This is a genomic window from Geodermatophilus sp. SYSU D00766, from assembly GCF_054049915.1.
The window spans coordinates 1-54,587 of sequence record NZ_JBJGYI010000033.1 but is presented as its reverse complement, the minus strand read 5'-3'; the positions used below and the strand labels follow the sequence as shown (position 1 = coordinate 54,587).

The following is a 54,587-nucleotide window of genomic DNA, read 5'->3' as shown; positions in this document are numbered from 1 at the left end:
CCTGGCTCACCGCCCACCGTGAGCCAGGACGCGGCACGATCAGGTCACCTGATCGTGGCGGGAGACCCCCGGCCCTCTACTGCTGGGCGCCGTCCACCGGCTCGACGGCGGCCTGCTGCTCCGCGCGCTCGGTGACCACCGCGGCCCACTCGGCGATGCGCCGGGCGACGTCCTGCTCGGTCAGCCCGCAGTCGGCCAGCACCTGACCGCGGCTGCCGTGCTCGAGGAACGCCTGGGGCAGGCCGAGGGACCGCACGGGGACGTCGACCTGGTGGTCCTGCAGCGCCCGGGTCAGCGTCGAGCCGACGCCGCCGGCCCGCCCGCAGTCCTCGACGGTGACCACCAGCCGGTGCGCGCCGGCCAGCTCGACGAGCTCGTCCGCGACCGGCAGCACCCAGCGCGGGTCGACGACGGTCACCCCGATGCCGTGGTCGGCGGCGCGCTCGGCGGCGGCCAGGCAGGTGGGCACCATCGACCCGACGGCGACCAGCAGCACGTCGGCCCGCTCCCCGCGGCGCAGCACGTCGACCGGCCCGCGCCGCTCCAGCGCCGGGACGTCGACCGGCGGGGCGCCCTTGGGGAAGCGCACGACCGTGGGCCCGTCGGACACCGCGACCGCCTCGCGCAGCACCTCGCGCAGGGTCGGCTCGTCGCGCGGGGCGGCCATGCGCAGCCCCGGGACGACGGAGCAGATCGAGAAGTCCCACATGCCGTTGTGCGAGGCGCCGTCGGTGCCGGTGACCCCGGCCCGGTCGAGGACGACGGTGACCGGCTGCCCGTGCAGGGCGACGTCCATCAGCAGCTGGTCGAAGGCCCGGTTGAGGAAGGTCGAGTAGACCGCGACCACCGGGTGCAGGCCGGCCATCGCCATGCCCGCGGCGCTGGTCAGCGCGTGCTGCTCGGCGATGCCGACGTCGAAGGTGCGCTCGGGGAACCGCTCGGCGAAGGCGGCCAGGCCGGTGGGGTGCAGCATGGCGGCGGTGACCGCGACGACGTCGGCCCGCTCGGCGCCGATGCGCACGAGCTCGTCGGAGAAGGCCGCCGTCCAGTCGCGCGCGGCGACCGGACCGACCCCGCTGTCGGGGTCGAACACGCCGGTGGCGTGCCAGGCGTCGATCTGGTCGGTCTCGGCCGGTGGGTAGCCGAAACCCTTGGTGGTGACGGCGTGCACGATCACCGGGCGACCGAAGGACCGCGCCCGGCGCAGCGCGGACTCCAGCCCCTCGACGTCGTGGCCGTCGACCGGGCCGACGTACTTCAGGCCGAGGTCCTCGAACATGCCCTGCGGCGCGAGGACGTCCTTGACGCCCTTCTTGAGCCCGTGCAGCGTGTCGTAGAGCGCCGAGCCCACGACCGGGGCCCGGTGCAGCGCCTGGCGGATGGCCAGCAGCGCCTGCTCGTAGCCGGGGCGCAGCCGCAGCGTGGCGAGCGCGTCGGCGACGCCGCCGATGGTCGGCGAGTAGGACCGGCCGTTGTCGTTGACGACGATGACCACCGGCCGGTCCTGCGCGGCGGCGATGTTGTTCAGCGCCTCCCAGGCCATGCCGCCGGTGAGGGCGCCGTCGCCGACGACGGCGACGACGGGGCGCCGGTCCCCGCGGACGGCGAAGGCCTTGGCCAGCCCGTCGGCGTAGGACAGCGAGGTGGAGGCGTGGCTGTTCTCCACCCAGTCGTGCTCGCTCTCGGTCCGGCTCGGGTAGCCGGAGAGCCCGCCGCGCTGGCGCAGCCGCTCGAAGCCCTCGACGCGGCCGGTGAGCATCTTGTGCACGTAGGCCTGGTGGCCGGTGTCGAACACGATCGGCTCGTGCGGGGACTCGAACACCCGGTGCAGGGCGATGGTGAGCTCGACGGTGCCGAGGTTGGGACCGAGGTGGCCGCCGGTGCGGGCCACGCTCGTGACGAGCGCGTCACGGATCTCCGCGGCCAGGGCCGGCAGCTGCTCGGCGGGCAGGGCCCGGAGGTCGGCGGGGTCGCGGAGCGAGCGCAGGAGCGACACGGCGCAGCGGTGTCCTCTCTGTCGGCGGCGGGAGCACGGCTCGTCGGCGGCCGCCGATCCACTGTAGTCGCGTTCCGCGGGTCCCTCCCGGCGACGGCGGCAGCGGGCCGGACCGGTCCGTCCCGGACGGGGCGTCCTCCGCGACGGGGTCCACTTCCGTCGTTCATTGACAGAAGGCGACGGTGTGCTCACGATCACGCCATGAGACGGCCGTGGCTGCCCGACCTCACCGGCCCCTCGCGCCGGCTGGTCCACGCGCTGCGGGTCGACGGCCCGGCCACGCGGGCCCAGCTGGTCGAGCAGACCGGGCTGTCCCGCGCGACCGTCTCCGGGTACGTCGCCGAGCTCGTCGACCGGGGGCTGGTCGCGCCCGCCGACCCCTCCGACGCGCTGCCCACCGGCGGCCGACCCGCCCGGCGGGTGCAGCTGACCCGCCGCGCCGGCGTCGTCGTCGGGGTGGACGTCGGGCGCACCCACGTCCGCACCGCCGTCGCCGACCTCTCCCACCGGATCGTCGGCGAGGAGGTGACGACGCTGCCGGTCGCCGACCTCGGTGCCGACGCGGTCCTCGACACCGTCGCCGCGCAGGTCGAGGACGAGCTCCACCGGGCCGGCGCCGGCACCGACGACGTCGTCGGGGCGGTCGTCGGCCTGCCGACGCCGGTCGTCGGCCGCGCCGCCGACTCCGGCGGCACCGTGGCGCGCTCCAACATCCTGCCGACGTGGTCGGGCCGGACCCCGGGCCCCGCGCTGCAGGAGCGGCTGGGCGTCCCGGTGATCGTGGAGAACGACGCCAACCTCGGCGCCGTGGCCGAGGTGCGCTGGGGCGCCGGCCGCGGCTCGCGCTCGACGATCTACCTCAAGATGGCCACCGGCGTGGGCGGCGCGCTGGTGCTCGACGGCGACCTGCTGCGCGGCGTCTCCGGCACCGCCGGCGAGATGGGCCACGTGAGCCTGGACCCGGCCGGGCCGCTGTGCCGCTGCGGCAACCGCGGCTGCCTGGAGCTGACCGCCGGCGGGAGCGCGCTGCTGCAGGCGATCCGCTCGGCCGGGCCGCACTACCCCGACCTGCGCGCGCTGGTGGCCGGCGCGCAGGACGGCGACCAGGCCTGCCGGCGGCTGATCGCCGACGCGGGCGCGTCGGTGGGCGTCGTCCTCGGCGGGCTGGTCAACGTGCTCAACCCCGACCGCATCGTCGTCGGCGGGGAGCTCGGCACCGCCGGCGACCTGCTGGTCGACCCGCTGCGGCGGGCGCTGGCGCAGTCGGCCATCCCCGCGGCGGCCGAGCAGCTCACCGTGGTGCCCGGCTCCCTCGGCGGCCGCGCGGAGCTGCTCGGCGCGCTCGCGGTCGGGATCCGGGAGGCCGACCGGCTCGGCGGCTGAGGAGGGACCACCGGCTCAGAGTCGGGGCACCCAGACCTCCCCGCGCAGCGCCCCGGCCACGACCGTCACGCCGCGTGCCGCGGCGGCCAGCCGCGCCCCCTCCCGCTCGTAGGCGGCCACGGCGGCCTCCAGCGCGTCCGGCGGCAGGTGGTCGGCGAGGTCGACCCGGACGGTGCGCCAGCCCTCCCGGGCGGCCGCGAGCCCCGCGCCGACGTGGTCCCCGGCCATCCGGGCCAGCAGGACCGGGTAGCGGCGCAGCACCTCGTGCGCGCGGTAGTCCGGCGGCACCAGGTCGAACAGCCAGGTGACCGCGCTGCGCTCCCAGTCGGGCGCGCCGGGGGGCCGCACCTGCTCCGGCCAGCCCGGCGGCACGCTCGCTCCCACACCGGCAGTGTGCCGCAGGTCGAACGCGTGTTCGACCCGGCGGGCGCGCCGTCACAGGGTCGTGATCAGCTGCGCTGTCGCTTGAGCCAGAACTGCTCGAAGCCCCAGGTGCCGGCGCCGCTGGAGTGGTAGCTGACCAGCTCCCACCCCTCGCCGCCGAGCCGGTTGAGCACCGAGCTGGTGTCCCCCTGCTGCCGCTCGAGGCCGCCGCCGGGGAGCTTGACGCTCACCCCCGCGCGCTGCGACTCGGCGTCGTTGGCCGTGATGACCGAGGCGTACTCCCAGGTGGTCACCCGACGACCGTATCCGGCGCCCCCGGATCAGGCCGCAGGGACGAGCAGAGCCACGCACTCGACGTGCGCGGTCATGGGGAAGGCGTCGAAGGCGCGCAGCCCGGCGAGGCGGTACCCGGCGTCGGCGAGGACGGCGACGTCGCGGCCCAGCGACGCGGGGTCGCAGGCCACGTAGACGACGGCGCGCGCGCCCGCGCCGGCCAGCACACGGCTGACCGCCGGCCCCGCGCCGGCGCGCGGCGGGTCGAGCACGACCACGTCGGGGCCGCCGCCGAGCTCGTCGAGCAGCCCGGTCAGCCCCTCGGCGTCGACCTCGCCCTGCCACACCTCGGCCTGCGGCAGCGCGCCCAGGTTCGCCTCGGCCGCGGCGCACGCCTCGGCGTCGGCCTCGACGCACACCACCCGCCCGGACTCCCCCACCGCGGGCGCCAGCGCGCCGCCGAACAGGCCCGCCCCGGCGTAGAGGTCGAGCACCGTCTCCCCCGGCCGCACCGCGGCGAGCTCGCCGACCGCGGTCACCAGCGCGTCGGCGGCCGACTCGTGCACCTGCCAGAAGCCGGTGCCCTCGACCTCCCAGTCCCGCCCGGCGGCACGGCGGCCGGCCCGACCCGCGGGCGGCCCCGGCGTCTGCTCGCCCGGCTGCAGCACGCGGGTCGAGGTGGGCACGCCGCGCCGGTCGAGCCGGGTGGTGGTCACCGTGCCCGCGGAGTCGACGGCGACGTCGACGGCGCCCGCGCCCGGCCAGCGGCGCGTCAGCACCGCGCGGGCGGCCGCCTCGACGGTGATGGGGCAGTCCTCGAGGGGGACCAGGTCGTGCGAGCGGTGCCGTCGCAGCCCCGGCGTCCCGGCCCGGTCGACGGCGAAGCGCGCCCGCGATCGCCAGCGCAGCGGGCCGCCGGGCAGCGCCTCGACGGCCAGGCCGGCCAGCAGCGGGTCGGCGGGGTCGAGCCGGCCGAGCCGGGTGAGCTGCTCGCGGACGACGTCGGCCTTCAGCCGGCGCTGCCCCTCCCAGGACACGTGCTGCCAGTCGCAGCCGCCGCAGCGCCCCGGCCCGCTGTACGGGCACGGGCGCTCGACGCGGTCGGGCGAGGCCTCGAGCACCTCGACCGCGTCGGCGCGGCAGTACCCGGGCTGGCGGTCCTCGGTGACCCGGACGACGACCCGCTCCCCCGGCAGGGCGTGCCGCACGAACACCACCCGGCCCTCGTGCCGGGCCACGCAGTGCCCGCCGTGGGCCACCCGGCCGACGGTCACCTCGAACTCCCGCCCGGTCCACCCCCCGCCCCGGTCGGGACGCGGCGACCGGGGACGGCGGCGGCCGTCAGCCATAGGGGGTGGACTCCGCCTGGTCGTCGGTGAGCCCGCGGCGCAGGTCGCCCGGCGCCGGGCCGCCCCCGCGGTCGTCGTCGCGGCCGATCGAGCTCTCCAGCTGCCACGGCACGGTGGTGATCATGACGCCGGGCTGGAACTGCAGCCGGGCGCGCAGCCGCAGCGCGCTCTGGTTGTGCAGGACGTTCTCCCACCAGTGCCCGACGACGTACTGCGGCACGAACACGATGACCAGCTCGCGCGGGCTGGCGCGGCGGACGGCCTTGACGTAGTCGACCACCGGGCGGGTGATCTCCCGGTACGGCGACTCCAGCACGGTCAGCGGGACGGGGATGTCGTAGCGGTCCCAGTCGGCCTGCAGCCCGCGGGTGTCGGCGTCGTCGACGTTGACCGTCAGCGCGGTGAGCTCGTCGGGCCGGGTGGCGCGGGCGAAGGCCAGGGCGCGCAGCGTCGGCTTGTGCACCTTGGACACCAGCACGATCGCGTGCACCTTGCTGGGCAGCAGGCGCGAGTCGGTGTCGGGCACCAGCTGCTCGGCCACGTGCGAGTAGTGCCGGTTGATCGCCTTCATCAGCACGAACAGGATCGGCATCACCAGGATCACCAGGTAGGCGCCGCGGGTGAACTTGGTGATCACGATGATCACGAGGACGACGGAGGTCAGGCTGCCGCCGATGGTGTTGATCACCTGCGAGCGGCGCATGCGGCGCTTCTCGGCCTGGTCGGCGGAGAGCCGGATCTCGCGGTTCCAGTGCCGGACCATGCCCCACTGGCCGATCGTGAAGCTGGTGAAGACGCCGACGATGTACATCTGGATCAGCCGGTTGGGATCGGCCGCGAAGGCGATGATCAACAGCGCCGCGAAGCCGGCCAGCAGCAGGATCCCGTTGCTGTAGACGAGCTTGTCGCCCCGGGTGTGCAGCTGGCGGGGCAGGAACCGGTCCTGCGCGAGCACCGACCCCAGCAGCGGGAAGCCGTTGAAGGCGGTGTTGGCGGCCAGGACGAGCACCAGCGCCGTCGCCGCCTGGATGTAGAAGAACCCGATCGACTGGTCCCCGCCGAAGGTGGCCGCGGCCAGCTGCGCGATGACGGTGCGCTGCGGGTCGGTCTCGCAGTCGCCCGGGAACCCGATGAGGTCGCAGGTGTTCTCCGCGTAGCGGACCTCACCGAGCAGGGCCAGCGCGGTGACCCCGGCGAACATCGTCGCGGCGATGCCGCCCATCAGCGCCAGCGTCGTCGCGGCGTTGCGCGACTTCGGCGGCCGGAAGGCGGGGACGCCGTTGGCGATGGCCTCGACGCCGGTGAGCGCGGTGCAGCCGGAGGCGAAGGCGCGCAGCGCGAAGAACACCAGCGCGACGCCGCCCAGCTGGTCGTAGCCCGGCTCGGGGGCGATCGTCCAGCCGGCGCTCTCGGCGACGACCGGGGCGTCGGTGAGGAAGTCGCGGATCAGCCCGGTGACGATCATCACCATGATCCCGGCGACGAACAGGTAGGTCGGGACGGCGAAGGTCTTCCCCGACTCCCGCACCCCGCGCAGGTTGGTGGCCGCGAGCAGCGCCACGAGGCCGACGGCGATGAGCACGCGGTGCTCGTTGAGGGCGGGGAACGCCGAGATGATGTTGTCGGTGCCGGCCGAGACCGACACGGCCACGGTGAGCACGTAGTCGACCAGCAGGGCGCTCGCGACGGTGAGCCCGGCGAACTGCCCGTGGTTCTTCATCGCGACCTCGTAGTCGCCGCCGCCGGAGGGGTAGGCGTGCACCACCTGCCGGTAGGAGAGCACCACGGTCGCCAGCAGCAGCACGACGACGACGGCCAGCCACGGCGCCAGGAACAGGAACGCCGTCCCGGCGAGGGTCAGCACGATGAGGATCTCCTGCGTGGCGTAGGCCACCGAGGAGAGCGGGTCGCTGGCGAAGATCGGCAGCGCGAGGGACTTGGGGAGCAGGGACTCCCCGGACCGGTCGCTGCGGACCGGCCGGCCCAGGACGAGCCGTTTGGGGAGTTGTCCGAGGTCGGACAGGCTGGGCACGGCGGCGATGGTACGAGCGCCGGGGCACCGGGTGCCGCACCCGTGGGGCGGTGCGCCCCCGAGGGGTCAGGCCTCCCCCGGCGGGCGCTCCGCCGCCCCGCCGGCGGGTGTAGCTTCGCGCCCGGTGAGCGGGCGGACGGCGCCCGCGAGCGAGCGGTGGGAGCGACACGTGCACGTGGTCGTCATGGGCTGCGGCCGTGTCGGCTCGGCGATCGCGCGGCGGCTGGAGAAGGTCGGCCACAGCGTCGCGGTCATCGACCAGGACCCCGAGGCGTTCCGCCGGCTCGGACCGGAGTTCACCGGCCGGCAGGTCACCGGCCTGGGCTTCGACCGGCAGGTGCTCCTCGACGCCGGCATCGACTCCGCCGGGGCCTTCGCCGCGGTGAGCAGCGGCGACAACTCCAACATCATCAGCGCCCGGGTGGCCCGCGAGACCTTCGGCGTCCAGCACGTCGTCGCCCGGATCTACGACTCCAAGCGCGCCGAGGTCTTCGAGCGCATGGGCATCCCGAGCGTGGCCACGGTGCCGTGGACGGTGAACCGGCTGATGCGCGAGCTGCTGTCGGTCAAGGTCAGCGAGATCTGGCGCGAGCCCACCGGCAAGGTCCTGCTGATGCGGGTGACCGTCACCGACGGCTGGGTCGGCCGCAAGGTCGCCGACCTGGAGACCGCCTGTGGCGCCCGCGCCGCCTGGCTGGTGCGGTTCGGCGAGTCGCAGCTGCTCACCGCGGGCACGGTGCTGCAGGACGGCGACCAGCTCGTCGTCGCCGCCACCGACGAGATCTCCGACCGGGTGCACCAGGCCGTCGAGCAGGGAGGGAGGGCCTGATGCGCGTGGCCATCGTGGGCGCCGGCGCCGTCGGGCGCTCCATCGCCGGGGAGCTGCTGTCCAACGGGCACACCGTCATGCTCATCGAGAAGGACGGCCGCAAGGTCCGCACCCGGGCGGTGCCCGGCGCGGAGTGGGTGCAGGCTGACGCCTGCGAGGTGTCCTCCCTCGAGGAGGCGCAGCTGGCCACCTGCGACGTCGTCGTCGCGGCCACCGGCGACGACAAGGCCAACCTCGTCGTCTCGCTGCTGGCCAAGACCGAGTTCGCCGTCAACCGCGTCGTCGCCCGGGTCAAGGACCCGCGCAACGAGTGGCTCTACACCGAGGCGTGGGGCGTGGACGTCGCCGTGTCCACCCCGCGGGTGCTCGCCGCGCTGGTGGAGGAGGCGGTGACCGTCGGCGACGTCGTCCGGCTGATGAGCTTCCGCAAGGGTGCGGCCAACCTCGTCGAGATCACCCTCGCCGAGGACACCCCGTGGGCCGGCCGGCCGCTGCGCGAGGTGCCGCTGCCGCGCGAGACGGTGCTCACCGCGCTGCTGCGCGGCGACCGCGTCATCACCCCGAGCCCGGACGAGCCGCTCGAGGTCGGCGACGAGCTGCTGTTCGTCACCCACGCCGACGTCGAGGAGCAGCTGCAGCAGGTGCTCTCCCCCACCGGCGCCTGAGCCGGGCGGCCCACCGCCGCGGTTGACCCGCGCCGGGACCCGCGGCCAGGATGGCCGGGCCGGCACGGGCCGCGCGACGGTCCCCGACGACGAGGGGCGCCCATGAGCGACACCGCCACCGTCCCGGTGCCCCACCTGGGCACCTCGGTCATCGGCCACCGGTTCGCCCGCGCCTACGACCCGTCCCTGCCGACGCTGGTCCTGGTCAACTCGTTCAGCACCTCCGCCGACCTCTACCGGCCGCAGTTCGCCGACGACGAGCTCGCCGCCACGGCGAACCTGCTCGCCCTCGAGCCCTACGGCCACGGCCGCACCCGCGCCTCGTACGCCCAGTTCACCTACTGGGACTCGGCCATCGCCGACCTGCAGGTCCTCGACGCGCTCGGCATCCCCGACGCGTTCGTCCTGGGCACCTCGCAGGGCGGGTGGATCGCCGCCCGGATGGCGGTGCTCGCGCCGGACCGGATCCGGGGCATCGTCGCGCTGGGCACCTCGATGGACACCGAGAGCCCGCGCAGCCGCGACCTGGGCTGCTGGGACGGCGTCGCCTTCTGCACACCGGCCATCGACGCCCTCAGCGCGCCCGTCGGGGAGGACTGGGCGGTCCCGGCGGAGATGGTCGACGCCGTCCTCGCCGAGGGGTTCGGGCCGGACGTGCCGCCCGCGGAGCGCGCCTTCTGGCACGCGCGGCACCGGGAGAACTACGCCGGCGACGACGGCCGCGAACGCCTCCGGCTCGCCTCCGTCAACCTGCGCGACCGCGACGGGCTGCACGGCCGCCTCGACGGCGTGCGCTGCCCGGTGCTGTGGATGCACGGCACCGCCGACACCGTCTACTCCGTCGCCAACGCCGAGGAGGAGATCCGGCTGTTCCCGAACAGCCCGCACGCCGAGCTGCGCGTGGTCGAGGGCGGCCGGCACTTCCTCAGCGCCTCCGACCCCGCGGCCGTCGACGCCGCCACGGTCGAGTTCGTCCGCCGCTGGGCGTAACGGGCGCTCAGCCCGGCCCGGGCGCGCCGCCGTCGGTGGCCACGCGGTGGCGGTGCAGGCGGGCGACCACCCACAGCGTCACCGCCAGCGCGGCCGCGGTGACCGGCAGGCCCAGCACCAGCGAGGCGACGCCGAGCAGGTCCTCCTCGTTGGCGAGGTACAGCGGCGTCTGCACCGCGACCCGCAGCAGGAACGTCAGCGCCCACAGCACGGTCAGCCACCCGTAGGCGCGGACCACCCGCGGGTCGTCGCGCCAGTGCCGCTCGGGATCGGGATCGACCGGCCGCTGCGCGGACCCCGGCGCGTCGGCGGGCACCCCGTGGGGCTCGGCCTCCGGCGCCGGCCGGGAGTGCAGCCGGGCGCGGGCGGTGTCGACCCGCCGCCGCAGGCCCGGCAGCGAGTGCGCGGCCATGGAGCCCAGGTGGCTCGGTGCCAGGAACTCGGCGAGGACGCCGATCAGCGGCCAGCGCAGCGGCACCGACGCCAGCAGGACGACGCCGATGACGGCGTTGCGGATGATCCCGGGCACGAAGTAGTTGCGGGCCTGCCCGGAGGCCGCGGCGATCGCGACGGCGACGGCGACGCCGAAAAGGCCGCTGAAGGCCTGCTGCACGCTCTCCCGGCGGACCAGCCGGAAGGCGAGGACGAGCAGCGCGGCTCCGATCGCGCACCAGATGCCGGTGCGCAGGTCGCCGAGGGCGTTGGCGACGATGAACGCCACGGTGGGCAGCGAGGCGTCGACCATCCCGCGCCAGCCACCGAGCTGCTCGAGCACCAGGTGCCGGTCGAAGGTCACGCCCGGGCCGGCGTCCCCGGTCTCCTCCTGCTGCGCTGGTCCCCCGGGCTCGCGCCGGCCGTCGTCGTCGGCCGCCGCCGTCACCCCGCGCTCAGCTCGTACCAGGGGTTGTAGATCACCTTGCGTCCGTCGAAGGAGGCGAACCGCCCGCGCGCGGTCAGCGTGCGGCCGGGCTCGATGCCCGGGATGCGCCGGCGGCCCAGCCAGACGAGGGTCACCGAGCCGGACCCGTCGAACAGCTCGGCCTCGAGGGTCGGGACCGTCTCGCGAGGGGTGTAGACGACCGACTTCAGCCGGCCGGTCACGGTGACCACCGCGCCCTTGCGGCAGGCGCTGACCAGCTCGCAGCCGGCGCGGTCGGTCTCGGCGCGCAGCTCCTGCGCGTCGATCGTGGAGTCGTCGGCGGTGAGTCGCTGGAGCCTGCGCGCGAGCCAGCCGCCGGGACGCGTCTGTGTCACGGGTCCAGCGTAATCCGGCTCAGGGGGTCGGGAGGGCCGCCGTCCCGCCGCTGTCGCAGCCAGTCGCGCGCCACCGCCCAGGCCTCGCCGGCCGGGTCGATCGGCTCCATGTGCCCGCCCGGGAGGGTGTGCACCCGCACCCGGTCACCGGCCGCCGTCGCGGCGGCCGCGTAGCGCTCGCTCTGCTCGGGCGGCACGACGTCGTCGCCGGTGCCGTGCACGCACAGGACGTCGGCACCGGTGGGCAGCAGCCGCACCGGGTCGGCGGCGACGTAGCGGTCGGGGACCTCGCCGGGCTCGCCGCCGAGGAACTCCTGGGTCGCCCGGCGGCCCAGCGCCCGCTCCGCCGCCCGGCCGAGGTCGAGCACGCCGGCCTGCAGCACGGCCGCGGTGACCCGCACCCGCGGCCCGGCGCCGGGTGCGCCGGCGGGCAGCCGCCCGCGGCCGGCGGCCCAGGCGGCGAGGTGGCCCCCGGCGGAGTGGCCGACGACGGTCACGTCGGTGAGGTCGAGCCGGTCGCGCTCGGGCAGGTCGGCGAGGCCGTCGACGGCGGCGGCGACGTCCTCCAGCGTGGCCGGCCAGCCGCCTCCCGCGCCCACCCGCCGGTACTCGACGGCGACCGCCGCCCAGCCGGCCGCGGCGAGGTCGGCGGCCAGCGGGCGGGCCAGCTCGACGCCGTGGGCGGCGCGCCAGAAGCCGCCGTGCACGACGACCACCACGGGCGCGGCGCCCTCCCCGCCGGGGAGGGACAGCTCGAGGAACTGGTCGGGGTGCGGCCCGTAGGCGACGGTCCGCGGGCTCACGCGCCCGGGCCGGCCGCCGGCGGCCGCGGCGCCGCGGGACGGGGAGCGCCCTGCTGCTGGGCCCCCTGCTGCTGGGCGGCCTCCTGCTGCTGGGCGGCCCCCTGCTGCTGGGCGGCCTGCTGCTGGCGGGCGAGCTGCGCGGCGGCCTGGGGCGGCAGGGCCAGCGGCAGCTGCTCGCGCACCGGCATGGGGTCGGTGCCGCGCACGACGACGATCTGGCGGAAGACGTCCTCGAGGACCGCGGCCGCCTCGGGGCTCTCCGCGGCGGGGCCGCTGATCATGCCGCGCAGGAACCAGCGGGGGCCGTCGACGCCGAGGAAGCGGGCGGCCCGACGCTGCGGCTTCGGCGGCGGCCCGCCCGGCTGCGCGGGCGGGGTGACGACGACGGTGCCGGCCAGCTCGGGACCGAAGGGGCCCTCCACCTCGGTCAGCCGACCGCCCTGGCCGGACGCGCTGCGGGCGAGGTCGGCGCGGACGTCGTCCCAGATCCCGGCGGCGCGCGGCGCGGCGAAGGCGGAGACCTGCAGCAGCGAGTCGCCGTAGCGCAGCGTCGCGCCGATCACCTTCTGCTGCGGGTTGAGGTCGACGCGCAGCTCGGTGCCCGGGACGGCGGGCAGCCGCAGCGCGCCGAGGTCGACGCGGGGCCGGCCGTCCTCGGGTGCGTCGGCGACGTCGAAGGGGCCGGTGGTCTCGTCGACCTCCCGCTCCCGGTGCTGCGGCTCCGGCGGCACGCCGCGCTCGCGCAGGCTGCGGTCGATCCGGTTGCGCCGTCGTCCGAAGGGCATCTCAGGCCTCCTCTCCCCCGGGGCCGGCCGTGCCGGTCGAGCCGTGACCGCCCTCGCCGCGGACGCTGGCCGGCAGCTCCTCGACCGGCACGAACCGCGCCCGCACCACCGGCTGAACCACCAGCTGGGCCACCCGCTCACCGCGGCGCAGGGTCACCGGCGCGACCGGGTCGAGGTTGACCAGGTTCACCTTGATCTCCCCGCGGTAGCCGGCGTCGACGGTGCCCGGCGCGTTGACGATGCTCAGCCCGTGCCGCGCGGCCAGGCCCGAGCGCGGGTGCACGAACCCGGCGTAGCCCTCGGGGATGGCCACGGCCACGCCGGTGCCGACCAGGACCCGCTGCAGCGGTGCCAGCTCCACGTCCTCGGTGACGGCGAGGTCGGCCCCGGCGTCCCCGGGGAGGGCGTACTGCGGGGGCCGCGACCCGGGCGCGGTCAGCCGTACCGGGACGTCGACGGCAGGGGGCACTGCGGGGGGCTGGACCACGACCGCGAATCTAACCGCGCGCTCCGGGCCCGGGACGGCGCAGGTCGGCCCGGACGCGCCGGGCCAGGGCCTCGGTCGCCCTGAGGTTGACGCGGCCCCCGATGGCGGCGCCGACCAGCAGCGGCGCGGCCGCCCCGACGCCGCGGGCCATCCGGGTGGTGAGCCGGCGGCTGAGCGATCGCAGGCCGGCGGTGCCGAGCACCACGCCGAGCCCCTGCCGCTCCCCGCCGTCGTGGGCGCGCTGGGCGGCCCAGCTCGCCAGGTAGGCGGCGGCCCGCTCCCGGTCGTCACCCGCGGCGGCGCGGCCGTGCAGCTCGTGCAGCTCGCCGAGCAGCACCACCTCGACGGCGGCGGTCAGCAGCGTCTCGGCGCCCAGCTCCAGCGGCAGGGCCAGCAGCGACGGCGGGACCAGCCAGTGCGCCGCCGACAGCCCGCCGGTGGCCGCACCGACCGCGGCGGTCAGCCGGGCCGCCCGGGCGGTGAGCTCGTCGGCGATCTCCTCGTCCGAGCGCCCCGGGTGGGCGGCACGCAGGCGGGCGGCGTCGCGGACCGGCAGGCGCGGCGCGGCCGTGGCCAGCAGGTCCCCGAGGACCGGGCCGAGACCGCGCCTGCCGCCGTCGTCGCCGGGAGGAGGGGCAGCGCCGGGGACGTCCCCGCCGCGGGCCGTCGCGGCGGCGGCCGCAGAGGCGACGGCACCGACGACGTCGCGCAGCAGGCCGGCCGTCGGGCGGCGCGGGCCGTCGGGGCTCCCGCCGTCGGAACTCGCGCCGTCGCCGGCGGTGCCGCCGAGCAGCCCGGAGACGGCGTCGGCGACGGCCCGGGCGGCGCGGCCCAGCCCGGTCTCGGCCTCCGGCACGTCCCCCGGGGGGCCGGGGTCGGCAGGCTGCGTCACGGGGCGTGGCGGCGGGACGTCCCTGGGCGCGCCGAACCCGGTCATCGGCTGCTCCCTCCCCGTGCGTCCCGCCGCGCCTCCCCTGTCAGTGTCCCCGGCCCGGCCGTGGGTCCGCGAACGGCCGGAGGGGTCGTGCCTAAGCCGCGCAGTCGCGGCAGTAGTTCTCGTTGCCGCGGCTGGCGGCCAGGCGGCTGCGGTGCTGCACGAGGAAGCACCGCGAGCAGGTGAACTCGTCCTCCTGCTTGGGCAGGACGCGGACGGTCAGCTCCTCGTTGGACAGGTCCGCGCCGGGCAGCTCGAGGCTCTCGTTGAAGTCCGTCTCGTCGACGTCGACCGAGCTGGACTGCGCCTCGGCCCGCCGCGCCTTGAGCTCCTCGAGCGAGTCCTCGCCGAGCTCGTCGGCCTCGTTGCGGCGCGGGGCGTCGTAGTCGGTGGCCATGGGGTGTGCCCCTCCTCCGGGGTTGTCGCGGGCGGAACGCGCCCGCCTCGTCCGACGGCGGCGGCGGGCGCCACCGTCCTGTGCGGCCGACGGGGGCGGCCGCTGGTTCGGTCGCCGGACCTGCCCCGGAGCGACGCGGTGGTCGACCCGGTGCGGGACCGGCACCCCCCGAACGCCGTGCGGCTCCGGTTTGTGCCCGCCGTCAGGCACCGGGCACGTCGGCCGACGACGGGCCGGGACCGGGGGTCCGGCGGGCGGTCGGGAGGCGGAGTGCCGGAGGCTACCCTGCGGCCCGTGTCGAGTGCCGTGGGAGCTGACCCCGCCGTCGTCGGTCCGTACCTCGCCTCCGTGCTCGGGGACCCGCGCTGGCGCGAGGTCACCGTCGAGCTGATCGCGGCCGGCATGTCCAACCTCACCTACGTCGTCACCCCGGCGGGCGGCACGGTCGACGACGCGGTGATCCTGCGCCGTCCGCCCACCGGCGCGGTGCTGGCCACGGCGCACGACATGGCCCGCGAGCACCGGGTGATCAGCGCGCTGGGCCCGACCCCCGTCCCGGTGCCGCGGACGCTGCACCTGTGCACCGACCCGGAGGTGCTCGGCGCGCCCTTCTACGTCATGGAGCGCGTCGAGGGCCTGCACGTGGTCACCGACCTGCCGGCGGGCTACGCCGACCGCCCGGAGCAGCGCCGGGCGATCGGCGACGGGCTCATCGACGTGCTCGCCGACCTGCACTCGGTCGACCCGCAGGCGGTGGGCCTGGGCGACTTCGGCCGGCCCGAGGGGTTCCTCGCCCGGCAGGTGCGCCGCTGGAGCGGGCAGTGGGACGCCACGCGCGACCGCGACCGCCCGGCGATGGACGCCCTGGCCGCCCGGCTGACCGAGACCGTCCCGGCCACGCAGCGGGCCGGGATCGTGCACGGCGACTACCGGCTGGACAACTGCCTGCTCGACCCGGAGCGGCCCGGCGGGATCCGCGCGGTGCTCGACTGGGAGATGTCGACGCTGGGCGACCCGCTCACCGACATCGGGATGCTGTTCGTCTACTGGCCCGAGGCCGGGGAGACCCGCCCGGTGCTCAGCCCGGTGACGACGCTGCCGGGCTTCCCCACCCGCCGGGAGATCGCCGACCGCTACGCCGGGCGCAGCGGCCTCGACCTCGGCGACCTGACCTGGTACGTCGGGTTCGCCTACTTCAAGTTCGCCGCGATCGTCGCCGGGATCGTCGCCCGCTCGGCGGCCGGCGCCATGGCGGGCAAGGACACCTCCGGGTACGCCGACCGCATCGACCCGTGCGTCGAGCTGGGACGCGCCGCGCTGGAGGACGGTGTCCTCTGAGGTCGGCGGCCGCCCCTAGACTCCGCGCGACCCGCCGGTCCGGTCCGGACGGGCGCCGAGGAGGACGAGCGTGAGCACCACCACCGACAGCCCTCCGGTGCGGCGCCGGAAGGACCGCCGTCCGGTGCCCCCGCTGGTCTTCCTGCTGGTCCTGGCCCTCGCCGCGCTCGGGGTGTGGTGGAAGGTGCTCACCGACGAGAGCAACCGCGCCGAGGCCGACGAGGCCGCCTGCGCCACCGCGGAGGCGGCCCCGCCGTCGCTGGACCCGACCACGCTGTCGGTCCGCGTCTTCAACGCCACCGACCGGGCCGGGCTGGCCCAGGAGGTGGCCGCGGAGCTGCAGTCGCGCGGGTTCGTCGTCGAGGAGATCGCCAACGACCCCTCCGAGCGCGAGGTGACCGGCAGCGGCGAGGTGCGGCACGGTCCCCGCGGCGAGGACGCGGCCCGCTACCTGGCGCTGTTCCTGCCCGGCGCCGGCACCTTCCTCGACACCCGGGCCACCGCCCAGGTCGACCTGGTGATCGGTCCGGACTACACCGGGCTGGCCTCGCCCGAGCAGGTGGCGGCGACCCTGAGCCCGATCGCGAGCGCCGAGGCCGCCTGCTCCGAGTGAACCGGCCCCCCTCGGTCCGGCCGGTCCGGTGCAGTCGGCTCAGTGCAGCCGGTCCAGCAGCGCGAGGAACGGCTCGGCGACGGTCTCCGGGACGGCGACCGCCATCGGCTCGGCGAACGGCCGCCCGGGCAGCCCGGTGACCACCAGGCCCGCCTCGGCGGCGACCAGCGCGCCGGCGGCGTGGTCCCAGGGCTTGAGGCCGAGCTCGTAGTAGGCGTCCACCCGCCCGGCCGCCACGGCGCACAGGTCCAGGGACGCGCAGCCCTGCCGGCGGATGTCGCGCACCTCCGGCAGCAGCTGCGCGACGACCGCGCCCTGCGCTCGGCGCTGCTCGACCCGGTAGCCGAACCCGGTGGCGACCAGCGTCTGCCCGAGCGAGACCGGCCGGTTGCCGGACAGCCGCACCGGCTCGGGCTCCTCGCGGGTGGACAGCCAGGCCCCGCCGCCGGCGGTGGCGGTGAACAGGTCCCCGGTGGGCACGTCGAGGACCACCCCGGCCACGGAGACGCCGTCGACCTGCGCGGCGACGGAGACGGCGTACCCGCGCAGGCCGTAGAGGAAGTTGACCGTCCCGTCGATCGGGTCGACCACCCAGCGCACGCCGCTGCTGCCCGGGCGGGAGGCGCCCTCCTCGCCGAGCAGGCCGTCGTCGGGGCGCGCGGCGAGCAGCCGGCCGGTGATCAGCCGCTCCGCGGCGGTGTCGACGGCGGTGACGACGTCGGTGGGGCTGGACTTGACGTCGACGGCGGCCGCGGCCGACCCGCGCTCGCGGGTGACGAGCGCAGCGGCCTCCCGGGCCGTGGCGACGGCCAGGTCGAGCAGGTCGGCGGGCGACGCGGGAGCACTCACCCGGGCGATCCTGCCCGAGCACCCCGCCGGGTCGCGGCGCCGGTCACTACTGTGGCCGCCGTGCAGGGGTTCGGCGTGGACATCGGCGGCAGCGGCATCAAGGGGTGCCTGGTCGACCTGGAGAAGGGTGCCCTCATCGGGGAGCGGATCCGTGTGGAGACACCGCAGCCCTCGGTGCCGACGGCGGTCTACGACGTCGTCGTGGGCATCGTCGACTCCTTCGGGTGGACCGGGCGGATCGGCGTCACCTACCCCGGCGTCATGAAGCGGGGGGTGGCGCACACCGCGGCCAACATGGACAAGGGCTGGATCGGCACCGACGTCGACGCCGGGCTCAGCGCGCGGATCCCCGGCGCCGTCGAGACGCTCAACGACGCCGACGCCGCGGGGCTGGCCGAGATGCGCTACGGCGCCGGCCGCGGCAAGGACGGCGTCGTCCTGCTGCTCACCTTCGGCACCGGCATCGGCAGCGCGCTGTTCGTCGACGGTCACCTGGTGCCCAACACCGAGTTCGGCCACATCCAGGTCGACGGTCACGACGGCGAGAAGCGGGCCTCGGCCGCCGCCAAGGACCGGGAGGAGCTCAGCTACCCGCACTGGGCCAAGCGGGTCGACCGCTACCTCGACGTCCTGGAGGCCAGCGTCTGGCCGGACCTGATCATCGTCGGCGGCGGGGTCAGCAAGAAGGCGCACAAGTGGGTGCCGCTGCTCAGCACGCGCACCCCGGTGGTCCCCGCGGAGCTGCAGAACGACGCGGGCATCGTCGGGGCGGCGCTGGCCGCTGCGGAGCACCTGGAGCCCTGAGCCGCCGGTGACGGGGACGGGGACGCCCCTTCCGGGCGACCGGGTGCGGCTCGAGGCGCTGGTCACACGGCGTCACGTCGCTACAATGGAGAAGCCCCCGCCCGTCACCACCCAGCCGGGAGTCATCCCCCCTCCGCCCCGCGGCCAAACACCGCACCGGTCCCCGGGGCTCCCTGTCCCGCGGCTGACGGCAGGGGCCGCTACCCGGGAGCCAGACCGCTCCCGGGGAACGCACCGAGCACGGGAAGGAACCTGAGTGCCCGCCGACAAGCCTGCACCGGACACCGACGTCGCGAGCAGCACCCGCTCCCGCACGGTGGCCGCGAGCACCCGGCCCTCCCGGACCAGCGCCCCCGTGGGCGTCGCCGAGGGCGCGGCCGCCAAGCCCGCGGCCCGCAAGAGGGCCCCGGCCAAGACGGCGGCGACGGCCGCCGCCACGGGCAAGCCGAGCACCATCCCCTCGCCGGGCGCCGGTGAGGGCACCGTGCTGACCGCCGTCGCCACCGACGACTCGGCCGTCGCGGTCATCGACGCCGGCGCCGAGGGCCTGACCCTCGACGAGACCGTCGTCGCCGGCCCGGACGGCGCCGAGCCCGCCGAGGTCCCGGCCGCCGAGGAGGCCACCGCCGAGGGCGGGGACTTCGAGTGGGACGACGAGGAGGAGTCCGAGGCGCTGCGGCAGGCCCGCAAGGACGCCGAGCTCACCGCCTCGGCCGACTCCGTCCGCGCCTACCTCAAGCAGATCGGCAAGGTCGCCCTCCTCAACGCCGAGGAGGAGGTCGACCTCGCCAAGCGCATCGAGGCCGGGCTCTACGCCGCCGAGCGGATGCGCCAGGTCGAGGAGGAGGGCCAGAAGCTCTCCCCGCAGATGCGCCGCGACCTGAACTGGATCATCCGCGACGGCGAGCGGGCCAAGAACCACCTGCTCGAGGCCAACCTCCGCCTGGTGGTCTCCCTCGCCAAGCGCTACACCGGCCGCGGCATGGCGTTCCTGGACCTCATCCAGGAGGGCAATCTCGGCCTGATCCGCGCGGTGGAGAAGTTCGACTACACCAAGGGCTACAAGTTCTCCACCTACGCCACCTGGTGGATCCGGCAGGCCATCACCCGCGCCATGGCCGACCAGGCCCGCACCATCCGCATCCCGGTGCACATGGTCGAGGTCATCAACAAGCTCGGCCGCATCCAGCGCGAGCTGCTCCAGGACCTCGGGCGCGAGCCCACCCCGGAGGAGCTGGCCAAGGAGATGGACATCACCCCGGACAAGGTGCTGGAGATCCAGCAGTACGCCCGGGAGCCGATCAGCCTCGACCAGACCATCGGCGACGAGGGCGACAGCCAGCTCGGTGACTTCATCGAGGACTCCGAGGCCGTCGTCGCGGTCGACGCGGTGAGCTTCACGCTCATGCAGGACCAGCTGACCAGCGTGCTGCAGACCCTCTCCGAGCGGGAGGCCGGCGTCGTCCGGCTGCGGTTCGGCCTCACCGACGGCCAGCCGCGCACGCTCGACGAGATCGGTCAGGTCTACGGGGTGACCCGCGAGCGGATCCGGCAGATCGAGTCGAAGACGATGTCGAAGCTGCGCCACCCGAGCCGCTCCCAGGTGCTGCGCGACTACCTCGACTGACCGTCCGGAGCAGCCGGGTGTCCGTACCGGGCACCCGGCTGCTCCGTGTCGGGTCGCCGGCCGTCAGCCGCCGAGCAGCGGCAGCAGCGCCGTGCAGTAGTCGTCGGACCGGCCGGTGGACTCCTTGTCCACGCGGATGAACGTGATCTCGTCGTCCGTGGGGTCGTCCGGCGTCCCGTTGAGGTCGACCCTGATCGTCTGGCGGACCTGGCCCGGGTTGCGGGCGATCGGGGTGCCCTCGGCGTCGTACAGCGTCGATGCGCCGGTGGCCAGGAAGGTGACCAGCAGGGTCCCGCCGGCCTCCACGACCACCTCGATGTCCTTGTTGAGCACCCGGTCGACGGAGCTCGCGATCACCGTCGGGTCGTCGCCCAGCAGCGTCAGGGTCTCCTCGACCCGCAGCGTCTCCAGGTAGTACGGCACGCGGTCGGCTCCGCGGAGGGTGACCACGTAGCGGCCCCGGATGGTGGTGGCGATCTCCACGTCCTGCCCGGACCCGCAGAAGTCCTCCTCGACCCGCGTGAACGAGTCGGTGATCGTGCCCCTGTCCGGGGGCTGTGCCGCGGCGGTCCCCGTGACCGCCGCCGTCAGCAGCACCGCCAGGCTCCCCGTCGCCGCGATCGCTCGTGCAGGCCTCATGACGCCTCCAGCCGTTCTCCGCTTCCCGTCGCCGGACCCGGTCGGGCCGGCGACGGCGCAGCCTCGTCCCGCCGGACCCGGCCCAGGAGGAAGCAGCGCACGCGGGCCGCCCGCGACGGTGGGTCCGACGGCGCGTCGTCGGGCCGCGTGTCCTGCGCGTTGCGGGATGGTCACGATCTCACCCGCCTGAGCGGACCACGCGGTGTACCGCAGCACCGGCCGGGTAGACGGCGTAGCGTGGAGGACGTCGAGACAGCAGCGGACCCACGGCAGCCGGAAGCCATCCGGCGCACCGGCACCACCAGCACCACTGACAGACAGACCGGCACCACCCAGTGACGTCCCTGCTGAACCCCTTCCACCAGTCCCAGTGGCCACCGGCGCACCACCACCGGCGCGTCGGCCGCAGTGACGGGAGGCACGGGAACAGGAGGCTCCATCCTGGCGCTGTGCAGGAGGCCGATCCGCAGCCGCGGGTCCGTGCGGTAGAGAGCGAGTGATGACCCAGATGACCCAGACGCTGACGACGACCCCCGCCGCCGACGACCTGGTCGTGCCCTTCCACTGCGACCGGTGCGGCGCACTGGCGAAGGTGCGTGTCGTGCTCGCCAGCGGTAGCGACCTCGTCTTCTGCGGGCACCACGCTCGCGAGTACGAGTCCAAGCTCCGCGACATCGCCGTCGACATCATCGAGACCGACGGCGAGCAGCGCCTCACCCACTGACCGAGGCGCTATCGTCGCTCACCGCGATGATGCCCTCACCCGACGCCGCCGCCGGCGTCCCCGGACCGCCTCGTGCGGACGGGGACCCGGCGGCTCCGTCGTTCCCGGGGTCCCCCGGTCGACGGCGACCCGAGGAACCCCCGATGCCGCAGCACCCTGCCCCCTCCCCCGCGCCCGCCGCCGGGGAGACCACCGCTCCGGGCCGCACCGCTCCGGACAGCACCGCTCCGGACAGCACAGCTCCGGAGACCCCCGCCCCGGAGAGCCCCGCGCCGGGGACGTCCGCGCCCGGCGGGTTCTCCGACGACACCCGGCCGGTCCCCCGCGACCGCGGGCCGGTCGGCCCGGACGCACCGGCCGCCCCCGCGCCCCGCAGCTCCCGGGAGGCCCCGGCGGATGCCCCGGCCGGGGACGCCGCCGCCGGCACCGGGCAGCCCGCCGCGGGCCCTCCTGCCGGGGACACCCCCGCCGGGGACACCGCGCCCGACCCCGTCCGCGACACGGTGACGCTCACCGGCGGTCCGGCCGCCTCCGCCGACACCGCGCACGCCACCGAGCCGGTCGACGTCGGCCCGCCCGCCGCCGCGGACCCGGCCCCTGCCGACCTCTCCGACACCGTCGCGCTGTCCGGCGCCGCGGTGCCGGCCGAGGCGCCTGCGGCCACCGCGCCCCCCGTCACCGCGCCCCCCGTCACCGCGCCCCCCGTTCCCGCGACCGGCCCCACGGCCGGCGCCGACGCCCCCGGGGCCGCTGGACCGCCCCCGCCGCCGGCCGGTCAGGCCGCGCCGCGCCGCCCGTGGTGGCGCCGGCCGGCCGCGCTCGTCCCGGTCGGCCTGCTCGCCGTCCTCGGCCTCGCCTACGGCGTCGACCTGCTCGTGGCCGGGGACGACCTGCCCCGCAACACCGTCGTCGCCGGTGTGGAGGTCGGCGGGCTGTCGCACGCGGCCGCGGCCACCGAGCTCGAGGAGCGCCTCGCGCCACGGGTGTCGGCCGACCACGTCGTCGTCGCCGACGACGTCGAGACGACCCTCTCCCCCGCGGCGGCCGGGATCACCCTCGACGTCGACGCGACCGTCGACGCCGCCGACGACCAGCCGCTGAACCCGTGGACGCGCCTGGTCTCCTTCTTCGACGACCGCGAGGTCACCCCGGTCATCACCGGCGAGGAGACCGCGCTGGCCGCCCAGGTCGACACCATCGCCACGCAGGTCGACCGCGCGCCGGTCGACGCCACCGTCGCCCTCGAGGGCACCACGCCGTCGGTGGTCGAGCCGGCCGACGGGCGGACGCTCGACCGCGAGGGCGCCGCCGACGCCATCACCACGGCCCTGGCCTCCGGCGGGGACCCGCAGACCCCGATCGAGCTGCCGGTCGACGTCACCCCGGTCCGGGTCGGCACCGAGGAGGCGCAGCGGGTCCTCGACGAGACCGTCACCCCCGCACTGGCCGCCCCGGTCACCGTGACCAGCCAGGACGGCGCGACGTCGGTGGAGATCCCGGTCGAGGCCATCGCGGCCTCGCTCACCTTCACCCCGCAGGACGGCGGCGAGCTCGCCGTCGCCGTCGACCCCGCCGCCCTGCAGACGGCGATGGGCGAGGACTTCGCAGCGTTCGGCACCGCGCCGCAGGACGCCCGCTTCGAGGTCGGCGACGGCGCGGTGCGCGTCGTCCCCTCGGTCGACGGCACCGGGGTGGACCCCGACGCGCTGGCCGGCCAGCTGCTCGAGGTGCTCCCCGACCCCGCGCCGCGGACGGTCACCGCCGAGCTCGGCGCCGTCCCGGCCGACCTGACCACCCAGGAGGCCGAGGCGCTCGGCATCCGCGAGGAGGTCAGCTCCTTCACCACCACGACGACGAACAACGCCAGCGGCACCAACATCCGCGTCGTGGCCGAGGAGGTCGACGGCGCCCTGGTGCTGCCGGGCGAGACGTTCAGCCTCAACGGCTACACCGGCCCGCGCGGCACCGCGCAGGGCTACGTGCCGGCCAACGTGATCAGCGGCGGCGAGCTCTCGACCGCCGTCGGCGGCGGCATCAGCCAGTTCGCCACCACCATGTTCAACGCGGTGTTCTTCGCCGGCCTCGAGGACGTCTACCACAAGCCGCACAGCTTCTACATCAGCCGCTACCCCGCCGGCCGCGAGGCCACGGTGTACGAGGGCCAGATCGACCTGCAGTGGCGCAACGACACCGACACCGGCATCTACGTGGACACCCAGTGGGCGCCCGCGGCCTCCGGCGGGTCGATCACGGTCACCTTCTACGGGACCAAGCGCTACGAGGTCGAGGCCATCGAGGGCCCGCGGACGAACTACCGCCAGCCCGCGGTGCAGGAGAAGGTGGACGACGGTGACTGCATCCCGCAGTCCGGCGTCCAGGGCTTCGACGTCACGGTCACCCGGGTGTTCCGCGACCTGCAGTCCGGCGCCGAGATCCGCCGGGAGAGGTTCGACACGACGTACGCCGCCGAGGCGGTCATCCGGTGCGTCGCGCCGCCCCCGGCCGCCCCGGCGCCGGCCCCGGACGGCGGCACGCCCCCGGCGCAGCCGACGGCCTGAGCCCACGTCCCGGACCCGCGGCCCGCGGCGCGGTCGCTCCTCCGACCGGGGGATCGCCGCGCTGCCCGCTCCCGGACGGGAGCGGGCGGCGCGTCCGGGCGTGCACACTGGCCGGGTGAGCACCGTGCGGGCCGGCGGGCCGCCCCGCACCGGCGGGCCGGCCGGTGACGGCCGCCCCGTCGCCGTGCCGGACCCGCCCCCGCCCGGTCCCGACGGCGCCACGGCCTCGGGAGCCACCCGCGCCGAGGCACCGCACCCGGGCCGGCTCGACCACTGGCCGGCGGTGGTCCGGGTGCCGCTGCAGGTGCTCGGCCGCACCGTGGCCAAGGCGTGGCAGGACCGGATCCTGGGCCTGTCCGGTGAGGCGGCGTTCTGGCAGATCCTCTCGGTGCCGCCGCTGCTGATCGCGCTGCTGGGGTCGCTGGGCTACCTCGGGGACTGGATCGGTGCGGCGTCGGTGCAGACCATCGAGGACACGCTGGTCGACGCCTCCAGCCAGGCGCTCACCGCCGACGTCGTCGACACGCTGGTGCGGCCCACGCTCAGCGACATCCTGACCTCCGGCCGGCTCGACGTCGTCAGCCTCGGCTTCCTGCTCACGCTGTGGGCGGGGTCCTCGGCGACGGCGACGTTCATGAACACGATCGTGATCGCCTACGACCAGCGCGACGTGCGCGGGCCGATCGCCACGCGCCTCATGGCGCTGTGGCTGTTCGTCGTCGGCCTGGTGCTGGCGGTGCTCATGCTGCCGCTGCTGGTGCTCGGCCGGGGCGTGCTGGTGGGGCTGCTGCCGCAGGACTGGCAGCAGACCGGGAGCATGCTGGTCAACGCCGTCTACTGGCCGCTGGTGGTCGTGGGCCTGGTGCTGGCGCTGACGAGCTTCTACCACGTGGTCCTGCCCCGGCGGCTGCCCTGGCGGCGGCACCTGCCGGGCACGCTGCTGGCCGTCGGGTTCTTCGTGGTGGCCTCGACGGTGCTGCGGCTCTACGTCTCCGACATCCTGGTGGCCGCGCTGCCCTACGGCGCGCTGGCCACCCCGATCGCGGCGCTGCTGTTCCTGTTCTTCTTCGGCATGTCGGTGCTGCTGGGCGCCGAGCTCAACGCCGCCGTGCAGGAGCGCTGGCCGGCACCGCTGCGCCGGCACACCCGCCGGGCGCAGCGCCGGCGGGCGGCCGAGCTGGCGGCCGAGGCCAAGCGCCTCGGCCTCCGATGACGTCCTGGAACGGCTGGTGACGTGCTGGAACGGCCCCTCTGCAGGGTCCCGCCGCGAGCGTGCGAGCGGTGGGGGGCAGAGGGGTCCTTTCACTTCTTGAGCGACTCGTAGATCTCCTTGCAGGCGGGGCACACGGGGCTGCCCGGCTTCGGGGACTTGGTCACCGGGAAGACCTCCCCGCAGAGCGCCTCGACCAGCGTCCCCATGACCGCGCTCTCGGCGATCTTGTTCTTCCGCACGTAGTGGAAGACCTCGTTCGCGTTGCCGGTGTCGCCCTCGCGGACGTCGGGCTTCTCGAGGATGTCGGTGCTGCTCACGGCTGCTCCCAGGCTGGGCGACGGGTTCCGGCCGGGCGGCCGGCCACGAGGGTGCGGCCGGGCGCCGACCGCCTGCCCACCATGATGGCAGGGTGAGCGCCGAAGCCCGTCATGCCGCCGCCCCCGCCGACCTCGTCCTCTCCCCCGAGGTCGCCGAGGCGCTCGACGCCGGCGCCCCCGTCGTGGCCCTGGAGAGCACGCTGCTCGCCCACGGCCTCCCCCGGCCGGACAACCGGGCCGCCGCCGACGAGGTGGAGGCCGCCGTCCGCGCCGGCGGTGCGGTACCGGCGACGATCGCCGTCCTCGACGGCGTCCCGCACGTCGGTCTGACCGCCGCGCAGGTCGACCGGGTGTGCGCCGACCCGGACCTGGCCAAGCTCGGGGTCCGCGACCTGCCGGTGGCCGCGGCGCTGGGGCTGTCGGGTGCCACCACCGTGTCGAGCACCGCGCTGCTGGCCGCGGCCGCCGGGATCGGCGTGTTCGCCACCGGCGGGCTCGGCGGGGTGCACCGCCAGTCGGCGGAGACCTTCGACGAGTCCGCCGACCTCACCGCGCTGTCGCGGACGTCGCTGGCGGTGGTCTGCGCGGGCGTCAAGTCCATCCTCGACGTCCCGGCGACGCTCGAGCGGATGGAGAGCCTGTCGATCACCGTCGTCGGCTACCGCACGACCCGCTTCCCGGGCTTCTACGTGGCCGACTCCGGCTCGGCCCTCGACTGGTCGGTCGACAGCGCCGAGCAGGCCGCCGCGGTGCTCGCCGCGCGGCGCGACCTGACGCCGGGCGCGGTCGTCGTCGCCAACCCCCTGCCGGCCGACGAGCAGCTCGACCCGCGGCTGCACGACCGCGTCATCGCCGACGCCCTGGCCGCGGCGGAGTCGGCCGGGGTGCGCGGCAAGGCGGTGACCCCGTTCGTCCTGGACCACCTGCACCGCGCCAGCGGGGGCGCGACCCTGGCGGTCAACGTGCGGCTGGTGCTGCGCAACGCCGAGCTGGCCGGGCGGATCGCCGCCGCGCTGGCCGGGACACCCCGCTGAGCACCGGGCGCCCGGCCGTCGTCGTCGGGGACCTCGCCACCGACGTCGTCGCGGTGCTCTCCGGGCCGCCGGCGCCCGGCTCGGACCGGGCGGCGGTCATCCGCAGCCGCGGCGGCGGGGCCGGCGCGAACGTGGCCGTGCACCTGGCCGCGCTCGGGGTGCCCGTGGTGCTGGCCGGCTGCGTGGGCGGCGACCCCGCCGGCGCCGTCCTGGTGGCGGAGCTGACCGCCGCCGGGGTCGGGCTCGCGGTGCGCACGGTGCCCGGCGCGGCCAGCGGCACCATCGTCAGCCTGGTCGAGCCCGGCGGGCAGCGCAGCATGCTGGCCGACCGAGGCGCCAACCTCGAGCTGCGCGCCGACGACGTCCCGGTCCCCGCGCCCGGCGGCCACCTGCACCTGTCGGGCTACACGCTGCTCGACGAGCGGCCGCGGGCGGCCGGGCTGGCAGCGCTGGCCGCGGCCCGGGCGGCGGGGTGCACCGTCTCGGTGGACCCGGCCTCGACCGGACCGCTGGCCGCCTCCGGCGTGGAGCGGTGGCTCGCCGACACCGCCGGCGCGGACCTGCTGCTGCCCAACGCCGACGAGGCGCGGCTGCTCACCGGCTGCGCCGACGTCGCCGACGCCGCCCGCGCGCTGGCCCGCCGGCACCCCGCCGTCGCGGTGACCCTCGGTGCCGACGGCGCGCTGTGGGCCTCCGCCGGCACGCTGGTGCACCGGCCGGCGCACCCGGCCGACGTCGTGGACACCACCGGCGCCGGCGACGCGTTCACCGCGGGCCTGCTGTCGGTCTGGCTGGCCGGGGACGGCGGGGACCCGGCCGCGGCGCTCGACGCCGGGCTGGCGCGGGCCGCCGGCGTCGTGGGGCGGCCCGGGGCGCGGTGAGGCGGGGTCAGCCGTCGATGACCCGGCCGCCCTCGATGACGCGGCGCTCGCGCGCGGGGGCCTCGAGGATGCGGTCGGGCCGCGGCGGCACGTAGCGGTGCGCGTCGAGCTTCTTCTTCGGCGGCCGGTCGTTGGCCATGACGACGGCGATCCAGGGCAGGACCGTGCCGAGCACCGCGAAGAGGATCGCCAGCCAGAGGATCTGGTAGAAGGCCGCGGCCAGCACCAGGCTGACGGCGCGCACGGCCATGGTGATCACGTAGCGCTTCTTCCGGGCGGCGTGCTGCTCGACCAGGCTCGGCTCGGCCTGGGTGATCAGCACCGGCTCGGCCCTGCGGGGTCGCCCGGACTGCTGGCTCGAGGCCACCTGCACCCATCCCTCTCACGGATCGGGGCAGAGACGGCACGGTGTCGCCTGTGCAGGCCGGTTGCCCGTCATCCGGTGGCGGGCTCCCGACTTCCCCCGGTCCGCCCTCCATGGTGCCACCGCGGCAGGACCCGTGCAGGCGGCTGCGCGGACGATCGGGTGCCGGTTCCCGCACTGCTCAGCGGCTCGCCGCGGCCTTCGCGGCCTGCTTCGCCTCCTGCTTGGCGGCCCGGACCTCGGCCAGCGACCCGGGCCCGGTGACGTCGGCGACCGATCGCCGCGACCCCTCCTCGCCGTAGCCGCCGGCCGCCTCGCGCCACCCGGGCGGCGTCACGCCGTACTGCTTGCCGAGAAGCGCGACGAGGATCTTCGCCTTCTGCGCACCGAACCCGGGCAGCTCACCGATGCGGCGCAGCAGGGTCGCGCCATCGGGGGCGTCGCCCCACAGTGCCTCGGCTCGGCCGTCGTGGCGTTCCACCAGCAGCCGGCAGACCGCCTGGGTGCGGGCGGCCATCGAGCCGGGGTAGCGGTGCACCGCCGGCGGCCCCTGGAAGAGCCGCGTCAGGTGCTCGGGGTCGGCGTCGGCGATCGCGGCCGCGGACAGGGTGTCCACCCCCATCCGGTCGGCGAGCAGCCGCGGCCCGGCGAAGGCGCGCTCCATGGGGAACTGCTGGTCGCACCGTATGCTGCGAGGAGCACTTGCAGAGAGCGACCGTCATTGTACGCACGGTGAGTGAAGGGGACGGGTGTGGCGCGCAAGGACCACGGTGCCATCTTCCGCAAGGGTGCGGCAGCGGTACTCATGGAGCAGAAGGCGGAAGCGCTGGCCGCCCGTGAACTGCTGCTGGGCGCCTACGAGCGGATCAGCGACGACCAGGAGGACGAGGAGACAGGCGACCGCGGCGCCGGGGTCGGCCGGCAGGCCGACGCCATCGGCAAGCTCGCCGAGATGCTGACCACCGCCGGCCCGTCGGTGTGGAACATCCACCGGCACTACACGGACAACGACGTCAGTGCCTACAAGGACGTCGTCCGGCCGGAGTTCGAGCTCTTGCTGCAGGACCTCGAGAGCGGCGTCATCGAGGGCATCCTCGTGTACGACCTCGACCGGTTGGCCCGTCGTCCGAAGGACCTCGAGCGGGTCATCGACGTCTACGACGCGGCGGCGAAGTCCGGGCGGAAGCTGTTCTTCGCCACCGTCCACGACAAGATCGACCTGTCCAGCCCGGACGGGCTCACCCTGGCGCGGGTGATGGTCGCCTTCGCCAACAAGGCCAGCCGGGACACCGCGCGTCGAGTGGCCAGCAAGCACAAGGCCACCGCACTCACCGGGCGCCCGGTGGGCGGGACTCGGCCGTTCGGCTGGGACTGGACCGACGGGTCGGAGGAGCTGACGCTGAAGGACGGCCGGGTCGTCCCTGCCGGTGCCCGCCAGCACGTCGTCAACGAGACCGAGGCCAAGGTCATCACCCAGGCGGCCACCGACGTCCTGCTGGGCGTGTCCCTGGCCACGATCTGCCGCGACCTCAACGAGCGGGGCATCCGCACGACCCGGGGCAAGGAGTGGCGGCCGGGGCCCCTCCGGCAACTGCTGGAGAGCCCGCGGCTGGCCGGCTACCGCGTCCACCAGGGGACGTTCCTCCCGAACGCGGAAGGAACCGACTTCGTCCGCGGGCTGTGGGACCCCGTCCTCGACGAGGACACCTGGCAGCAGGTCCACGACACCCTGCGCGGGCGTTCCGCCGGGCAGGCGCGGTCCGAGGCGAACCGCACCTACGTGCTGTCCGGCATCCTCAAGTGCTGGAACTGCCACGGGCCCATGAGCGGCAACGCCCGCAAGGGCCTCGGCCACTTCTACGCCTGCAAGGTCCGCAACGGTGCCGACGGGAGGGCCGGCTGCGGCACCGTCACCTGCTCGGGGCCGCCGGTGGACCGGCTCGTCACCGAGTGGGCCAAGCAGCGCATGCTGCTGAGCAGCATCGACGTCACTGATGACGAGCAGTGGCCGCTGGAGGACGAGCTGGCCGAGGCCAAGCGGAGGATGGCCGAGATGGTGGAGGACATCGCCACGGCCGACGGTGACGCCCGGCGGCTGCTGAACGCCAGGTTCACGACTCTGTCCGACGAGGTCGAGGCGATGCGCGCCGAGCGCGCCGACTGGATCGTCGCCCGGGGCAAGCGGGTACGGCGCGCGCAGGTGGGGCCGGAGACGTTCGACGCCATGCCGGTCCAGGCGCAGCGCGCGCACCTGCGCGAGGAGTTGACGGCGATCTTCGTGAAGCCGGCCACCACGCGGGGCAACAAGTTCGACTACTCGAGGCTGGTCCCCGTCTGGCGGGAGCCCGAAGAGCCGGCGGCCTGAGCCCGGGCGGTCTGCTCAAGGCGTGGGAGCAGTCGCGCCCAGCGCACCGAGGTCATCGGCGGAGCGTCGACGAGCCACGCTGCCAGGGCGTCTTCGTACGTCATCGGCTGCGGTGCTGTGGTGCTGCGTCGGGACATGGCCGGGACCGGTCCGGCCATCGCGGCGGTTGTCAGCCATCTCCGTCTGCGGCCCCCGGGTGGGCTCCGTCCCGCGAGCGGCACATCTCGGCCCGGTGCCTCCGGGGCCACGAGTGGCTCGTCGTGCCCAGCAGAGACCTGCTCGTGGTCGACTCCGAGGTGCGCGTGTCGTATGTCATCACCGCGGTAGTCGCCTCCTGGGCGGGCCGGCGACTCTCACCGCACGGTTCCCTGTGACGGCCGCCGGTGGGCGACAGCTGCGGCCGTCCGGCGACCTCACGGGACGGTCACTCGGGCAGGTGGCCTCCGGGCGCAGCTCTTGGGAGGTGGCCGATGCGCGGACGGACGGCGGTGAGGTCGGGGGCTCGCCGGGTGGCACGGCTTGCGGGGCTGCCCTTCCGGGGCGTCAGGAGCTTCGCCTCGTGGGTGCGTCACTCACAGGCCGACACCGAGGCCGTGTACGGGTCGAACCCCGACGACCTCCCGCCGGAGGACCGGGTCACGAAGGCAGCGATCATCGCGCACGGCCTGGGCAGCGGAGGTGGAGGCAGCATGGCCTGACGGGTGACGGAGCATCGAGGTCGTCACCTGCCCAGGACAGCCCGGGCATCTGCTGACACGGCCCTGTCGACACGGGGCGGCAGGACCATCGTCACTGGCTTCCCAGCTGGTCGTGCAGTTCCGTGGTCACCAGTGCGGTGCGTGGCTCGCGACCGGGGAGGAAACACATGAGCACTGCGGGCACGTCGCGCCCGGTCGGCCACGACCGCCCGCTGCTGGGGCTGCGTCACAGGCCCGGCAGGCTGGCGCGGGCGCTGTTCCGGCTGCCGCTGAAGGCGTACCAGCACGACGCCGGGCCGGCGGTGGGCCGCACCTTCGTCGCGTTCACCCACACCGGCCGCAGGACCGGCCAACCTCACCAGACCGTCGCGATGGTGCTGCGCTACGACGAGGTCAGCGGCGAGGCCGTGATCTGCGCCGCCTGGGGACCGCAGACCGACTGGTACCGCAACCTGCAGGCACGCTCCGCGACGAAGGTGCAGGTGGGCGGGGCCACGTTCACCCCTCAGCAGCGGTTCCTCACCGAAGACGAGGCCTTCGACGTCGCCGTCGGCTTCCGGCGTGACCATCCGCACCGGCTCCGCCTCTCAGCCGCGTCCTCGGCTGGGGCGACTTGCGGGACGACGCCGCACTGTGGGAGTTCGTACGCACCCACCCCTTCGTCGCGTTCCGGCCGGGGACGCAGACCTGACCCCGGCGGCCGGGGCAGCGCCGCAGCAGTCGTAGGTCCGGTGACGGCCGGCCTCCGGCGCCCGGCGCTACTCGCGACCGTGCGTGTCCCCACCGTCGGTGGATCCGGCCGCCGTGACACCAGCACTCAGGGCCAGCACGACGTGCTCGATCCGCTCGCGGGTGACCCGCCAGCGGCGCTCGTTGTCGTGCACCAGCTGCGCGGACTCGCAGCTGAGGTCGGCCGCGTGGGAGATGACCTCCGCAGCGGAGTACAGCCGCTGCGGCGCCACACGCCCGCCGCGCAGGTCGGCTCGCAGTCCAGCCGGCGTGAGGTCGACCTGGTCGAGCATGTCCGCCGCGCGAGCCAGCAAGGTCCCGACCAGCGACTGCAGGTGCGCGGCGAGCCAGTCGTTGGCGATGATCCGATGCCGCTCCCCCATCACGTCGGCCAGCCCGTCGACCTCCAGCAGCGCCGCAGCCACGCTCCACGACGCGTGCATCGCCTCCGCCAGCCACTCCCCGCCGCCGGTGAAGCTCGCGGCGTCGGCCCTCAGCTCGAGGATCATCGCGGTCAGCTCGGCCGGGCGCCCCTCGCCCTCGAGGAACAGCACGCCGTCGAGCGCGGTCGCGGCCTCGCTGTTGAGGTCCTCGGTACCCGCGTACGGGCTCAGCGCCGGGTGCACGGACGGCTCGACGGTGGTCCACCGGTCGGCCAGTGCGAGCAGGGCACGGGCGTGCCGCCGCAGCCGCAGGGCCGTCTCCAGCGGAGACGTGGCGTAGAAGCGCTCGTGCTCCTTGTGGAACCGGGACAGGTTCAGGGCCGCCTCCAGCAGCGGGCTCCGTCCCGCCTGGCCGGCACTCACCGGTGCGCTCCTGTCGGGGTACGGGCCGGGGGGTGCGCCGACCCGTACGTGCCGGCCGGTTCCTGCCGCAGACCGCCCAGCAGCACGGCGACGGCTCCGATGATCACCGCAGCGATGTAGGGCTCCTGTGGATCGAACGCCGTCGCGCCGGGGATGCCGGCTGCCGCCTGGACGGCCAGGGCGAGCACGTAGTTCACCTGGATGACCGCGCTGGCCAGGAGCAGCACGGCCCCCAGCACGTACCCCCACGGCCGCCGCCGCCACAGCAGCGCCGCGGCAGTGGCGAAGCCAGGCACGAGCGTGCTCAGGTCCATCGCGTAGCCCAGGTGCCCGATCGGGGCGGGCTGGAGCAGCAGGCCCTCGTCCGGCGCGGCACCGGTGGCCGCGAACCGCAGTGAGAACCAGGTCCACATCCCGCCGAGCGACGCGGCCAGCAACCCCAGCACGGCGCTGACCGCGCGCACCGGCGTCCGCGGCCGGATCCGTTCGACGATCGCCGTGACGTCGAGGCACCGCAGCGCCAGTGCCAGCGCGACCGCGGCCAGCACGAACAGCGCCACGTGGGCGAGGAACAGCGCGTTGAATGCCGCGCCGAACACGTAGTAGGCGTACGTGTAGACGACGTAGGCCAGCATCCCCGCCCACAGCAGGTCGGCCCGGGCGGATCCCCGTCGGGCACGCACGAGGGCCCCCGCCAGCAGTGGCGTGGCGACCGTCAGCGATCCCAGGTCGTAGGCGCGGAAGGTGGCCGCGTTGGCCGGTGCATCCCGGTACAACCCCCGCCAGGCCACGCCCGCCATCGACGCTGCCGTCATCAGCCCGGCAACGGCGGTCGACAGGCGCCACGCGAGGCGCCGGGAGCCGGCATGCGCCGTCCCGGTGTCGGGGGCTGCTCTGGTGGGCTCGCCGGGCGGGGTCTCCACCGTCCCGGCGGCCCCCGCGGCTCGATCGACCGGGCGGGACAGCCGCCGGAACAGGCCGACAACGCGGTTGACCGAGGTGTGCAGCGCCCGGCGCAGCGACGCGGACCCTTCCGCGGCCACGGATCGGAGCCGCTGCCCGAGCCCGACGGTCGGCACGGAGCCCGGCCGGAGGAGAGCCGTCGACGAGGTCATCGGATCACCGCCCTTCCGGCAGCAGCCTGCGATCGCGGTGACCGCCCGGACCAGGGCAGGTGGCCATCCCCGGCAGGGTCGGACGCCTCCCTGACCGAGCCGCACGCCTCTGGGGCGCCGCGGGAGGTGTGGCGAGGATGGACCCGACGGCGACCGACAGGAGTGGCGAGATGGCGGTGTCCGGTGCCCGGGAGGTCGCCCCGGACGTGTACCTGCTGCCCGTGGGCCGGGGCCCCGTCGCCTCGAACGTCTACCTGGTCCGCTCCCATCCGGCCTGGGTGCTCATCGACTGCGCATGGGCAGGCAGCGCTGCGGCGATCAGGAGCGCCGCGGAGTCGCTGTTCGGACCGGGCACCCGCCCGGAAGCGATCCTGCTCACCCACGTCCACCCCGACCACTCGGGTTCCGCCGGGCACCTGGCCCGCGTCTGGCAGGTGCCGGTGTACGCGCACGCCGCCGATCTGCCGCTGGCGCGGGGCGAGTACCTGCCCGCGTACGGCATGCCGTTGGACCGGTGGGTGGTCGTCCCGCTCCTGCGCCTGCTCCCGCGGTCGACGCGGCGGCGGATCACCGCGGCCGGGGACATCACCGACGTCACCCGCGCTCTCGATCCGGAGGCCGGCGTGCCGGGACTGCCGGGCTGGCAGGTGGCGCCCGCGCCGGGGCACACCCCTGGCTCGGTCGCCTACCTGCGCACCGGTGACGGCGTCCTGGCCTCCGGGGACGCTGTCCTCACCGTGGACCTCAACTCGCTCCCGGGCGTGCTGCTCGGCCGGCAGCGGCTGGCCGGCCCGCCCCGCTACACGACGTGGAACCGGCGGGCGGCCCAGCGGTCCATCTCCGCGCTGGCCGAGCTGGAACCGCGGGTCATCGCTCCTGGGCACGGAGATCCACTCGCCCACGGGGCAGCCGAGGCGCTGCGAGCCTTGGCGCGGCACGACGTCGGCCGCGCCGGACGACGCACTGTCGATCGCCTCCTGGTGCCGCTGGGCGATCCGGGCGCCGCCCGGTACAGGCCGCCGCCGCGGCTGTACGCGCGTCTGCAGTGGCTGGGGTTCGCCCTCACGCGACTCGGGCTCAGTCCTCGCTACGTGGTCACCCTCGAGGTGCCGGGGCGCCGCAGCGGTGTGATCCGCCGGACGAACGTCGTGCTGGCCGACCACGACGGCACCGGCTACCTGGTCTCTCTCACCGGGGAGTCCGAGTGGGTCCGCAACGTGCGGGCGGCCGGCGGCCGGGTCGTGCTGGGCCGCCGCGGGCAGCGACGGGCGGCGACGCTGGTCGAGCTGGCTTCCCCGGACCGGCCGCCGGTGATCCGCTCCTGGCTGCTGCGGGCGGGGCGCCGCCCCGGCACCGCCGCGGTCGGGCGTGAGGCACGGGCCGACTTCGGCGTCGGCCCCGACCTCGACCTCACCGAGATCGCCGCGACGGCCGACCGGTTTCCCGTCTTCCGTGTCGTGCCGGACGGGTCGCCGGGTCGATCAGCAGAGCTTCCTGGGCGTCCGCGCGCATGCGCCTCGCCGGTGACGTGACAGGACCTGACTGCGCCCGTGGCGCTGGTCCGGGCGGCCCTTGACCTTCGACCCCTCCGTGCGGGTACTTCGCCGGTGGAAGCCCCGCGCTGCGACTCCGTAGCGTCGCCGACGTCAGCGACCGAGCATCCGAGGTGGTGAGTTCGTGATGCGTGCTCTCGTGGTCTACGAGTCCGTGTTCGGCGACGCCCGAGCGATCGCCCACGCGATCGCCGAGGGGCTGTCGCCCTCGATCTCCGCGGACGTCGTCGCCGCAGCCGAGGCCCCGACCGAGATCGGTCCCGACGTGGGGTTGCTCGTGGTCGGCGGTCCCAACCACGCATTCGGCATGCCCCGGCCATCCACCCGGGAGGGAGCGGTGAAGCAGTACGGGGCCGACATCGCCGACACCGGCGCCGGACTGCACGAGTGGCTCGAGGCCCTGGGGCCGCCGGCCGACGGCCTCCTCGCGGCCGCCTTCGACACCCGCGGCAGCGGCCACAAGATGCTGACCAAGATGGACCACGCCTCCCGGACCGAGGAGACGCTCCTCACCGGACTCGGCGCACTCATCGCCGCGCCGGCCGAGCACTTCTTCGTCGCCGACACGAAGGGTCCCCTGGTCGACGGCGAGGAGGACCGTGCGCGGGCCTGGGGCCGTACCCTGGCCGAGCTCGTGGCCTCCCGATCCATGACGCCCTGAGCCACGAAGCCCGCCTGGCCGTCCGACACCGGCGGGCGCCCGGCGACCGGTCGCCGTCCCCGGCGGCTGGTCGACCGGCAGCCCGACCGACCCGGACGAGGAGCAGCAGATGCCCGCCGAGCAGCCGTCGACGCCGGCGAACCGGTGAGCTCCTCCGCTGCCCGGCGACGGGCCCCGCTGGCTGCGCCAGTCGCCGTCCCGGTCACCATGACGGCGGTGTTCGCGCTGCTGCGCCGACAGCTGCCGCCGCGGACCGCCTACACCACCGGCTTCGCCGTCTACTGGGCCGGCTGGTGCGCCGCCTTCCCACTGTGGGCGCTCGGACCCGACGGCGTCGTCCGCGCACTCCGCAGCGGCCGGCGGCCGGGACCGGTCGAGATGGTGCTGGTGGCGTTCCCTGTGGCCGGCGCGGTCGGCGCGGAGCTGATGCCGCACCGCCGGCTGGTCGACCGCCGGGTCGCCGCCGTCATGATCGGCACCGCCACGGTCAACGCCGTCGGCGAGGAGTTGCTGTGGCGCGGCACCTTCCTCGACCAGTTCCGCGGTGACGTGGTCCGCGGGGCGCTGTGGCCGCTGGCCGGTTTCACCGTCTGGCACCTGGCCCCGCAACTGGTCCTGCCGTCCTCGCGCGGGCGCGCCGGGTTCCTGCTCGGTGCGGCTGTCGTCGGGGCGGCCTGCACGGCGGCCGCCTGGCGCACCGGCGGCTTACGTCACGTCCTGCTCCCCCACGTGCTCACCGACGCCTGCGGCGTCGGGGCGGCGCGCTTCTGGCTGGGCCGCTGAGCGCGGCGGTCCGGCCCAGGTCACGGTCCGCCGGTCAGGCCTCGCCCCCTGCACCGGGTGCCGGCCCGGCCCTCGCCGCGGTGACGGTGAGCCCGTCGGCGGTCTCGATCAGCTCGGTCAGACGAGCGGCGAAGCGGGCGGCCGGGGCACCGTCGACGATGGCGTGGTCCAGGGACAGGGTCAGGTGCAGGAACTGGCGGTCCTGCAGCCTGCCGTCGACCAGCCGGGGCTGGGTGGAGATGCCGCCGACGACCACCATCAGGGTCGGTGGGGCGGAGACCAGACCCCAGCCGCCGCCGGGGCCGAACATGCCGACCGAGCTGAGCCCGACGGTGCCACCGAGGCGCTTGACCACCCGGGGATCGGCCATCACCAACCGCTCACCCAGCCGGCGCAGGAACCGGGGAAGGCTGACGTAGGCGACCGTGGCGCGGTAGCGCCGGTCGTCGTCGGACTGCTCGTGCTGGGCGGCGCGGATCTCGTCGCTGATCTGCCGCACCGACTTGCGGTTGGCCGCCCGCACGATGAGCGGCTTCACCACCTTCTGACCGGCCGCCTCGGCCTCGATCTGCGTGCTGACGTCGACGTCGTCGAAGAGCACCAGCCGGTTGCGCCGCCGGTAGGCGTGCACGATGCGGTGTGCGTCCACCGCCGTCGCGACGCAGTGCGCCACCCAACCGGTGAACGACAGCGGCGCCGAGCCGTCGCCGTGGCCCGCCAGCCGCCGTCGGGCCTCGGTCACGTCGAGCAGCAGGAGTCCGTGCATGAGGTTCTTGCGCCGTCCGGCGTCGAGCACGTCGACGTAGGCCCGCCGCACCTTGAGGTAGGGGCGGGTGGTGTGCCGTTCGTCGGCCCGCGCGGCAGGCCTCATGGCCGTCGCACGTCGTCGCGGCCGACGTGGAGCGGCGCAGCGGGGGCTGCCGCGCCCGGGTGCAGGTGGGTCCTGATGGTGGCCAGGTCGCGGTCCCACGTCCGGTGCACATAGCGGCGCAGCAGAGGGGTCAGGGGACGCAGCGGTCCGTGCGGTCGGAGGTCGGTGCGGACGATGAGTCGCGCACCGGATCCAGCCGGCTGGACGTGGCCCTCGGCGTGGACGTCCAGCTGCGCGGAGGTGCTGTGCGCGGCCCAGGACCGCGGCGGGTCGAAGCCGGTGAAGGTGACGGTGCTGTCGCCGACGCCGTGCCCGAACCGCATCCGGAACCGGGTGCCGGCCCCGATGGGCCCGTCGGTGAGCTGCTCGACCGAGAGCAGCTGGGAGTTCCAGTCCAGCTCTCGCCGGGGATCGGTCATGAAGGCGAACACCTCCGCAGGGTCGTGGTCGACCAGGACGCGGTTCTCGACGACCCTCCGGGCGTCGGGACCGGCGGCGACGACCGGCGCGGCGGGCAGCCGGGCGCCGGACCGGGCCGCCTCGACCAGCGTGGCGGACGACCGCTGCAGGCCGGCGGCGAGCACGTCGACGTCGTCGACGGCGCCGTCGGCGTTGATGCCGACGGAGAGGGTGCCGGCATAGGACAGCGCGGCGATCCCCAGCGGCACGCCCCCGGTCAGCGGCGCCAGTGGTACCGCTTCCAGCAGCCGCGCTCCGGCCAGCCACAGCGGCTGGTCGGGGCCGGGCACGTTGGTGACGAACAGGTTGATCCGGCCGCCGGCGATGCGCCGCATCCAGCGCACTGCCAGCCGGGCCATCGGCAGGGGCAGCTGCAGCACGTCGAGGACGTCACCGGCGCCGGCGCGCAGCCGCGTCTTCAGCCGGGCCGTGGTGTGGTGGATGCTGGCCAGGCGGCGCAGCGGCTCGTCCTCCCCGACCGGCAGGCCGACGACCAGCAGGCCGTCCGGCTGCCCGGCGCTGCGGGCACCGACCGGCACCGAGGCGCGCAGCACCAGGCCGCTGACGTCGTCGCCGCGGCCGGCCAGCAGCTCCCGCAGCCCGCCGGTGACGGCGGTGAGCAGGAGGTCGTTGAGGGTGACCCCGAGCCGGTGCCCGGCCTCCCGCAGGTCCTCCAGCGGCAGCTGCACGGTCGCCAGTCGCCGTCCGGGGCCGACCTGGAGGGACAACGAGGTCACCGGCGCCCGGGTGCGGAAGTCGGCCGCCGCGTCGGCCAGCTGCCGCCAAGCGCGCCGTGCCCGTCGAGGTAGCCCGCGCGGCGGTACGGCACCGGGAACCGGGGTGGCCGGGACGGTACCGGCGGCGTCGGGTGCCGCCGTCAGCCGCTCGACCGCCTCGCCGGGCTCAGTGTCCAGCAGCGTCGCAGCGAGCGCCACACCGGCGAGCCCGCCGGCGACCACGTGGTGCACCACGATGAGCACCCCGAACCGGCCGTCGGGCAGTCCGGCGACCACCTCCGCCCGCCAGAGCGGTCGACGGTGGTCCAGGGGCCGCAGGACCGCCTGCGCGCACCAGCCGGAGAAGGTCTCCCCCGCAGGCAGGGAAGTCCCGGTGACGTGTCCGGCGGCGTCGACGGCCGGATCGTCGGCCCAGTACGGCCGCCCCTGCCCGAGGCGGGTCCACACCAGCCGGCGCCGCAGCGTCGGCACCCGGTCGACCCGGCGGACCAGCTCGGTCCGGACCCGTTCGAGGTCGAGCCCGCCGTCCTCCCGCCGGAAGGGCGCGGCATCGAACTCCCCGGCCAGGGCGATGTGGAACGGGGCGGCCGGCTCGTCGACCCACACGGTCGCCAGCTCACCCAGGGTCAGACGATCAGGACGCACGAGCCCCCCCTCGGTCAGTTCCGGCCGAGCGGCCGGACGGGTCCACGCTGCTCCGCCGCGACGGCCGTCGTCCCGGGCCGGATGTCCGCAGCAGCGGGGGCGATCGCCCGGGAGGCCAGCCGGACGAGGTCCGCCGCGGTCGTCCGCTCGGCCCGCTTCCTGACGCCGCGCAGCATCTGCCGGGACATGACGAGGTCCGCGGGCACCATCACCGTCCAGTAGACGGCGGTGACCCACCACGGGCTCAGCCGCACCCGCGTGCGGAACAGGAACCGGGTGCGCCCGCCCGCGACGGGTTCGAGCACGAAGACCCAGGTCCAGTCCACACCGGCGCCGAACCGGTCGGCCCAGCCCGGCGGCAGGTGCTCCCGGGAGTGCAGCACGAGGTACCGGGGTGGATCGAGGTCGTCGACGACGAAGGCGCAGTCGGCCTCTGGTGGCCCGTCGAGGACGCGGTCGCCGACGGCCAGCTCCTGCCACTCGGGAACGAGCACGTCGGCGCTCGGTCCGTTGGCCGGGAACAGCAGCCGGTCGACCCAGCGGGCGGTGTACCACTGGCCGCGGCCCCACCCCATCTGCACCAGCCAGGGCCACACGTGCTCCGGTGGGGCGTCGATCGTGACCGCGTGCGTGGTCACCATCTGCGGGTGTGCGCACAGGCCGTCGCCGGGCAGCGGCCTCCGGCGCTCCGCGCGCGTCGCCCCGTAGGCGCGGCCCAGCCACTGGAGCCCCGCATAGCCGCCGACCACCGCCGCCACCACCAGGGATGTCCTTCTCATCCTGTCCTCCCGGCCTGCGTCGAGGGCGGTCTGGACGGCCCCCGACCGTGGTGGTGTGGGCACGTGGTCACGGCGGTCCGCTCAGCTGCGCACGTGGACACCGGCGGCGACGGTGGGGCCGAGACCTGGGCACGCGTGGAGGAGATCCCCGCGGCGACCTGGAGTACAGCACCTCGATCACAGCGCCGGTCACCGCGCGTTCGCCTGCCTCGTGCTGCCGGAGATCAGCTGGCTGCCGTAGGCGACCAGCCACAGCACGATCGGGTAGGAGTTCCACCGCTCGATGCCGCCCTCGCCCAGTGCCGCCACCGGCGTCCAGTCGAGGGCGACCAGGCCCAGGACGATGGCCGCCAGCGAGACTGCGCCCAGCACGGTCCACAGCTGCCGGAACGGCGTCGGCGTCGTCCGGGCGGACAGCAGCATGGCCACACCGCCGGAGAAGAAGGCCAGCAGCGCGAAGACCGTGTGCATCCCGGGACTGGTCAGTGGGAAGACGCCGACACCGAGGACGCCGAGTCCAAGCAGTGCGGTCGGCACGGTCACCGCCGTCCGGCGCAGGGCCCGGTGCGCGAACCACGCGCCGAGCAGGATCAGCGCGCCGGCCCCGAGCATGGTGCCGTCGAAGATCGCCGCGGACGGCTGGACGACGACGCTGTCCGGTGGCTCACTCGCGCCCAGGTGGCTGAGCGTGTCGGCGTGGGTGGTGTAGGGCCCCGGGTGGAGCGCCTCGGCGGTGATCGACCCCATGAGGATCGCCACGCCCGCGATGGACAGCAACAGGCCCGCGACGCGGCCGTCCCGGCCTCCCTGGGGCAGCGGGGCGACCCGTGCGGTGGTCTCCACGTCCTGGCTGCGCCGGCCGGCCGGCTTCGGGATGGCGGTCATGATCGGCTCCTCGTCTCGCCCCGGCGGGCCCGTGCCCGGTCGGGACCAGGCTGTCCCGCGGCGCCACGGAAGCAGGAGGACCGACGGTCCCGACCCGTGTGGACCTCCGTCCTCACCAGCCGGCCAGCCACGGCCGGGGCATCGCAGTGGGTCGGCGCCGAGGACCAGGGCAGGCACCGCCCCCTGGCGTGCCCGTGAGGCCCCACCCGAGCGTGCCTCGCTCACCCGCGTCCCGGACTACACCGCCGGCGGTCCTGCGGAGCTGTCACGGCCTCACCGGAGCACCAGGACGTCGTCCACCGGACGGCGTGGCGCGGCCCGCGGTCGTGAGGGCGGCACTCCCAGGCGGAGGATCACCTGTGGCCAGCCGGCTAGCTGCAGCGCCTCGCGCACGCGGGGCCGTAGCGCCGCCGCCTGGCAGGGCTGGTTGGAGTAGCCGGCCTGCACTTCCGATGCCGCGGCCAGCAGCAGTGCGTACTGCAACCCCTGGCCGGCCCGCAACCACTCCCGCATGCCGTCCTCGGACGTCGTGAGCACCGCGACGGCCGGCGCCTCGCGGGTCAGGATCTCGTCCTTGACCACAGTCCGCGCGCCGACGTCGAAGCGTGCCACGACCAGCCGGGTCACCGCGCCGCCGACCGGGGGGACCGTCAGCCCGTCACCGCATCGGCGGGGGCGCATCCAGTTCGCGAGCTCCCGGCGCCAGGACGGGTCGGCGAACTGTGCGCGGTCGCCTTCGGCGACCAGATGGGCGAGCGCGCCGCGGTGCTCGTCGGGTACGAGGTGGAAGGTCACATCCCGGGCCGCACAGGCGGCCGCCATCGCCGTCAGCGTCGCCGCCGGCGGAGCAGCGGCGAACCGGCCGCGGTGGGTGTGGCGGGACGCGATCGACGCCGCCAGCTCCTCATCCGCCGGTGCCGACCCCGGGCGTAGAGCGACCCGGGCGAGGAGGTCGGTGTCGTGCGGATCGGGCAGGAGATCGATCTCGGGCCCGAGACCACGGGAACGAGCGGCCACCACGAGGTTCGCCAGCGCCGCACCGCAGCTGATCGTCAGTTCCCGGTCGAACGGGTCGTTGACCGGCAACGCCCGCGTGCGGTCGGCGCGCAGCTCGACCGCCTCCTCGCCGACGCGGAAGGACCACGGCTGCGTGTTGTGCGACGACGGCGCCAGCACCGCCGCTTCGACGAGTCGGCCGAGGCCATTGCGCAACGAGGTCATGCCGAGTTCCTCTCCGGACAGTCGCACGGTGGCCAGCCGAACGGACGGTGGACCGTCGCTGTTGGCAGCGCCTGTCCGCCCCGTCCCGGTGAGCAGGCGGCACACAACAGTGCTGCCCGGCACTACAGGCCGCGCAGGGCCGAAGGTCGCATGCCGCCTGGTCCTCGGCCTCGCCCTGTTGCCGGGGGCAGCGCTACGCCGCCAGGGGGTTCGGCCTCACGTCCCTCCTCCCCGGCGACGAGAAGGCGGCAAGGCCACCGACCACCGATTGCCTTCATCTGGGCAGCTCCCACGGTCGCAGGGCATGACTGATCGACGTAGCAGGCCTGGCTCGGTGACGGACAACACCGTGCTCGCCACCTTCCAGGCAGAGGTCGCACGGCTGGTGTCGCTGCCTCCGCGGACCTTCGCCGAGCTGGACCCCGGCGCTCTTCCGCCGCTCCTCGCCACGATCCGCACCACTGCCAAGGAGATGTCCAGGTCGTAGGACTCGCCACTGGTCTCGACCATCCCCAACTTCTGCAGCGGATCGATTGCCTCGCTGGACCTCGCGCGCACGGTGCAGCCCGCCGTCTCGACGAAGGAGGAACGATGGCAGGGCTGGAGTCGCTGTACACGCCGCAGAAGGTGTACAGGCCGCTGGCGGACGCGCTGGACATCGCGCGGGACGCCGAGGAGGCGCACTACGACCGGTTCAGCGTCCAGGACGGTGGCATCGAGAGCCAGGTGGCGCGGCACTGCGCGCTCTACCCGGGCGACCCGGACGTCGCGGCCTACAGGGCGCTGCCGTCCTCGGCATTCGACAGCCCCGCCGCGGGGACACCGCACGGCATCCGGTGGCTGAGCCTGGCCGACATCCACCACAGCCTCACCGACAACACCCCCGTCGTCGCCTTCGTGGTGTTCGGCAGGACGGTGTTCTTCCGGGTGGAGCTCTCGGCGGTGAAGCGCCAGATCGAGCGCCCCGACGGCGAGGACGAAAACGCCTACACCGCGCTCGTGCTGGCGGTGACCAACCACCTGCGCAAGTTGCGGGTCAGCCGGTGGGTCGACGACGTCACCCGCGCGGCGCGGGAGAACGTCAACTGGGGCCTGATCATGCGCCGGCACCACGAGCGCGGGATCCGGATGCGCCTGGGTGGGGTCGTCTACGACCTCGCCGTCAAGGGCGACCGGACGAGCCTGAAGCTGCTCGGGGCGGTCGGCTCCGAGGACGACCCCGAGCGCCGTAAGAAGCTGCTCGGCGCACGGCTGACGGCGATGTCGGCCGGCGGCGCGGCGCTCGCCGAGGACCAGATGCCCTACGGCTGGCACCTCGACAAGGACAGCCGCGGCCGCCCGCGCAAGGTGAAGGGGCTGAACCTCGTGCCCGTCGCAGATGCCTCCGTCGCACCGGCGCTGGCCGAGGTCTACGGCCTGCACGCCGCCGGGACCACGTACGAGGCGATCTGCGGCAGGCTCGCCGAGCTGGAGAAGGACGGCGGGATCCGGCGGCGCGCGGGACAACGCTACGACCTGGACTTCGCTGCCGCCCTCGGCGACCGGAACCGGATGTACGACGCGGCGCTGACCGTCTTCCGAGGGCACTGGCCGGACGGCGTTCCACGACCGGAGGCACCCAGCGAGGAGACGGTGCTGGCCTACGAGGCGGGTGGGAACCCGGCGGAGCTGTTCACCCTCGAGCAGCGGCTGCTCATCGCCCGCCCGGAACTGCTGCGCACCGGCGTCCACCTGCGGGCGGTGGTCAACGACATCCGCGAGCGCGGCCTGCGGCTGGCCGGGCTGACGCCGCGCTACGCGGACGACTACGACGAGACGGGCGTCTTCTACGTCGAGGTCCGCTGGCCGTGGCCGGTGGACCCGGCGAGCGGCGCCGAAGTGGTCCGCTTCGGCATCCCGGACCGGACCTTGCGTCTGGCCGCCGGCCGGCTGCTGCGCTCGCTGCGTGCGCCGCGCAAGCGCACCGGCGGGCAGGCACACGTGGGCCGCCCGGAGCGGCGGGTGCTGCAGGGCTTCGGCGTCTGGCTGCTGCCCGGTGACCTGGAGGCGACGATGATCGCCCGCGCCAACAACGACGGCCGCGCCAACCTCGTGCTCCTGGTCCGCGCCGAGGAGGACGGCCGGCCGCGGCCCGGCCAGCAGCACCGGCGCGGCTGGACCGAGCAGCTGAGCAACCCGCAGCGCTCGGTCGCCGCGACCTGCAACCTCGACGTCCTGTGCGGCGATGTGGCCTACCGCATCACCGAGGCCATCACCGCGCAGCTCGACCCGGCGGTCCTCGCCCCGGTGCGCGCGGTGCTCCACGTCGATGTCGCCGAGCAGACCGAGCGGCTGCGGTCGGGGCTGCTGACGCGGGCGAAGGCGGCCGACGAGGCCGCTGCGAAGGCCGAGAAGGCCGCGCGGGGCGCCCGCACCAACGCTGCGCTCGCGTCCGAGGACGGCGACGAGGAGGAGGCCGCGGCGTACCGCGAGGACGCGGCCGACCACAGCAAGCAGGCGCGTCGCTCCCGGCAGGAAGCGGAGAACCTGCGGCAGCAGGCTGCCGCCCTGGACGAGCAGCGTCCACGTGGGGAGCAGGACGCCGACACCAACCTCTCCTCGATCGCCTACCTGGTGGCCGGCCTTCAGCGTGCGGCGTCGAGCAACGGCTCCGGTCCGGCCACCCTCGGCACGCTCGCCGACAAGCAGCTCCGCGACTGGAGGGCCTGGGCCGAGGAGGACGAGGAGGGGCGTTGGATCCTCTACGAGGTGACCTTGCACGTGCCGGTGGTGACCGAGGGGCACGTGGAGGTGCGGCTGCGCGGCCGGGTACAGGACGTCCGGCCCCGCGGTGACCGCGCCGAGGAGCGCCGCGCCGGCAAGTCCGGCGGTCGGGCCGCCACCGCCGAGACTGTGTTCGCGAAGGGGCTGCCGGTCGACGACCTCGTCACCGAGGACCTCGGCCGCAAGACGCTGTTCATGAAGCACGTCATGCCCTGGCTGGCCGAGCACGCCGTGACCGCCCGCGGCGCCAAGTGCGCGCTCGTCGACCACCCGGTCGCCGCGGTGCGGCAGGTCATGTACGCCGCGCTGACCGGCATCGCGCTCCCCCAGCTCGCCGCCTACTCCGCCGGCTGGCGAGCACACGTGGCCACCACCTACCTCGACGCCGGGCTGCAGTGGGGCAACGCCGCCTGTCCCGACGACACGACACTCGCCCTGCAGCTCGTCGCAACCCTCGGGGAGCCGGCGGCGTACATGCGCGGCGTGGGCCTGGACATCGCGGCGATCGCCCGACACTGCGGGATCTCCCCCGACGACGTCCGCGAGCTCGTCGTGCCCACCAAGCGCGGCGGCCTCGGCTTCGACCGACCGCAGTACCTGGCCTACGCCGATGACCGCAAGACGCGCGTCCGGATCATCGCCTGCCCCCACGGCTGCCGGCGCGGCCGGTGCGACATCGTCGCCCTGCTGCCCGAGGTCGCCGCCAGCGGCTACGGCGTGCTCTGCAGCACCTGCTGGCGGGCGCCGAACACCACCGAGCCGAAGTGGGCGACCATCGTCTTCCCGCCGGCCTACGGCACGCCCGTGACCCGGGTGATGCCGAAGGGAACGCTGCGCACAGCCGCGCAGACGGTGCCGGCGGCGCGCCCCCTCCCCCTCGCCATCGCACCGGCCACCCCGCGCAGGACCGTCGGGTAGCGACTGGGGCTGGACGGTGAAGGAGGCCGTTCCGAGGTGGTACCTCGGAACGGCCTCCACAGCGTCCGGCCTGCTTCACAGGAAGTCGTGCAGCTCCTCGGGGACCGCCTCGAGCGCGGCGCCGGTCACCAGGGTGAGCGCCAACACCCAGGCCTCGAGGACGGCCCAGTCGTCTCCATCGGCGGTTGCTCGCAGTGCCAAGGCCACCGAGCCGAGGACGTCGGCGTGCTCGCCCGGGTCGTGCTGGCGGGACGGTCGGACGGTGGCCGCGGCCGGGGAGGCGGGTGTCATGTCACAGACCGTGCCGAAGCTCGGGCGCCACGCCACCATCTGAGGCCCGGGTGGCGGCGCCCCCTCCCCCGGCTCGTCCTACCGCCGCGGCCTGCGAATCAGCACCACTGGCTCGCGCACGTCCGCCCAGAGCTCGCGCAAGACCCTGGCGCGCTGCCCGGTCCTGCCCCGGAACGCCAACGCCGGGTGGACGTCGATCGTGAACGGGCGCCCGGTCCCCGACGACGTCCTGCGGATGAGGTCGCGCTCCTCCAGGAAGTCGAGGGCCTTGCTGACGGTGCTGCGGTCGTGATCGAGGTCATCGGCGATCTCGGTGACGTACCGCTCGAGCCGGTTCTCGTACTCGGTGCTGCCCAGGAGGTACAGCAGCACCCGCAGGTGCACCAGGGTCATCCCGCTGTCGTCCTCGTCGCGCCGTCCCTCGGTGCTCAGGAGGGCCAGGAGGGCGTCGCAGAAGATCATCGTGAACGGCTGCTGGTGGCGCCTGATCTTCGGCGTGAGGACGTGGAGGACCTCCTCGGTCTCCACGTCCTGGAGCTTGCGGGTGGGGTTCGGGCGGGACATTGCGGGTCCTCTCGGTGTGGGGGGTCGGCGCCGCAGTGCGCGGCGTCCCCAGCACCGGTCCGGAGCCGTCGCCGGTCCGCATGGGTCCGTGGCGGCCAGCCCACACGGATGTGGCCGCCGGACCACGCTGGTGGCCACGAACACCCGCGTTGACCTGCAGGTTCGTCCGTCGGCCTTCTACGCTCTGTATCGACGTCGTGAGGCGGCGCTGCGCGCCGCTCGCCGCCTACGGCGGCACGGAGGACGCCGTGGTCCTGTCCGTCGCGGGTGGGGCGGCGTACCCGGCTCCGGCGCCGCCGTCCTGGCCCGTCGGTGGCCACTCCGGGACGAGTGCACGGGCTGCGAGCAGCGGCACGGTGCGGCTGCGGCGCCGCCAGCGGCACCGTCCCCGCCGGCGGGTCGCCGGCCGGGCCCGTGGAGGCTCCCGTGTTCTTCATCCCCGTCGACACCCGCGGTGCGCACGTCATGGTCTGCGACGAGATCTGCCTCAGCGCCGTGCGCGACCACCTGCCCGTCGAGGAGACCCTGGCGCTCTCGACGACGCTCGTGTGCTCGACCTGCTACGCGTGCTCGCTGACCGTGGAGGGGACGCACTGCCCCTGCACGAAGCTCGACGTCAGCTGCTCGGCCCCGTCCTGGTTGCTCGGTCGGGAGGCCCCGGCCGCGCTGAACACGATCTACGAGGCCGTAGGCCCGACAGTGCTCACGGACACCGACTGGGACCAGCTGCTGAGCTGGGCGGAGCAGGTGTGGAGCGGTGGCCTGGTGGGCCTGATGTGGGTCCGCGAGCAGCAGCCGGACACAGGCCGGTGAGCAGGGGTTGTGACCGGGAAGCCGGCGCGGACGGTCCGCGCCGGTGGACGAGAGCCACCCCGCGGGGACCTGCGGGGAGCTGTTCCTCGCGCCCGCGCGACCCCAGGGGGTCACCGTGTCACAACCCATCTACCTGCAGGCCGGCGCCGCCCGGCCCACCGCAGACCCGGCGCATCGCCGTCGGGATCTGCACCGTCTGCTCACCTCATGGTGGACGCTCAGCGCCCGGCTGAGCGCCGTCCAGGCGCACGGCGGCGCTGACGAGGCCGACGACCTGACCGACGCCGTCCGGGCGATCGAGGAGGCGCTGGACTCGCGGCACCCGCTGATGTGGGAAGCGGTGCAGACCGACCTGCTGCTGGCACTGCTCAACGCCGAGCACGCCAGCGACAGGCCGACCTCATCATCCGGATGCCTGGTCTGCCGTCGCCTCGCCGATCAGCTGCCGAACGGCGTCCGGCAGCTGATCGGCCTGGGGCCGGTCCGATGACCGCCATCCCCGTGCAGCGCGGTCGCAGCACCGAGGCCGTCACCGTGACCGACCAGGGCGTGGAGATCTCGCACCTCCGGATCACGCACCCGGAGACCGTCGCCATCGCGCGGCGAGAGCTCGCCGAGCACGGGCCGGCCGCGCTGGTCGACACCGTGACCGGCGCCATCATCGTCGGGATGGTGGCCACCGGGCTGCAGCGCGGCACCGGTGACACCACCGCCGCCATGCAGCGAGTCCTCGCCGGCTTCGACGAGGCGGTGCAGAACCGCGCCGCCGCCACCGTCGCCCAGCTCGACGGACTGCTCGGCCGGGTCGACACCACCGAGCAGGCCGCCCGGGAGGCAGTCATGGCCACGCTGGCCCAGCTCCCCGAGCAGGTTCAGCGCGGGCTGACCACGGCGCTGGCCGATGGGGCCGGCGACGTCCGCGAGGCCGTCCGGCAGGCCACCGTCATGGCGCAGGCCGAGGCGGTCACCGCCCTCGAGCGGGTGGTGGCGGTGCACAGCGAGCAGGTACGCGCGGTGGTCTCCACGGAAAACCCGGGCTCACCGATCGCCGCCTTGCGGCGCGATCTCTCCGCTCAGGTGCAAGACGCCAGGCGAGAACTGACGGAGGGCATCGCGACCGTGCGCGCCCTGGTGCAGGCCCAGCAGGCCAGCCAGGCCCTAGCGACCAGGACCTCCGCCGCCATCGGGAGGGACTGGGAGGACCGCACCGCGCTGGCCGTGGCCAGCTGGGCGCAGGCGACGGGCGACCTGGTAGAGCATGTTGGGAGCCGACCGGCACCGGGCAGCAGCACGCGCAAGACCGGCGATGTGCTCGTCAAGATCATGTCGGCCAGCCAGCCGGTGCTGATCATCGAGTGCAAGCACCAGCAGCGGCGCGCCAGCATGCGCGCCTTCCGCGAGGAGCTCGCCGAGGCCCGACGGGTCCGCGGCGCGCACGCGGCCCTGGCGGTCGTCCCGACGGCGGACGACGTCCCCGGGCCGGCCGACAGCGCATGGGCCAGAGTCGACACGTCCAGCTGGGTCGTGGCGGCTTCGGATCCCGGCGTGATGGCCCTGGTCCTCGGCGTCGTCCGGGAGCTCACCATCCTGGCGGCCGTGCAGGCCTCCGCAGACCCCGTCGTCGACCTCGGTCGCGTCCGGACCGCGGTCGGCCACCTGCTCGACCTCCTAGAGCGGTTCGACACCGTGAACAAGCACGTGTCGACTGCGGAGAGGGCGCTGGCGAACATCCGCGGCACCGCCGACGGCCTCCGCCAGGCCCTAACCGCACAGGTCCAGGACGCCCACCGCGCGCTCACCGACGGCGCGCAGGCGCATTAGCACCACTGGGGGGAGGAGCATCACGCTCCTCCCCCCAGTTCGCGCTTACTACGTCGCCGACGTGACGACCTCTCGTCGGGTCCCGTCGCCCGGGCAGGAGTCCTGCGCGTTCACGCCGCGGCCCCGGCCCCGGCAGCGCAGCGACGGCACCTCCCACCGCTGACCGCTGACCGCTGACGCTCCCCTCCCGCTACCGCGAGGCCAACTTCCGGGAGATCACCTCAGCGTGTTCCTTCGCCTGGGCGAGGACGTCGCCCGCCGGGTCGTAGTCCAGGCCGCCGAGGGACCTGGTCCCATCGAACGGCGATGGGCTCACCGTGGACGCCCAGATCGGGATGACCTCGCCCTTGTCCAGGCGGCTCCGATACTTGCCCGCCTCGAACAGCGTCCACCGCTTGCGTCCGTACATCACACCGAGAACGGCCGCCACGTAGCGCGACCCGGACTCGTAGATGGGGCCGAGGTAGTCCTCCACGTCCTCTCCGAGGAAGCGGTGCAGCTCTGCCTTGTCGTAGAAGACGGCGTGCCCGAGGTCTTCCAGTGCGTCGCGCAGGTGTTCGGCGTACTCACGGTCCTCGCCCGCGAAGGACAAGGCCACGTCGTACGACTCCGCGTAGTCGACGGCGGTGAAGCCGACCTCCTTGATGAACTCCGGCCACGAGATCGCGCGGAGGTAGAAGACCAGCATGGGGTCCTCCACGGAGAGGACTCCCGAGTCGAAGTGCAGGAGCTTGGCGACGTCGGTCTTCGCGGCGAGATCGGCGAGGTAGCCGCGGTCCAGGACCACCCCGACGGACACCTTCTCGCTGGGGTGCTTCCGCATCTCGTCGAGGATGTTGATGCTCCAGGAGTCCGCCTCTGCCAACCACCGCAGGATGTGCAGGTATGGCGCCCGCCCGCCGGGTCGGAACTTCGTTCCCCGGGCGAAGCTCCGCACCGTCTCGCCAAAGCGGTCACGCTGACGGGCCACCACCTTGCGCTGGATCGCCGCGTAGGGCGTGGTGATCTCCACCATCTCCGTCGGCTGCTCGAGGACGCCGGCCTGGAGACATGCCTCGCGACAGAGCAGCTGCGCGATGTAGAAGCTGCCCCGCGCCCTCTCCACAACGAGCGGCCGCGCGGAGATGGTGACGTTCAGCGCCCGCTCCCCGGCCTGGATCAGCTGGTCGACCTTCTGGTCAGGCTCGACCTCGAACCGGATGACGTCGAGGCGGTTGGCGAGGTCGGGCGCGAACTGGATGAGGGCCCGGCCGGCCTCGTTGATCCCGATGACGACGAGCTTGCGGCGTGGGTTGGCGCTGTCCGCGGTGACCTTGAGCAGGTCCGCGAGACGCTGCTTGACGGCCTCATCGAGCCGGTGGAAGTCGTCCACGATGACCGTGCCGAAGTCGCCCAGTTCGGGGAGCGCATCCAGGTACTCGACGTCACCCGGCTCCCGAGCCGTCAGCAGGGTGACCCGGTCCTGAAGCCCCAGTGCGGCCAGCGCCTTGTCCACCGCCGTGGACTTTCCGATGCCTGACGGCCCCTCGACGATCACACCCCGCCCCGGGCTCCGCAGGCTGAGCAGGAGCCGGTCGAACTCGGTCGGACGGACGAAGGTCGAGTCGGGGACCCCGGAGGTCGTGAACACCGACTCGAGCAAGAGCTGACCCACACACTCAGGGTAGCCGCCCGGCTACGACGTGACCCCTTCCCCTGACTGCGGCTCGTCACACAGGCGTCACACCGACCATGCCGCCTGATTCCGTCGGGTGCCGAGATCACCGCGCGGGTAGTCGTCCGAGCGACCGGCACCGGCGTCCCCGCAGGCGCCTATCGTTGCGTTGACCTGCGAGGACGCCGGTCGACGCGCTACTTCGGGAGACTCCGTGCGATCACCATGCGCTCGATCTGGTTGGTGCCCTCGTAGATCTGGGAGATCTTGACGCCTTGCATGGAACGGTGATCGTGGATCAGGTATGCCGCGACCCCGCCCGACAGTGGTCGAACGGGGTCGCGGTGGCTGGTCAGCGCAGGACGTCAGCTCGGGCGCGGAGCGCCGCGGCGTTCAGCCAGATGTCGACGTCGGGATCGGTCCACGGACCGTTGGCGTCGGTGGGCATGGTCCGGTAGAGGTCCGGGACGGTCCAGCCCGCGTGGTCGGCGAGCAGGTGGTCCGGCATCCCGGTCAGGACGTGGCCGGCCGTGTTCAGCGCTCCGTCCTCGTCGCGGACCAGCACGGTCTCGAGGTGCAGGTGCGGGTAGGAGGCCACCCCCGACTCGAAGCACTGCTCCTCCTCGCAGTGGCCGCAGCCGATCGCGACGACGTCCCGCCCGAGGGAGGGGCACTGCTCCCGCACCGCGCGGGCGAGCTCGTCGAGCTGCGCGTCGAGCGCAGTCCCGCCGGAGTCCCCGGTGCGGGCGCCGCTGACGGGCACCGACGACCGGAGCGAGCAGGTGGAACACGCGTGCTCGCAGCGCGGCGGCATCCAGCCACACGTCGTCCTCCTCGGCCTCGTCCGCGAACTCCGCGGGCGGGGCCACCCGGTACGGCGCGGTGACCTGCCAGCCGAGGCTGTCCGGGTGGCGGCCCTCGGTGTCCTCCTCGAGGTCGGCGGCGCGGACGCCCGCCGGCACCGCCGACCTCCCGGCGAGCTCCAGCTCACCGCCTGCGGCGCGGACGACGGCCGCGTCGAAGTGCAGGTGCGGGAAGCAGTCGTAGTCGGTGAGGTTGGCGTAGGGCTCGTAGCGGCAGTCGATGCCCTCGCAGGTGCTCCCGACGAGGTGGCTGATCCCCGGGTGGGGCAGGAGGGCGACGGCCAGGTCGTCCAGCACCGCCTCCATGTCCTCGCAGCGGGCCGCCCACCGCAGCGCCTCGCCGCGGGCGCGGTGCTCGACGGCGGCGGCGCCGACCGTGGCCAGCTGGTCGGCGGTCAGCGCGGGCAGTGTGGTGGTCATGACGGTGTTCCTCCGGTGGTGTCGCAGTGACGGACACCGGGCACCGTGCAGGGCCGGCGGACCTCGGCAATCGCTCTGCGACACCCCGGCCGACGACCCGACCCCGATCGCGACGGGACACCCCGGACCTCAGCCGGGCAGGGCGCTCCCCTTCGCTGCAGCCTTCTGCTCCTGCTTGAACCGGCGGACCGCCGCGAGGGACTCCGGTCCGGTGACGTCGGCGACCGAGCGCCGCGATCCCTCCTCGCCGTAGGGCCCGGCGGCCTCCCGCCACCCGGGCGGGGTGACGCCGTACTGCTTCCCGAGCAGCGCGACGAGGATCTTCGCCTTCTGCGCGCCGAACCCGGTCAGCTCGCCGATGCGCCGCAGCAGCGTTTCGCCGTCCGGGACGTCCGCCCACAGTGCGTCCGCGCGGCCGTCGTAGCGTTCCACCAGCAGCCGGCAGACCGCCTGGGTGCGGGCGGCCATCGAGCCGGGATAGCGGTGCAGCGCCGGTGGCCCCTGGAAGATCCTCGCGAGCTCGTCAGGATCGGCCACGGCCAGGTCCGCAGCGGACAGCGTGTCGACGGCGAGCCGGTCGGCCAGCAGCCGAGGCGAGGCGAACGCACGCTCCATCGCGAACTGCTGGTCCAGCAGCATCCCAAGGAGGAGAGCGAGGGGATCTCGCCCGAGGAACTCGTCAGCGGCGTCGTCCTGGGCGATGCGGAGCTGCGGCACCCGGGCAGTCTGCCGCAGCGGACCCCGGGCTCATCCCACATGGCGTTGCCGCGAGGCTGGATGAAGCGACCTCTCCAGCCGGCCTACTGCGCAACGCTGCGCCCGGGTGACGGTCGCCGTCCATGACCGCGCACACCCTGCCCGCCCGGGCACACCGTTCCCCCGCCCACACGACGACCGCGCCGGCCACCGAGACCCTGTGCCACCGCTGCAACGAGCCGGTCGGCGCCAGCCGCTACCACGAGGCGACCGGACCCCTGTGCCGGCCCTGCGGCAGCCTGGTCCGGATGAGCGGCCGGCAGCGGGTCGCCAAGCTCCGCGACGACCTGACGGACGACCTCCTCCACCGCATCTCACTGCTGTCCATCGACGTCGACCGGACCAGCCTGCGGCAGGTCTTCTGCATCGGCTCCCGCATCGGCCTCGCCGCTCTCTCCACCGACGTGCTGGTGTTCGCCGCGCTCAGGTCCGGCGCACAGGCACCGCTGATCGCCCAGGAGATCGGCCGCCGCGGGGCCGCCTTCACCCTCGCCGAGCTGGCGGGGTGGACCGCCACCGACCCGCTGTCCGACAACTCCGTGGCGATGGTGCGGTGGGCGCTCGAGCGCGACGAGACGCTCACCCCCGACCAGCTCCGGCAGGTCGCTGCCAGCCGGTTCCGCGACGCCATCGCCAGGCGCATCACCGATCTGGACGAGGCAACGGCCACCCAGCTGGCCGCGGAGTGCCACCGCTGGGAGGCGGAGCGGCTCGCCGCCGAGGGCCTCGCCCCGGTGTCCGCCCTCACCGCGCTGGCCGAGCGAGGGCCGTCGATCGCCTGGATGGTGGTCCGCGACCCCCGCGCGACAGCGGAGACCCTCGCCGCGATCGCCGGGCACCACCGCGACCAGACCTGGTCGCACGTGACGATCACCACCCTCACGCACCCCAACGTCGACGTGGCGCTGCTGCCGGTGCCGCTGCTCGTCTCCAGGGAGGGCTCGCGTGCACGGGTGCAGGGCTACCTCGACGCCCGCCTCGGCGTCGGCACCGCCGAGCGCAAGACCGCCGACCAACTCGCGGCGGCCTGGACAGGCACCCTCGCCGACCTGCTGGACGTGGTCGTCGCCCTCCACCCTGCCGGGAGCCGTGCCACGACAACAGGCCAGCGCTGAGGACCACACGGCGCCCTCACCGGCGCTCCGCACACGCAACGGCCCCGCATCCTCGACCGAGGTGCGGGGCCGCTGCGCGTCCGGCATCAGCAACTTCGGCGGCGGGTCACCGAGGACGACCTCGCCGGCGGCGGGGAGCCAGCCGCCATCCGGCAGATGACCGACCGGTCACCGTCCTCTGACCGGGTGACCGCCGACAGGTCCATTGCGCACCGCAGGAGCACGCGCACCGTCCCGCTTGCCAACCCACCAACGAGCGGAGGACACATGAAGCTCAACGAGATGGACCTCGGCACCCTCGCCGCGGTCAAGGCCGGCCTGACCCGCGACCACAAGGACGGCACGATGCTCTGCGACGACGCGGAGAGCATCTTCTTCTTCACCTGCGAGGTCGCGCCCGGTCACTGGCTCTACGTCGAACTGCGGACCGAACCCATCATCAGCATCAGCACCGGCGTCTTCCGGCGCCCCGTCGACTACATGCGCCGGATGGTGCGGGCCGAGTACGCCGGCCTGCGCATCCACCGTGACCGCCAGCACCTCGCCGGTGAGATCGGCGACCTCGTCGACGACCTGAGCGCCGAGGAGCGGGTCGTCCACGAGGCCCAGATGGCCGAGCACTGGCGTCGCGACGACGCCATCGCCGAGCAGTACGGCTCCTTCCGCGACGTCGGCTAGCCGCTCGACGCCCGGACTGGCACATGAAGGGGGGGGGGGGGGGGGGGGGGGGGGGGGGGGGGGGGGGGGGGGCGGGGGCGGGGGGGGCGGGGGGGGGCGGGG

Annotated in this window: 54 protein-coding genes and 1 pseudogene; 26 read left to right on the top strand and 29 right to left on the bottom strand. The window is 74.7% G+C overall.

Annotated features, from left to right (window positions below; genetic code table 11):
- Positions 1 to 76 precede the first annotated feature (76 nt).
- On the bottom strand, positions 77 to 1,996 hold the full coding sequence (gene dxs, locus ACI8AD_RS19745) for a 1-deoxy-D-xylulose-5-phosphate synthase (RefSeq protein ID WP_456872225.1): 1,920 nt from the start codon (positions 1,994 to 1,996) through the stop codon (positions 77 to 79).
- A gap of 201 nt (positions 1,997 to 2,197) precedes the next feature.
- Between dxs and ACI8AD_RS19740 the strand changes: the two genes are divergently transcribed.
- A complete protein-coding gene (locus tag ACI8AD_RS19740) occupies positions 2,198 to 3,379 on the top strand; it encodes an ROK family protein (protein ID WP_456872224.1) in 1,182 nt (393 codons plus the stop codon).
- A 15-nt stretch (positions 3,380 to 3,394) separates the two neighbouring features.
- Here ACI8AD_RS19740 and ACI8AD_RS19735 read toward each other — a convergent pair whose 3' ends face one another.
- From ACI8AD_RS19735 to ACI8AD_RS19720, 4 genes are all read right to left on the bottom strand, one after another.
- Positions 3,395 to 3,763 carry a hypothetical protein gene (locus ACI8AD_RS19735; RefSeq protein ID WP_089404116.1) on the bottom strand — a complete coding sequence of 123 codons (369 nt, stop codon included), beginning with the start codon at positions 3,761 to 3,763 and terminating at the stop codon, positions 3,395 to 3,397.
- 65 nt (positions 3,764 to 3,828) lie between these two features.
- A complete protein-coding gene (locus ACI8AD_RS19730; protein ID WP_456872223.1) occupies positions 3,829 to 4,056 on the bottom strand; it encodes a DUF4177 domain-containing protein in 228 nt (75 codons plus the stop codon).
- Positions 4,057 to 4,083: 27 nt separating this feature from the next.
- Entirely contained in the window at positions 4,084 to 5,385 is a 1,302-nt protein-coding gene (locus ACI8AD_RS19725; RefSeq protein WP_456872222.1) for a class I SAM-dependent RNA methyltransferase, read from the bottom strand.
- Complete coding sequence (locus ACI8AD_RS19720) at positions 5,378 to 7,417, bottom strand: APC family permease (RefSeq protein WP_456872221.1); 2,040 nt, start codon at positions 7,415 to 7,417, stop codon at positions 5,378 to 5,380. The genes ACI8AD_RS19725 and ACI8AD_RS19720 overlap by 8 nt, the downstream gene beginning before the upstream one ends.
- Before the next feature lie 124 nt (positions 7,418 to 7,541).
- On the opposite strand from ACI8AD_RS19720, the gene ACI8AD_RS19715 reads away from it, so the two are divergent.
- The 3 genes from ACI8AD_RS19715 to ACI8AD_RS19705 all read left to right on the top strand — a co-directional run bounded on the left by ACI8AD_RS19715 (position 7,542) and on the right by ACI8AD_RS19705 (position 9,901).
- Positions 7,542 to 8,246 carry a potassium channel family protein gene (locus tag ACI8AD_RS19715; protein ID WP_456872220.1) on the top strand — a complete coding sequence of 235 codons (705 nt, stop codon included), beginning with the start codon at positions 7,542 to 7,544 and terminating at the stop codon, positions 8,244 to 8,246.
- The gene (locus ACI8AD_RS19710; protein ID WP_456872219.1) at positions 8,246 to 8,911 is read left to right on the top strand and encodes a potassium channel family protein; all 666 of its coding nucleotides are present in this window, start codon (positions 8,246 to 8,248) and stop codon (positions 8,909 to 8,911) included. The genes ACI8AD_RS19715 and ACI8AD_RS19710 overlap by 1 nt, the downstream gene beginning before the upstream one ends.
- 102 nt (positions 8,912 to 9,013) lie before the next feature.
- A complete protein-coding gene (locus ACI8AD_RS19705; protein WP_456872218.1) occupies positions 9,014 to 9,901 on the top strand; it encodes an alpha/beta fold hydrolase in 888 nt (295 codons plus the stop codon).
- Positions 9,902 to 9,908: 7 nt separating this feature from the next.
- On the opposite strand, the gene ACI8AD_RS19700 is transcribed toward ACI8AD_RS19705, so the two are convergent.
- From ACI8AD_RS19700 to ACI8AD_RS19670, 7 genes are all read right to left on the bottom strand, one after another.
- The gene (locus ACI8AD_RS19700) at positions 9,909 to 10,781 is read right to left on the bottom strand and encodes a DUF3159 domain-containing protein (RefSeq protein WP_456872217.1); all 873 of its coding nucleotides are present in this window, start codon (positions 10,779 to 10,781) and stop codon (positions 9,909 to 9,911) included.
- Entirely contained in the window at positions 10,778 to 11,155 is a 378-nt protein-coding gene (locus ACI8AD_RS19695) for an OB-fold nucleic acid binding domain-containing protein (protein WP_089404122.1), read from the bottom strand. The genes ACI8AD_RS19700 and ACI8AD_RS19695 overlap by 4 nt, the downstream gene beginning before the upstream one ends.
- Positions 11,152 to 11,958: an alpha/beta hydrolase family protein gene (locus ACI8AD_RS19690; protein ID WP_456872216.1), complete on the bottom strand. Its 807-nt coding sequence runs from the start codon at positions 11,956 to 11,958 to the stop codon at positions 11,152 to 11,154. The genes ACI8AD_RS19695 and ACI8AD_RS19690 overlap by 4 nt, the downstream gene beginning before the upstream one ends.
- On the bottom strand, positions 11,955 to 12,743 hold the full coding sequence (locus tag ACI8AD_RS19685; protein WP_456872215.1) for a DUF3710 domain-containing protein: 789 nt from the start codon (positions 12,741 to 12,743) through the stop codon (positions 11,955 to 11,957). Before ACI8AD_RS19685 ends, ACI8AD_RS19690 begins: the two co-directional genes overlap by 4 nt.
- Position 12,744: 1 nt before the next feature.
- Positions 12,745 to 13,230 (bottom strand): dUTP diphosphatase, encoded by a 486-nt coding sequence (gene dut / locus ACI8AD_RS19680; protein ID WP_456872214.1) that lies wholly within the window; start codon positions 13,228 to 13,230, stop codon positions 12,745 to 12,747.
- Between the two features lie 10 nt (positions 13,231 to 13,240).
- Complete coding sequence (locus ACI8AD_RS19675) at positions 13,241 to 14,122, bottom strand: hypothetical protein (protein WP_456872213.1); 882 nt, start codon at positions 14,120 to 14,122, stop codon at positions 13,241 to 13,243.
- A gap of 136 nt (positions 14,123 to 14,258) precedes the next feature.
- Positions 14,259 to 14,561, bottom strand: a complete 303-nt coding sequence (locus ACI8AD_RS19670; RefSeq protein WP_089404127.1) for a DUF4193 domain-containing protein — start codon at positions 14,559 to 14,561, stop codon at positions 14,259 to 14,261.
- A gap of 294 nt (positions 14,562 to 14,855) precedes the next feature.
- On the opposite strand from ACI8AD_RS19670, the gene ACI8AD_RS19665 reads away from it, so the two are divergent.
- Entirely contained in the window at positions 14,856 to 15,899 is a 1,044-nt protein-coding gene (locus tag ACI8AD_RS19665; protein ID WP_456872212.1) for a phosphotransferase family protein, read from the top strand.
- A 70-nt stretch (positions 15,900 to 15,969) separates the two neighbouring features.
- Positions 15,970 to 16,512 carry a LytR C-terminal domain-containing protein gene (locus ACI8AD_RS19660; RefSeq protein ID WP_456872211.1) on the top strand — a complete coding sequence of 181 codons (543 nt, stop codon included), beginning with the start codon at positions 15,970 to 15,972 and terminating at the stop codon, positions 16,510 to 16,512.
- A 39-nt stretch (positions 16,513 to 16,551) separates the two neighbouring features.
- Here the strand turns inward: ACI8AD_RS19660 and ACI8AD_RS19655 are convergent, their stop codons facing one another.
- Positions 16,552 to 17,361 carry an inositol monophosphatase family protein gene (locus ACI8AD_RS19655; RefSeq protein ID WP_456872210.1) on the bottom strand — a complete coding sequence of 270 codons (810 nt, stop codon included), beginning with the start codon at positions 17,359 to 17,361 and terminating at the stop codon, positions 16,552 to 16,554.
- A gap of 60 nt (positions 17,362 to 17,421) precedes the next feature.
- Between ACI8AD_RS19655 and ppgK the strand changes: the two genes are divergently transcribed.
- Both ppgK and ACI8AD_RS19645 read left to right on the top strand, forming a co-directional pair.
- Positions 17,422 to 18,165 carry a polyphosphate--glucose phosphotransferase gene (ppgK, locus tag ACI8AD_RS19650; protein WP_456872209.1) on the top strand — a complete coding sequence of 248 codons (744 nt, stop codon included), beginning with the start codon at positions 17,422 to 17,424 and terminating at the stop codon, positions 18,163 to 18,165.
- A gap of 256 nt (positions 18,166 to 18,421) precedes the next feature.
- Positions 18,422 to 19,792 carry an RNA polymerase sigma factor gene (locus ACI8AD_RS19645; protein WP_456872208.1) on the top strand — a complete coding sequence of 457 codons (1,371 nt, stop codon included), beginning with the start codon at positions 18,422 to 18,424 and terminating at the stop codon, positions 19,790 to 19,792.
- Between the two features lie 63 nt (positions 19,793 to 19,855).
- Here ACI8AD_RS19645 and ACI8AD_RS19640 read toward each other — a convergent pair whose 3' ends face one another.
- Positions 19,856 to 20,431 (bottom strand): hypothetical protein, encoded by a 576-nt coding sequence (locus ACI8AD_RS19640; protein WP_456872207.1) that lies wholly within the window; start codon positions 20,429 to 20,431, stop codon positions 19,856 to 19,858.
- A 499-nt stretch (positions 20,432 to 20,930) separates the two neighbouring features.
- Here ACI8AD_RS19640 and ACI8AD_RS19635 point away from each other — a divergent pair, with 499 nt between their 5' ends.
- The 3 genes from ACI8AD_RS19635 to ACI8AD_RS19625 all read left to right on the top strand — a co-directional run bounded on the left by ACI8AD_RS19635 (position 20,931) and on the right by ACI8AD_RS19625 (position 24,926).
- Positions 20,931 to 21,155, top strand: a complete 225-nt coding sequence (locus ACI8AD_RS19635) for a DUF7455 domain-containing protein (protein WP_089404386.1) — start codon at positions 20,931 to 20,933, stop codon at positions 21,153 to 21,155.
- A 143-nt stretch (positions 21,156 to 21,298) separates the two neighbouring features.
- Positions 21,299 to 23,713, top strand: coding sequence for a VanW family protein (locus ACI8AD_RS19630; protein WP_456872206.1), 2,415 nt, complete (start codon positions 21,299 to 21,301; stop codon positions 23,711 to 23,713).
- A gap of 115 nt (positions 23,714 to 23,828) precedes the next feature.
- Positions 23,829 to 24,926 (top strand): YihY/virulence factor BrkB family protein, encoded by a 1,098-nt coding sequence (locus ACI8AD_RS19625; protein WP_456872205.1) that lies wholly within the window; start codon positions 23,829 to 23,831, stop codon positions 24,924 to 24,926.
- An 89-nt stretch (positions 24,927 to 25,015) separates the two neighbouring features.
- On the opposite strand, the gene ACI8AD_RS19620 is transcribed toward ACI8AD_RS19625, so the two are convergent.
- Entirely contained in the window at positions 25,016 to 25,243 is a 228-nt protein-coding gene (locus tag ACI8AD_RS19620; protein ID WP_456872204.1) for a DUF3039 domain-containing protein, read from the bottom strand.
- Between the two features lie 92 nt (positions 25,244 to 25,335).
- Between ACI8AD_RS19620 and ACI8AD_RS19615 the strand changes: the two genes are divergently transcribed.
- Positions 25,336 to 26,277, top strand: a complete 942-nt coding sequence (locus tag ACI8AD_RS19615) for a pseudouridine-5'-phosphate glycosidase (protein WP_456872203.1) — start codon at positions 25,336 to 25,338, stop codon at positions 26,275 to 26,277.
- A complete protein-coding gene (locus tag ACI8AD_RS19610) occupies positions 26,274 to 27,158 on the top strand; it encodes a carbohydrate kinase family protein (RefSeq protein WP_456872227.1) in 885 nt (294 codons plus the stop codon). The genes ACI8AD_RS19615 and ACI8AD_RS19610 overlap by 4 nt, the downstream gene beginning before the upstream one ends.
- Before the next feature lie 7 nt (positions 27,159 to 27,165).
- Here the strand turns inward: ACI8AD_RS19610 and ACI8AD_RS19605 are convergent, their stop codons facing one another.
- Both ACI8AD_RS19605 and ACI8AD_RS19600 read right to left on the bottom strand, forming a co-directional pair.
- Positions 27,166 to 27,525: a DUF3099 domain-containing protein gene (locus ACI8AD_RS19605; RefSeq protein WP_456872202.1), complete on the bottom strand. Its 360-nt coding sequence runs from the start codon at positions 27,523 to 27,525 to the stop codon at positions 27,166 to 27,168.
- Between the two features lie 178 nt (positions 27,526 to 27,703).
- Positions 27,704 to 28,210 carry an HhH-GPD-type base excision DNA repair protein gene (locus tag ACI8AD_RS19600; protein WP_456872226.1) on the bottom strand — a complete coding sequence of 169 codons (507 nt, stop codon included), beginning with the start codon at positions 28,208 to 28,210 and terminating at the stop codon, positions 27,704 to 27,706.
- Between the two features lie 48 nt (positions 28,211 to 28,258).
- Here ACI8AD_RS19600 and ACI8AD_RS19595 point away from each other — a divergent pair, with 48 nt between their 5' ends.
- Together ACI8AD_RS19595 and ACI8AD_RS19590 are read left to right on the top strand one after the other, a co-directional pair.
- On the top strand, positions 28,259 to 29,887 hold the full coding sequence (locus tag ACI8AD_RS19595) for a recombinase family protein (RefSeq protein ID WP_456872201.1): 1,629 nt from the start codon (positions 28,259 to 28,261) through the stop codon (positions 29,885 to 29,887).
- A gap of 1,000 nt (positions 29,888 to 30,887) precedes the next feature.
- A pseudogene (locus tag ACI8AD_RS19590) lies at positions 30,888 to 31,097 on the top strand (nitroreductase family deazaflavin-dependent oxidoreductase); the annotation flags it as partial.
- Positions 31,098 to 31,343: 246 nt separating this feature from the next.
- On the opposite strand, the gene ACI8AD_RS19585 reads toward ACI8AD_RS19590, so the two are convergent.
- Together ACI8AD_RS19585 and ACI8AD_RS19580 are read right to left on the bottom strand one after the other, a co-directional pair.
- Positions 31,344 to 32,120, bottom strand: coding sequence for a hypothetical protein (locus ACI8AD_RS19585; protein WP_456872228.1), 777 nt, complete (start codon positions 32,118 to 32,120; stop codon positions 31,344 to 31,346).
- Positions 32,117 to 33,163: a hypothetical protein gene (locus ACI8AD_RS19580; protein ID WP_456872200.1), complete on the bottom strand. Its 1,047-nt coding sequence runs from the start codon at positions 33,161 to 33,163 to the stop codon at positions 32,117 to 32,119. Before ACI8AD_RS19580 ends, ACI8AD_RS19585 begins: the two co-directional genes overlap by 4 nt.
- Positions 33,164 to 33,405: 242 nt before the next feature.
- Here ACI8AD_RS19580 and ACI8AD_RS19575 point away from each other — a divergent pair, with 242 nt between their 5' ends.
- The 3 genes from ACI8AD_RS19575 (at position 33,406) to ACI8AD_RS19565 (ending at position 36,232) form a co-directional block, all read left to right on the top strand.
- Entirely contained in the window at positions 33,406 to 34,767 is a 1,362-nt protein-coding gene (locus ACI8AD_RS19575) for a nitroreductase/quinone reductase family protein (RefSeq protein WP_456872199.1), read from the top strand.
- Between the two features lie 148 nt (positions 34,768 to 34,915).
- Positions 34,916 to 35,449 (top strand): flavodoxin family protein, encoded by a 534-nt coding sequence (locus ACI8AD_RS19570; protein WP_456872198.1) that lies wholly within the window; start codon positions 34,916 to 34,918, stop codon positions 35,447 to 35,449.
- A 216-nt stretch (positions 35,450 to 35,665) separates the two neighbouring features.
- Positions 35,666 to 36,232, top strand: coding sequence for a CPBP family intramembrane glutamic endopeptidase (locus ACI8AD_RS19565; RefSeq protein WP_456872197.1), 567 nt, complete (start codon positions 35,666 to 35,668; stop codon positions 36,230 to 36,232).
- 34 nt (positions 36,233 to 36,266) lie between these two features.
- On the opposite strand, the gene ACI8AD_RS19560 is transcribed toward ACI8AD_RS19565, so the two are convergent.
- From ACI8AD_RS19560 to ACI8AD_RS19540, 5 genes are all read right to left on the bottom strand, one after another.
- Positions 36,267 to 37,103, bottom strand: coding sequence for a 2-oxo acid dehydrogenase subunit E2 (locus ACI8AD_RS19560; protein WP_456872196.1), 837 nt, complete (start codon positions 37,101 to 37,103; stop codon positions 36,267 to 36,269).
- Positions 37,100 to 38,944, bottom strand: coding sequence for a wax ester/triacylglycerol synthase domain-containing protein (locus ACI8AD_RS19555; RefSeq protein WP_456872195.1), 1,845 nt, complete (start codon positions 38,942 to 38,944; stop codon positions 37,100 to 37,102). Before ACI8AD_RS19555 ends, ACI8AD_RS19560 begins: the two co-directional genes overlap by 4 nt.
- Before the next feature lie 14 nt (positions 38,945 to 38,958).
- Entirely contained in the window at positions 38,959 to 39,723 is a 765-nt protein-coding gene (locus tag ACI8AD_RS19550; RefSeq protein WP_456872194.1) for a hypothetical protein, read from the bottom strand.
- A gap of 189 nt (positions 39,724 to 39,912) precedes the next feature.
- Entirely contained in the window at positions 39,913 to 40,608 is a 696-nt protein-coding gene (locus ACI8AD_RS19545; RefSeq protein WP_456872193.1) for a DUF998 domain-containing protein, read from the bottom strand.
- 273 nt (positions 40,609 to 40,881) lie between these two features.
- Positions 40,882 to 41,829 carry an Acg family FMN-binding oxidoreductase gene (locus ACI8AD_RS19540; protein WP_456872192.1) on the bottom strand — a complete coding sequence of 316 codons (948 nt, stop codon included), beginning with the start codon at positions 41,827 to 41,829 and terminating at the stop codon, positions 40,882 to 40,884.
- A gap of 334 nt (positions 41,830 to 42,163) precedes the next feature.
- On the opposite strand from ACI8AD_RS19540, the gene ACI8AD_RS19535 reads away from it, so the two are divergent.
- Both ACI8AD_RS19535 and ACI8AD_RS19530 read left to right on the top strand, forming a co-directional pair.
- Complete coding sequence (locus ACI8AD_RS19535; RefSeq protein ID WP_456872191.1) at positions 42,164 to 42,316, top strand: hypothetical protein; 153 nt, start codon at positions 42,164 to 42,166, stop codon at positions 42,314 to 42,316.
- 104 nt (positions 42,317 to 42,420) lie between these two features.
- Entirely contained in the window at positions 42,421 to 45,510 is a 3,090-nt protein-coding gene (locus ACI8AD_RS19530; RefSeq protein ID WP_456872190.1) for a hypothetical protein, read from the top strand.
- 75 nt (positions 45,511 to 45,585) lie between these two features.
- Here the strand turns inward: ACI8AD_RS19530 and ACI8AD_RS19525 are convergent, their stop codons facing one another.
- Both ACI8AD_RS19525 and ACI8AD_RS19520 read right to left on the bottom strand, forming a co-directional pair.
- Positions 45,586 to 45,801: a hypothetical protein gene (locus ACI8AD_RS19525; RefSeq protein WP_456872189.1), complete on the bottom strand. Its 216-nt coding sequence runs from the start codon at positions 45,799 to 45,801 to the stop codon at positions 45,586 to 45,588.
- A gap of 78 nt (positions 45,802 to 45,879) precedes the next feature.
- Entirely contained in the window at positions 45,880 to 46,365 is a 486-nt protein-coding gene (locus tag ACI8AD_RS19520; protein WP_456872188.1) for a MarR family transcriptional regulator, read from the bottom strand.
- A 426-nt stretch (positions 46,366 to 46,791) separates the two neighbouring features.
- On the opposite strand from ACI8AD_RS19520, the gene ACI8AD_RS19515 reads away from it, so the two are divergent.
- From ACI8AD_RS19515 to ACI8AD_RS19505, 3 genes are read left to right on the top strand one after another with little or no spacing between them, the layout of a single operon-like run.
- Entirely contained in the window at positions 46,792 to 47,178 is a 387-nt protein-coding gene (locus tag ACI8AD_RS19515) for a hypothetical protein (RefSeq protein ID WP_456872187.1), read from the top strand.
- Between the two features lie 43 nt (positions 47,179 to 47,221).
- Entirely contained in the window at positions 47,222 to 47,668 is a 447-nt protein-coding gene (locus ACI8AD_RS19510; RefSeq protein ID WP_456872186.1) for a hypothetical protein, read from the top strand.
- The gene (locus ACI8AD_RS19505; RefSeq protein ID WP_456872185.1) at positions 47,665 to 48,999 is read left to right on the top strand and encodes a hypothetical protein; all 1,335 of its coding nucleotides are present in this window, start codon (positions 47,665 to 47,667) and stop codon (positions 48,997 to 48,999) included. Before ACI8AD_RS19510 ends, ACI8AD_RS19505 begins: the two co-directional genes overlap by 4 nt.
- A gap of 190 nt (positions 49,000 to 49,189) precedes the next feature.
- Here ACI8AD_RS19505 and ACI8AD_RS19500 read toward each other — a convergent pair whose 3' ends face one another.
- Together ACI8AD_RS19500 and ACI8AD_RS19495 are read right to left on the bottom strand one after the other, a co-directional pair.
- Complete coding sequence (locus ACI8AD_RS19500; protein ID WP_456872184.1) at positions 49,190 to 50,653, bottom strand: TIR domain-containing protein; 1,464 nt, start codon at positions 50,651 to 50,653, stop codon at positions 49,190 to 49,192.
- Positions 50,654 to 51,005: 352 nt separating this feature from the next.
- Complete coding sequence (locus ACI8AD_RS19495) at positions 51,006 to 51,416, bottom strand: hypothetical protein (protein WP_456872183.1); 411 nt, start codon at positions 51,414 to 51,416, stop codon at positions 51,006 to 51,008.
- Between ACI8AD_RS19495 and ACI8AD_RS19490 the strand changes: the two genes are divergently transcribed.
- Positions 51,394 to 51,966, top strand: a complete 573-nt coding sequence (locus ACI8AD_RS19490) for a hypothetical protein (protein WP_456872182.1) — start codon at positions 51,394 to 51,396, stop codon at positions 51,964 to 51,966. The genes ACI8AD_RS19495 and ACI8AD_RS19490 overlap by 23 nt on opposite strands.
- Before the next feature lie 99 nt (positions 51,967 to 52,065).
- Here ACI8AD_RS19490 and ACI8AD_RS19485 read toward each other — a convergent pair whose 3' ends face one another.
- Positions 52,066 to 52,653, bottom strand: a complete 588-nt coding sequence (locus ACI8AD_RS19485) for an HhH-GPD-type base excision DNA repair protein (RefSeq protein WP_456872181.1) — start codon at positions 52,651 to 52,653, stop codon at positions 52,066 to 52,068.
- 122 nt (positions 52,654 to 52,775) lie between these two features.
- Here ACI8AD_RS19485 and ACI8AD_RS19480 point away from each other — a divergent pair, with 122 nt between their 5' ends.
- Positions 52,776 to 53,807 (top strand): hypothetical protein, encoded by a 1,032-nt coding sequence (locus ACI8AD_RS19480; RefSeq protein WP_456872180.1) that lies wholly within the window; start codon positions 52,776 to 52,778, stop codon positions 53,805 to 53,807.
- A 267-nt stretch (positions 53,808 to 54,074) separates the two neighbouring features.
- Positions 54,075 to 54,485 carry a hypothetical protein gene (locus ACI8AD_RS19475; protein ID WP_456872179.1) on the top strand — a complete coding sequence of 137 codons (411 nt, stop codon included), beginning with the start codon at positions 54,075 to 54,077 and terminating at the stop codon, positions 54,483 to 54,485.
- Positions 54,486 to 54,587: the final 102 nt, after the last annotated feature.

Coding starts and splice junctions, on each gene's coding strand:
- ACI8AD_RS19740 (WP_456872224.1), top strand. CDS start 2,198: ATGAGACGGCCGTGGCTGCCCGACCTCACCGGCCCCTCGCGCCGGCTG.
- ACI8AD_RS19725 (WP_456872222.1), bottom strand. CDS start 5,385: ATGGCTGACGGCCGCCGCCGTCCCCGGTCGCCGCGTCCCGACCGGGGC.
- ACI8AD_RS19710 (WP_456872219.1), top strand. CDS start 8,246: ATGCGCGTGGCCATCGTGGGCGCCGGCGCCGTCGGGCGCTCCATCGCC.
- ACI8AD_RS19705 (WP_456872218.1), top strand. CDS start 9,014: ATGAGCGACACCGCCACCGTCCCGGTGCCCCACCTGGGCACCTCGGTC.
- ACI8AD_RS19685 (WP_456872215.1), bottom strand. CDS start 12,743: ATGCCCTTCGGACGACGGCGCAACCGGATCGACCGCAGCCTGCGCGAG.
- ACI8AD_RS19670 (WP_089404127.1), bottom strand. CDS start 14,561: ATGGCCACCGACTACGACGCCCCGCGCCGCAACGAGGCCGACGAGCTC.
- ACI8AD_RS19640 (WP_456872207.1), bottom strand. CDS start 20,431: ATGAGGCCTGCACGAGCGATCGCGGCGACGGGGAGCCTGGCGGTGCTG.
- ACI8AD_RS19635 (WP_089404386.1), top strand. CDS start 20,931: ATGACCCAGATGACCCAGACGCTGACGACGACCCCCGCCGCCGACGAC.
- ACI8AD_RS19630 (WP_456872206.1), top strand. CDS start 21,299: ATGCCGCAGCACCCTGCCCCCTCCCCCGCGCCCGCCGCCGGGGAGACC.
- ACI8AD_RS19575 (WP_456872199.1), top strand. CDS start 33,406: ATGGCGGTGTCCGGTGCCCGGGAGGTCGCCCCGGACGTGTACCTGCTG.
- ACI8AD_RS19570 (WP_456872198.1), top strand. CDS start 34,916: ATGCGTGCTCTCGTGGTCTACGAGTCCGTGTTCGGCGACGCCCGAGCG.
- ACI8AD_RS19560 (WP_456872196.1), bottom strand. CDS start 37,103: ATGAGGCCTGCCGCGCGGGCCGACGAACGGCACACCACCCGCCCCTAC.
- ACI8AD_RS19550 (WP_456872194.1), bottom strand. CDS start 39,723: ATGAGAAGGACATCCCTGGTGGTGGCGGCGGTGGTCGGCGGCTATGCG.
- ACI8AD_RS19545 (WP_456872193.1), bottom strand. CDS start 40,608: ATGACCGCCATCCCGAAGCCGGCCGGCCGGCGCAGCCAGGACGTGGAG.
- ACI8AD_RS19540 (WP_456872192.1), bottom strand. CDS start 41,829: ATGACCTCGTTGCGCAATGGCCTCGGCCGACTCGTCGAAGCGGCGGTG.
- ACI8AD_RS19530 (WP_456872190.1), top strand. CDS start 42,421: ATGGCAGGGCTGGAGTCGCTGTACACGCCGCAGAAGGTGTACAGGCCG.
- ACI8AD_RS19525 (WP_456872189.1), bottom strand. CDS start 45,801: ATGACACCCGCCTCCCCGGCCGCGGCCACCGTCCGACCGTCCCGCCAG.
- ACI8AD_RS19520 (WP_456872188.1), bottom strand. CDS start 46,365: ATGTCCCGCCCGAACCCCACCCGCAAGCTCCAGGACGTGGAGACCGAG.
- ACI8AD_RS19505 (WP_456872185.1), top strand. CDS start 47,665: ATGACCGCCATCCCCGTGCAGCGCGGTCGCAGCACCGAGGCCGTCACC.
- ACI8AD_RS19480 (WP_456872180.1), top strand. CDS start 52,776: ATGACCGCGCACACCCTGCCCGCCCGGGCACACCGTTCCCCCGCCCAC.
- ACI8AD_RS19475 (WP_456872179.1), top strand. CDS start 54,075: ATGAAGCTCAACGAGATGGACCTCGGCACCCTCGCCGCGGTCAAGGCC.